We start from the raw sequence: 56,846 nt of genomic DNA, 5'->3' as shown, positions 1-56,846 counted from the left end.
ATGAGATGGTCTGCACCGTATGAGGAAGCAAGCACCGCCTTCTCATCAGAACTCACTACTCCGATGACGGTCGCGCCAATGTCCTTCGCCAAGCGGACGAGCACACTTCCGAGACCTCCGGCTGCAGCATGAACCAGAACGATAGTGCCGGGTTGGACGTCGTAGGTCTTCCGCAACAGCATATAGGCCGTCATGCCCTTGAGCATCGAAGTCGCCGCAGTTTTCATCGGAACTGAATCAGGAAGCGGAACCACCCTCCCTGCTGCAATCACTCTGGTCGAACAATAGGATCCAACAGGCGGGCCGGCGTACACGACACGGTCCCCTTCTCGAAATTGCTGGACGCCCGCCCCTACGGCGTCGACGACGCCTGCTCCTTCCACCCCGAGGATTCCTGGATAGGATGACAGAGGATAGATCCCCTTCCTGTGATAGATGTCCAGGAAGTTCGTCCCGATCGCCTCGTGCCGGATCCGAATTTCCCCTGCAGCAGGAAAAACAGGCTCCTGGACGCGCACCTCGAAGTGCCCAACACCTCCGGGACTGGTCAACATCACAACGTGGTCAGTCATCTTCTGTCTCCTTGTTTGTGTCAGTTGTGCCCAATGGCGCTCTGATTGAAAATTCCCTAGATTGGCACAATGGATGGGAGAAAATTCACACATCTCGATTGGGATGACCTGCGACACTTCATGGCGCTTGTCCAGGCGGGCACGCTTATCGGGGCAGCCCGGCTTCTGGGCGTCGAACATGCGACGATTGGCAGGCGCGTCTCGTCTCTCGAGAGCAGGCTCGGCAGGAAGCTGATTGACAGGCGAGGAAGACGCATCGTTCTCACCGCCGAGGGCGAGCATGTGGCAAAACTTGCCGAACCGATCGTCAATCAGGCCTTGGCGATCGAGCAGCTCGGGCGGAGCAGCGCGACCGAACTGCGGGGCAGCGTGAAAATCAGCGCGCCCCCGGCGCTTTCGAGTGTTTTGCTCGTGAAGCCTTTGTTGGATCTGCGTCAACAGCATCCCGGCATCGAAGTGACCCTTGTCGGCGAAAAACGCTTCGCCTCGCTTAATCGAAGGAGGCGGACCTCGCCGTGCGGCTATCACGCCCGGAGGAAGGCGACTATTCGATCGTCCGCATCGGCTCGATCGCGTTTGACCTCTACGCAGCGCCATCCTACGTCGCAGCCACTGCACCCGAGGACTGGACCTTCATCGGTTACGACGAATCCATGACCGGGGCGCCACAGCAGATACGTCTCGTCGAGTTGGCGGCGGGACGACGGATCACAATCAGGTCATCGGTGCTTGAATTTCAGGTGGCGGCTGCGAGACAAGGAGGGGGCATCGCAATGCTGCCGGATTTTGCACTCCGACCATCGGACGACATGGTGCGCCTCGGCGACGACCATGCGCTGGAACGGGAAGTCTGGCTCGTGGTCCACACGGAGGTCAAAGACGTTCCCGTCATACGGGCAGTGGTCAACGCGATCAAAAATGCGTTCGACGAAGAACGGTTATCTTCACGAACGTAGTGAATGAGGCGCCGCGACAACGTAGATGAAGGCCTCCACATTCTCGGCAACAGGTCGAGACGAACGAGGCCGAACTCGCGACCAGCAATTTCAAATGAAGCCCTGCAAATTACATCCTGATTTCGCCGTTTGTTCAAAGCCGGCACCTATTGATAAATGTTCCTTTGAAAATGCCGATGGTAGCTGAATTTGCCCGGTTCTTGATTGGCCACAAAATTTCTACAATCGCTGATCAGCAGCAAGTACGTCTGGCTTAGCGGCAAAAGCGACGACCGGAGAGAACCAACGATTGCGAGTCACCGTGGAGTAAGGCACGTTCATTCAAACCTAGCTCGACAAAAACCACACATGCGAAATCCCCAATGTAGGAGAAACCCTATGGATTTGAAATTGATTGGCAAAACAGCGCTAGTTACTGGATCCACCGCAGGCATTGGACTTGCAATCGCCAAGCGGTTAGCAGCAGAAGGCGCGAAAGTTGTCATTGTCGGCCGATCACAGGCCAAGCTGGATGAAGCCGCAAAGGATATCATCGCCGCGGTGGCTGCCGATAATGGGTCGGGCGTCCGGTCCGTGCTTGCAGATGCAGCGACTGCCCGACGGTGCGACCGTACTCCTCCGTGAAGTCCCAACGGTTGACATTTTGGTCAACAATCTCGGCATTTACGAATCCAAGCCATTCATCGAGATTACTGACGCAGATTGGCTAAAATTCTTCGAGGTAAACGTGTTAAGCGGCGCGCGTCTGGCTCGTCAATATTTTCCAGGTATGCTGGAACGAAATTGGGGGCGGATCATCTTTATCGCCAGCGAATCCGGTCTCGTCGTTCCGCCGGACATGATCCATTACGGAATGACGAAAACGGCTCAGCTTGCCATATCGCGTGGCCTGGCGGTATTGACGAAGGGGACTGGTGTAACGGTGAACTCAGTCCTTCCCGGCCCTACTCGATCAGAAGGAATCGTCGACTTTTTGAAGAGTGTTGCCAGCGATCCTTCTCTGCCCCCCGAGGAGATGGAAGCCGAATTCTTTCGCAACGAACGCTCCACGTCATTGCTTCAACGTATGATCGAACCCGAAGAGATCGCGGATTTGGTGGCATATGTGGCAAGTCCGCTCTCAGCGGCGACCAATGGAGCAGCGCTGCGTGTTGAGGGGGGCATTACACCGACCATCGCGTAGGGCTTACAAATCGAAGCAGCTTTGATATCCCTCCCGCTATGCGGCGAGGATTGCGAACTGTTAGCCAGGGATGGATTCGAGGGCAGAGGGTGGTGCAGAGCAGCGGTCAATAAGTCACTCCGAGATCGTTCATCGTGGCTTGATCGAGCAAACCGTCAAACCAGACATCAAACATGGTTTCCAGCAAAAACTCGTTACTACTCGCTTCTGAAAAGAGCGTCAGCGATGCATGCAATTTTCTGGCATTGTCAGCGCCAAAGACGTCGCGGGCGCTCGCTTGCGAGAGATGCGCGAGCGTGCCGACGCATTCGCGATAACGACCTCCCAATATCGGGAGAGCCAAATAGGCGCTCGCCTCATCGAGCGAGGTGATGGCGTAGGGCTCGACCAACGGATCATTTCCATTGGTGACGAGCCGTGGAAAAATGAAGCCAGGTACGGCCCGCAAATCATTCCCCGGCGTAGAATAGACAACGCGTCGTCATAGACGGGGTTCTGCGCATCTATAAAGCGTCGAAGGTTGTATTCATCGCTCATGCATTCTCCTCCTGGTACAGACCTTCGGCTCTCATGGCTCTTTGAACGGCAGGTCTCGACTTCATGCTCGCGCGCAATGCGGCTAAGGGCGGCGGCACATCAAGGTCGAACCGTTCCGCCCAGAGCAGCATCACAAACAGATAGAAATCGGCCACGGTGGGAGCGCCGCCGAACAAATAGTTTCCTTTAAGGTGGCTCGAGATGAACTTGAAATGTCCGTTGATGGTCGCTTTTGCTCTAGCTTTGTCAGCGTCGCTGCCAGCGTGCCACATAGGTTTGAAGCTACGATGCAGTTCGGTCGAAAGGTACGTCAGAGCCTCAAGCACGCGCGTGCGCCCGAGGGGCCCCGGAATGCCAAGAGAAGGATACTGCGTCGATATCCAGTCGAGGATCGCTATATTTTCGGTAAGCGTTTCGCCATTGTCGAGAACGAGCGCGGGCACGTAACCTTTCGATGTAACTTCGTTGAAGTCACGGCCGGATGCAGTTCGCTTTGTCTTGAGGTTTACGCTCTCGCGTTCAAAAGAGAGCCCCACCTCCTCAAGCGCAACATGATCGGACAAGCTGCATGCCAATGGACTGTAGTAGAGTTTCATAACCGGATTCCTGTTGAGGGATAACTGTCGTCAGCAAGCGGCTGTACCGGCGGGGGAAAATGACAGACCAGGCCGCATCGCTTTGCTGCAACAATGCGCAGGTACGCGATCGAACGATATTATACGTGGGATTATGGCTTACAGTACCTTGAGATAGGAGGGGTCATTGCATTGTTTGTCTAGCGGATGGGATGATCGCAGGCTTGATCAATCGGCGTGATTTGCTTGAGTCGAATATTCAGACGATGCCGAACTGTCCACAGCGGTAGCAGCGCTTTCCGTCGGGATCGAGAAACGGAATACCGCACCGCCGTCTGGGTGATTGGCAGCCTGTATCGTCCCTCCGTGGGCTTTGACGATTGACTGGCAAATAGCCAGTCCTATGCCCAACCCACCTTCCTTTGTCGTGAAGAATCCGTCGAATATCTGCTCCATATGATCAATTGGGATGCCGGTGCCTGTGTCCCTGATCGATAAGGCTACATGATCCTTCTCGTCCAAACCGGTTTCGAGATAGATCTCGCGCCGCGTTTGAGGTGCCGCCTTCATGGCCTGGATGCTATTGACGATCAGGTTGACGATAATTTGCTGCAACTGAATTCTATCGCCTCGGAAGGATGGGAGGTTCGGTTCCAGCGTGGCCTTGATCACAACATTTTTGTCTTCGCTTTCGTGGCGAAGAAAAACCAGGCATTCACGGACAACGTCGTTCAAGCCGAGCAAAGCGTAGGTCGGAGCGCGCTTGCCGGCCATATCCTGGATCCGGCCGATTATGTCGCTAGCTCGCTGAGCGCTTTCGACGATACGAGACATCAGCTGATCTGCCTTTTCAAGATTTGGCTCAGCCTTCCTGAGATATCGCAGGCTGGTCTGTGCATTCATCAGGATTGCCGAAAGCGGCTGCTTTATCTCATGTGCTATCGAGGTGGTCATCTCGCCCAACGTCGAAAGTCGTGCGGCGTGGGAGAAATCCGCTTCGATTTTCCGCAACTTGGCTTCTGCCTCCAGCCGGGCCGTGATGTCGATCATCATAATGATCGTCGTGTCGAGGCGCTCGCCCGGGACCGGGAAGGTTACGAGGAGTAGCACGTCCAACAGGCGGCCGTCGAAGGTTCTCACCTTCAACTCTTCGACGTGGTTCCGGGCACCTGAAAAATGGGCCAGCATGACGCGTCTCCCTGAACCGGGGGTGCTTGAAAACAGATACTTTACTGGCCCGATGAACTCCGAGCGATCCTTTCCCCCGAAAAGGAGCATGGCTTCGTTGTTGACGTCATAAATTTGGACAATCTCGCATGTAAGGTCGACAAGTTCCGGATGTTCATCGGAATAGGTGGCCATGTCAGTAACGCCACCGGCCCTGAGGCGGTCGAAGATACGGCCCGCTGCCCGTGCATCGATCTGCCAGACGGGGACGGGCAAGTAGGAAATCAGGTTGCGGTAACGTATCTGGCTCGCTTCGAGTTCGATAACGGCGCTCGGAGTATTCAATACTGCCTTGACATGCACGAAGACAGTATCCGGGCATCTCGGATCAGCGGCCCTCCAGCCCGTCAGAACCACATGCTGCAATCGGCCGACCACTGGGATTTGCCGTGTTTCCGGGTCTGTATCAGTTTTTGCGGCAATGGTCGTGAGCAGATCGCCAAGAGCCGCCCGGCTTTGCTCGGGCCAAAGGCTGGCAACGGGTCGGTCAATCACCCTGTCGCGATCTGCTAGGCCGAACAAGCGTATAGCCTCATCGTTGACGTCCGTAATCTGGACTGCAGTGAGCAGTATGTCCAGCCGATCAGGGTGCCATTCCCGATCCTTTACGCCGCCGCCCACCGCCGCATCGACCCCGTCGAGCAAAGAGCGGGCACGTTTGAGATTGAATTGCCAGCAGGCAACCCGCCCACTGCCAGGCAGTAAGGGAGGTGAAGCAGTGTTCACGTTCGTGGTCGTTGACGGTGCGGAATATTCCACAACGTCCAAGGGATTACCGTGTGGGTCGTGCCGAACCGCCAAACGAACGTTGGCGCTGATCTCATGGCCCGAAAGCGAACGCCGCCGCAAGGGTCCAGCCCAGTGTCCAATCCTGACGAGATTTTCCCAAAGTATGGAGCTTTCGAAATGCTCCAGCATGAGGTCACTGAATCGACTGCCGAGCAATGCCGTTGCCGTCCATCCGTAGAGGGACTCTGTCGCCGCGTTGCAGTATTGAACCCTTCCTTCGAGATTGTAGAGGATAACACTGTCGGTCGCGTAATCGGCTAGTTCCACCTGCAACCTCCGTTCAAAAAAGGATGATCGACTGCGTTTCAAACTCATAAGCGGGCGGCGTCACGCCTCCCTGTTCAATCGTCCGTCAGTCCTTTTGAAGCTCGATTGAGCGCCGAAATGATGTGACGGTACAGGACATCATCGTCGATCGGCTTACTTAAAAAAGCGACCGCCCCCGAACAAAGTGCCTTCGATCTTGCTTCGGAGTCTGACTGTGCCGAAATAAAGATCATGGGTAGCCCAGGGTCGAAAACAGTCAGCATTTGCTGTAGTTGCAGTCCGCTTATGCCTTTCATATTGAGGTCGGTGATCAGGCAAGCGAATCGACCTCGGGCATGCGCTGCAAGGAATGTCTCCGGACTTTCGAATACCTGGCACTTGAAATCCAAAACCTCGAGCAATTCCGCCAGGGCGTTGCGGAGGCTGGCGTCGTCATCGACGACTGCAATTAAGGGGACTAGGGCCAAGATAAAAACTCTCGCACAGCGTACTGTCGACATACTGTTTCAATATCTGCCGAGTCTCGGTTTCATCAAAGCCCTACGAAAGTCTAGGCCGGGTAGTCATCACGTATGTTCGCAGGTATTGACTGCCAGGCTCGAACCAGGTGTGTGACGAAAGGGGTTTTCATCTTTTTCATCACGCTGCTTCGATGGAGTTTGACGGTGATTTCCGATATGTTCAGATCAAACGCTATTTGTTTGCTGAGTGCTCCCCGCACGACCGCCTCCATGACTTGACGCTCACGAGGCGTAAGGGTGGCATAGAGCGCGATATTAGCGTTGGATTCGAGTTGTGCTGCTCGCTTTTCCTTGTCGGTTTCTATGGCTTTGCTCACAGCGTCTAGCAATGTCTGGTCGCGAACTGGCTTGGTGAGGAACTCGACCGCGCCGGCTTTCATCGCTTGCACCGTCATCGGAATGTCCCCGTAGCCAGTGAGGAAAATGATCGACGCGGAAATGCCGCTCGCCGCCAAGCGGGATTGAAAATCAAGACCGCTTACGCCCGGCATGCGGACATCGAGTATGATACAGCCCGGTCGGTCCAGTATGTCGGCATCCATGAGTGCTTGTGTCGAGGCGAACCCGGCGGCTTCGATGCCGACAGATTCTAGCAGCTCGCAAATCGAAAGCCGCAGCGATTCATCATCGTCAACCACCAAGACGATAGGATATTGCTCGAAACCAGTTTCCTTGGCGGTCACGCTGTTATCCGTCGAAATGTTCATGTGTCCATCCAGTGCGTTGCTCAACCTCAATCTGCCGCCCGTCAACAATCAGCCATCCGATCCACGACGTCGGTTCCTCGAGCTGTCTTTGACTGCCGAAATGCGGGCGAGTTCCCGATTGGTTGCGCGGTTATCCAGCCACTGGCCGATATCCTCGCCAAAATCCGCGGGAGCCAGAACGCTGAAACCCGTCGACAGGTCTTGAAGGGTTGTACGGTCCATCTCGTTGCGCATGCTTTTCTCGGCGCGCAGCATGACGGCGTGGACGCCGCATACGCCACGAGTCATCCAAGCGGGAGCTTCCCCACCGAACAAAACGCAATTCTTGCGGATATCTTTGCAGTCGAACACGCTTTTGCGACCGTCGATCGCATCGGCAATGTCGAGCACAGTTATGTCTTTTGGCTCTTTAGCGAGCCTATAGCCCCCGCTGATGCCGCTGGTCGACACGACGAGCCCGGCCTTTTCAAGCCTCGGCATGATCCTCGCCATCAATGTTGTCGGCACACCCTGCAGTTCGGCAAGGTCGCGACTGCTGACGGGCTTTGTCCGCGGCTCGATCAACCAAACCATGCAATGGATGCCATACTCGACCGCAGCACCATACAGACTGGTTCTTCCGGTGTTGTTGCTATGCGCAGCTTCCTCGCGCAGGATTTCAGATTTGATCGAAGGCTTTTTCATAACACATACCTTATACGTACGCGTTATGAATTACCAGAGACCCTGACGCTTGATTTGGCGGATGACAAGAGACCTGGATGTCGACTTCCTAGCCGGCCATCGAATGATACAGCCAGTCGACATATCGTCGTGAAGCCACGTGTGACCCCTTGAGTGGAAGCAGTGTGTCGTCGTTTAACTCGACGCCATAGTAACGCGCTCTGCTGTCACGAATGACCTGGCGCGTATCTTCGTTGGCTGCGAGCTGGACACGCGCAATCTCGTCGAGACCGAACTGCTCTGGCCCTCCGATCTCGATGGTATCGTTCTTTGCTGTTTCCATCGCCAATTCGGCCAGCATTTCAGCGACATTATCAGCAGCTATCGGTCTTACAGATGCTGAGGGAAGCCTGAGGTCATCGCCGTCTGCTCCCATGTCGATCACGCCACTGATAAACTCAAAAAATTGCGTGGAATGGAGGATGGTATAGGGCCTCCTTGCTGCCCTGATGAGATTTTCCTGAACCATCTTCGCGCGGAAATAATCACTTTCAACAAGGCGAGGAGTTCCCACCACGGAAAGGGCAAGATAGTGGCCGATGCCAGCATCTGCTGAAGCAGCCAACAAGTTACGGGTGGAGGCCTTGAAAAACTCCAGGGCCGAGTTGTCGCCAAATGACGTGGTGTTGGTGACGTCGATGACAACGTCAGCTCCCGCGACGGCTGCTCTGAGGCCTTCGCCTGTCACACTGTTGACTCCGAAAGTCGGGGATGCAGCGACTACCTCAATACCTGCGTGGCGAAGCTTCTCAACGACTTTCGTTCCGATCAGTCCGCTCGCTCCCATAACCGCGATTTTCATCAAATTGCTCCCTCTAAGGTGCCTTTCCTCAACAGCCTACATTCACGGATAACCAAATTTACAGGTTGGGCCGGAACACGGTCTCCATGGATTTCAACATTTCGGCTACCGAGCGGTGGCGCGATAGTCCTTGTGTTGAATGAGAAGTTTGAAGGCGGCTCTCAAAGCGGTGTGCTAAAAACGAAGCTAGATCGTCCGCCATATCGGGGCGAGCCTTCAGCAGCGGTGCTAAACTCTTCTGATCCAATTCGAATAGTACGGCAGCAGCGAGCGCGGTAACTGTTCCCGGCTCCCCAGTTCCCGCGAGCAACCCGTCCTCACCAAAGAAATCACCCGGTGCAAATCGTTCGATCTCATCTTCGCCGTTGGCGCCCTGCCGGGTCAGAACCAGAACTCCACTTCTAACAATCATCAATGAGCATAGCTTTTGACCTTGATGCACTATGACTTCATCTTTCCGGTACGTTCTGGTTGAAACTTTGTCAGCTAGGGCCCGTCGTTCCTCGTGGGTCAGAGCCGAAAACAGGGGTATGGCTTCGAGAAGTTCAAGCGCAGAAAGACTGTGGGGTACAGCGCTGCGAGTATCTCCTACATCCAAACTCACGGATGATGCGGGGCTGGACAAAAGCAACCCTGCCGATTTCGTGTGGCGGTAGATCAAATCAATCAGCTCGTTCTTGGCGGCGATACTTTGCGCGATGCTTGACACCTGAAACAGCAGTTCGACTTCAATTGCGGTGGCGTCCAGATTTTTTAATGAAACCAATGGGGCTGGATCTCTGACGATCGAATTGCAGCTCAGCAAGACCATCTGCATGCACTCAATGATGGTTGACGGGATCTTGGTCGGGGCAAGTCTTACAGACAGGGCCATGCCATGGGACTCATTTGGATGGCTAACGTTTGTCAGGCCCAGCTTGGCGAGAAAGCCGTTCGGCAGAACGGCGATATTGTTGCCTGCGGTCAACAGGTGCGTCGCTCGCCAGTTGCTCTCGACGACGCGGCCCTCGGTGCCATCGCTCAGCTTGATCCAGTCACCAAGGACAAACGGCCGACCCAGGTTGAGCGCGACTCCGGAAAATGCATCGCTCAGCGTGTTCTGAAGTGCCAGACCCAATATGATCGCGAAGATACCGGACGTGGCGAGCAATGTTCCGACCGGCACGCTGAATACGAAAGCGACGATCGATAAGGCCGTGCCCAGATAGATCAACCCCACGACGATATCTTGAATGAGCCTTGCCTCACGCGGTTTTCTCTCTAACACCAGGTAGAGACGGACAAAGGCAATGAGCGCCCAGGCGACATTCATCCACCAGACAATTTTCACCAGTCCCAGAACGACGGTTTCTACCGCCGAACCGCTGCCCGGATGGACGTCATAGGGCAAGATGTTGTTGGCAAGCAGAATTCCGGTCAGCGCAATGAAGAAAGCGATTTGTGCGATCAATTTCAGAAATGCGTGATGACGGACAAGGGCACGCGTGACAATCACGCCGGCCAGGGCGACCCAGCCAGCGTTGATAATTGGCGAGGTCATCATTTCTGCGATGGTTAGATCGATGCTCATGCCTGCCTCGCCCTTTGGAAATACCCTGGCTATTCGTGATAGGGCAGGACGAGGTCTTTCTCGTCGGTGTCTACGACAAACACCGCCAGCAGCCGGGCGCGCTCGGTTGTGCTGGCGTTTGCGCTGACACGATGACGGTCGCCCGGGGACTCTGACCAACTCTCTCCGACCTTGTAGACCTTGGCGGGTCCGTCGTTGACCTGGCTCTTGAATGCCCCTTCCAGAACGGTCGCGTAAATGAATGCGGAATTCGGATGCCTATGTGCCGGGTTCGACCCGCCCGGCCCGTATTCGACAAGCACACCTTTCATGCTTTTACCGGGAACGTTGGGCAGTTCGTGTTCGTATACCAGCGTTACCTTCGCTTCATTGCTGGCGCTGCCGGCAAAGCCGGTCACCGTGGCGCAAAGGACAACGGCTGTGGAGAGCAGAATGGTTCTGATCATTTGATTTTTCCTTAGATTTGTTGGCGGAAGGTGAGTGTCTGACCGCGTGTCATATTCCCTTTGCTCGCTGTAATTACTTCGTCGGCTGCAGTTGCTGCGATTGACGCAGCCAATCCTTAAAACCGATCTTGCCGATCCGCGCACCCTCGCCGGGAACAAGCGACTGATCGTTCAGTTCAGACCCGAAATAGCGCGCATGAATATCTGCCTCGACCGTCCGCGGATCGTTGATCTCCTTCAGATACTTGGCAACGATCTCGTTCATGCGAACGCGTTCAGGACCAGCGATCTCCATCATGCCATTGAGTGGTTTTGCGAGGGCAACATCTGCCATCGCATCGGCAACGTCGTCGGATGCGATGGGCTGGAAATAGGCAGGCGAAAGACGAGCGACGGTGCCGACGGTGCCTGAATCAGCTATTCCCTTCAGAAATTCGAAGAACTGGGTAGAATGGACGATCGTGTATGGGATAGGGGAAGCCTTGATGAGTTTTTCCTGAACAAGTTTAGCCCTGAAGTACCCGTTGTCCTGCAATCGCTCCGTTCCCACCACGGAAAGCGCAATATGGTGCTTTACACCCGCCTTGGCTTCGGCGGTGAGCAGATTATGGCCTGCCGTTTCGAAGAATTCGCGGACCGCCTTCTCTTCAAAAGAAGGCGAGTTTGCCAAATCAAGCACAACCTCAGCACCCGCCAACGCTTCCGTCAGGCCCTCACCTGTGATGGTGTTAACGCCGGAGTTTGGTGACGCGGCAACTACCTCGTGGCCTTTATTGCGCAAACGCGCCACGGTCTTGGACCCGATAAGCCCAGTGCCACCGATAACAACGATTCTCATAACGTATCTCCCTGTTCGCGGCCCAATCTGGCCAAATAACTAAGTTTCCGACCGTCCAAGCTGCAATCAGCCGCGAAAGACTTTGAAGCTTGGACGAGTCGAGGTCGCGTCGTGGCTTGTCGCTTTAGATCGGCTCTTCGATTGCACTCTCACGGGTTGCCGCCAGAAATTCCGTGAATTTCTGTAGTAGCTCCGGGGACTGTTCTGCATAGTTGACGCGCTGGGTCATTCTCGTCTCCTCGGTGAATGTTTCGGATCTACTCGATCGTTTCAGACAATGGCTGGAGCAATGAAATCATTCTATCGTGCACGGGGCATACCGCTCTAATCAGCAGGTTTAGTCGACCCATCCCGAAGTTTAGGAACGGCGTATGTCAGTGTTGCGGATGGGCACGAAAGTGGCCATCTCCTGCTCCAGGCCCACCCCGGTGCATAGATTTCGCGAGAAAAGACTATGGCGGATTTATGGATCGTTACGATCTCGGAGTAAGTCGGCCATTGATATGGTCGACGAAAAAAGCCTTCGCGATCAAACGAAGGCTTCTCGACCCCAAGGTAGGGCGTCTAAATCGTGGTGTGGCTCGATCAACCCGCGATCATGTCGCGGTATTCCGGATGGCTGGCCGAGAATTTGGCCATGAAGGTGCACTTTGGCACCACTTTACGACCACTCTGGCGGATTAGGTCGAACACTCCATCAGCCAATCTCGAGCCGATTCCTTGACCGGAGTATTCGAACGGCACTTCGGTATGGACCAGTATGACTGTGTCGTCCTCGATCCTGTCATACGCGGCGGCAATGAAACCGGCGGCGATCGGCATCTCGTAACGGTCGTATGTGACGTTGTCTTCAACGGAATTGTTCATGAGCACACTCGATGGTTGACAACAATGATTTTGCCAGGCCCGCCACGGACACCTCAGCCGGCGTTGGCGGGGTGCGCAGCGCGAGCGGCAACTTGTAATCGGTTCCAGAGATTGATCGCACCGATCGTGAGGGTCAGGTTGACGAGTTCGACCTCGTTGAATTGCTTCTTCACCAGGGCATAATCATCATCCGGTGCGCCGGTGTCGGCGAGCAGGGTCAACGACTCGGTCCATGCCAGGGCGGCGCGTTCGCGATCCGTATAAAGTGAGGACTCCCGCCATGCATCCAGCATGAACAATCTCATCTCGGTCTCGCCGTGCGAAAGCGCGTCGGTTACGTGCATATGGATGCAGTACGCACACCCGTTGATCTGCGAGGCCCGTAGTTTGACGAGTTCTGTCAGGCTGCGCTCGAGCCCGGCGGCGAGGCCATTTTCAAGATTCACTAAAGTCTTGATGAGATCGGGCGCGATTTTGAAGGGCATGAAGCGCGGTGTCATTTTTCTGTCCTTTTTGGGATAGCGTTGTATGCGCCACATCATGGTCTTTAGGCGCGCGCTCCGGCTATCCTACCAGATGTGCAGTCGTGCTATTCCTTCGTTTAGGGTGGCCTATTTCGCAGATTCGGTGCTGTTTGCGCTTCAGCTCGCACATCTAAATGCAATCATGGTTTTCCATGACGTGCGGCAGGGGCAGGGCTGGATTAAGCTGTGCTATGATTTCACCGGCCCAAACACCGATTGCTAGCGGCATAAAAAGTGTAGATGGTCCCAACGTTTGCACTGTGGGGCAGGAGCAGCCGATTATGCCGACAGAAATCGAAAATCAAAAGCACGTCGAGGAGGAGCTGCGCGACCGGGAACAGGAACTCGCGCAGCTCATTGACATGGTACCGAGCCACCTGTGGCGGCTGACACCGGACGGGGAGCCGACGTTCTTCAATAAGCGTATGGTCGATTTCCTCGGCCTGGACGTACCGGATACAGACAAGCCAGGTAAGCGGCGATTGGAGACGGTCATAGAGGCCGTCCACCCAGACGACGCAGCGGAGTTCAGGGACACGCTAATCCGCTGCCTCGTCACCGGCGAACGCTTCACGATGAGGTATCGCCTGCGCCGCGCTGACGGCGTCTATCGTTGGATGTCGAGCCGAGCCGAGCCGATGCGGGATCATGATGGACGCATTGTCCAGTGGTATGGTCTCTGTCACGACATAGACGATCAGATGCATGCTGAAGAGGCGCTGCGGCGGAGTGAGCGGCAGCTTCAGGAGATGATCGACGCCGTGCCGGTCCGCATCTGGAGCGTAACGTCGATGGATGCACCCGTTTACTTTAACAAGCGATACCAGGACCATTTCCGCTCCGTTATCCCCAATTTCGAAGCCCTCGGGGAGCCGCGTATCGAAACGTTGCTGCAAGAGCTGATTTATCCCGAAGATGCTCCCGAGGTGCAACGAACGTTAATGAATTGTTTCGAAGCGGGGCGCGGCGCCGTGATGCGGTTTCGTTGGCGCGAGAAAGATAGCTCCTATCGATGGGCGGAGTGCAGGGTGGAGCCCCGGCGTGATCAAGACGGAGCGATTGTGCAATGGTACGGCGTATCTCTCGACATCGACGATGAGATGCGCGCCCAGGAGGCGTTACGCGAGCGGGAGCGGGAGCTCTCGCTGCTTGTTGACATGGTTCCGAGTAACCTCTGGCGTCTTACCCCGGACGGAGAGACCACGCTCGTCAATAAACGCATGGCAAACTTTCTCGGCATGGACCTGGAGGACAAGCGTCAGTTGGCAGTGGTGTTCGACACCATCTTCCACCCGGACGATGCCGAGGAGGTGGGAGACGTCCTCGGGCAATGCCTCATCACAGGAGAGCGCTTCTCCATGAAGTATCGCCTGCGTCGCGCGGATGGCGTGTATCGCTGGATGTCGGGTCGCGCCGAGCCGCTGCGCGATCAGGACGGACGCATCGTCCAGTGGTTCGGCCTCTGTCACGACATAGACGATCAGGTGCACGCAGAAGAGGCGCTGCGGCACGCCTCAGACCAGCTCGCGCGGGCGACTCAGGCAGCCAGTTTGGCCGAGCTTTCTGCCTCGATCGCGCACGAAGTGAACCAGCCGCTGGCCGCGATCGTCGCGAATTCCCACGCGTGCCACCGTTGGCTGTCTGCCGAGCCTCCAAACGTCGAGCGCGCCAAGATAACAGCCGAGCGCATCACCCGCGACGCCAACTCGGCAGCGGACGTCGTCAGCCGCATTCGCGCCCTCTTCCGTCAGGCACCGCACGCCAGATCGTCTGAAGACATCAACCGCGTGATTAGTGAAGCCTGCCGACTGATGGCTGACGGGATCGCGGCGAAGGACATCCGTGTCGAGACGAAGCTCGAGCCGGAACTGCCGTCAGTCGCGCTCGATCCCGTCCAGATGCAGCAGGTGCTTGTGAACCTGATCCGCAACGGTATCGAGGCGATGGACGCCGTGATCGACGGCGCGCGTGTGCTCCAGATATGCTCACTCCGCGACGGCCTCGATGCGATCCGTATCGAGGTACGCGACGCCGGAAGTGGTTTTGAGGACGCCGCGCGCGTCTTCGAGCCGTTCTTTACCACCAAGCAGCATGGTATGGGCATGGGGCTCGCCATCTGCCGTTCAATCATCGAATCGCATGGGGGCCGCCTCTGGATGGCCAACAACGAGACGCGCGGGGCGACTGTCGCCTTTACGCTTCCGTTGGAGGCAAGCGAGGCGCCATGAGCACGCGCGAGGAAATCGTGTTCTTGGTGGATGACGACGCCAGGGTGCGTGAGGGGGTCGGCGAACTGTTGGAGTCCTTGGGATGGCAAGCCAAAACGTTCGCCGTCGCCGCGGACTATGTCGCTTTTGAGAAGCCGGATCTGCCGGCTTGCCTGATCCTCGATGTCGAGCTGCCCGACATCAACGGTCTGGAATTCCAAAAGCAGCTATCCGACGACGTCCATCCCCCAATCGTATTCCTCACAGGGCATGGAGACATTCCATCGTCAGTGCGGGCCATCCAGGGCGGTGCTGTCGACTTTTTGACCAAGCCGGTTGGGGAGAGCGATCTAATTGCGGCGGTTCGTGCGGCGATCGACCGGGACCGCACTCAGCGATCAGCGCGTGCGGAACTGGCCGAGCTTGTTCGCCGCTTGGAGGCTCTTACGCCACGAGAGCGCGAGGTGCTGCCGCTCGTGGTCAGCGGCCTCCTCAACAAGCAAGCGGCCGCGGAACTCGGCATCAGTGAGATTACCCTTGAAATCCACCGGAGCAAGATCATGCACAAGATGCAGGCGGCATCGCTCGCCGACCTGGTGCGGATCGCCGAAAAGCTGCATGTCCCGATCACTCATTCCAGACGTTCAGGAAGCTCGCAAGAATGTACAACCCGAAGTCCGTGATAGCGATCGTCGATGATGACCAGCGCCTGCTCGAATCGCTCGGGGATCTTCTCGAGTCAGCGGGACACGCCGTGCGGGCATTTTCATCGGCCCAGATACTGCTCAACAGCAATGCTCTGCCGGAGATCGATTGTCTGATCACGGATATCGGCATGCCTGGCATGGACGGCTTCGAGTTGCGGCGCTTGATTAACGAAAGACGCCCCGACCTGCCAGTGATCCTAGTCACCGGCCGCCACGAGCTCGCAGAGCTGTTGCAGCCAAAACATACCCTGTTCTTTCGCAAGCCTTTCGACGGGCAAGCGTTGCTTGCAGCGATTGGCGATGCTCTGACTGGAAAGGAGAATTCACTATGAGTGTGAGTTATCATATGAGTGAGAGCTATAAGAGCACAGTGCTCAACCGAGCTCAGGCAGCAGGCAATTGGACCGAAGCCGATCGCCCGCTGGTCATCATCGTGGATGACGACGACAGCCTTCGCGAGTCACTGCACGAACTTATGCAGTCAGCGGGCCTCGACTCGATCAGCTTCGCCTCCACGCGCGAATTCCTTGAGGCCGAACTTCCGGATCGGCCAGGCTGCCTCGTTGCTGATGTGCGGATGCCGGGCGTGAGCGGACTGGATCTCCAACACCGACTAGTCGAAAGCGGCGACGCCAAGCCGATCGTCTTTCTAACGGCCCATGGCGACATCCCGATGTCGGTGCAAGCGATGAAGGCAGGAGCAGTCGACTTCCTCACCAAGCCGGTGCGTGACCAGACGCTGCTCGATGCGATCGCGACAGGCATTGAGCGCGATATCAAGCAGCTGGCGCACTCGCGGATGGTGAAGGAGCACCTAAGCAAGCTCGCGCTGCTCACTCCGCGCGAACGTCAGGTGCTGCGAGAAGTTGCGGTTGGACGGTTGAACAAGCAGATCGCGTTCTACCTCAGCATCAGCGAGATCACCGTCAAGCTCCACCGCTCCAACGTTATGCGCAAGATGCAGTTGACTTCCGTCGGCGAACTTGTTCGCGTCTGGGAGGCGCTGCCTGCTGAGGTGCGCGAGAGGGTGGATGCCTAGGGGGCATATACCGCGCGTCGCGACGAATCGAGGAAGCGCGCCGTCAGGCCCCTCCATCTCGCACTTCATCAGTGAACTCATGTGGAACGGGTGGACGGACACGGCTCAGTGATGCCCCGGCCCTCGACGGGGGCCCTCATGCCAGCACATCAATGGGCTGCGCGACCCGAGCCGCCCTGCTGAGGCGCCGAATGACGCCCATGACGAGTCCCCAGGCAGCGGCCGTGATCGCGACGCACACCGCGGCGAGGCTCGCATAGCCCGCCGCTGCAATCGCGGCACCAGCGACCAGGGGGCCGGCGGCAAAGCCGAGCAGATAGGCAGATCCCGCCGCCGCGGCCCAACGCCCGCTGCGGTCAAGCTCGGCGGCGAGGCCGAACAGGTAAGGGATCGAGAAGTAGTAAATGACGACCGAGACGACGAGGGCGACAACGTAGGCCGTCGGGTTATGCCAGAGACAGAGCGCGAGCGTGATGAGCGAGAAGCCAACGCAGAACCCCGTAATGGGGATCGCCCGGCCCCAGCGAACGTTGAGCGCAGTGGCGGCTCCTGCGCCTGCCAGACCGACCAGCGACGCGACCGTCAGCGCATAGCCGACCGCGGTCGTGTCGAGGCCCGCCAGCTCGCGCAGGGGCGCGCTGAACGCGTAGATCGCGGCGGAGACTGTCAGGTAGAGCCCGATCGCCGCGAGCGTCATCACACCGAGTAGCGGGGAAGCCTGAATCACGTCCGCCGCAGTTCCGTCGCCGCTTTTGGCGCGGGCGTCGGGAATGAGAAAAAGGAGCGGCGCGAGCGCGAGGGTTACGCCCGCGATCAGAGAGAGGATGCCGCGATGCGTGAAGGCGGCGGTTAGCTGACCGCCGATGGCGAAGAGCGCAACGCTACCCAAGGCCCAGACGACCTGAAAATAGCCGTAAACCTTGTCCGGGTTGCTGGAACGGGAGCAGACGATGGAGAGCGACACGGCGTAAAGCGCGCCCTCGCCGACGCCCGCGAGGCCGCGCAGAAGGGTGAGCGACCCCGCCGAAGCACTGAAGATCGATGCGCCTTGGGCGAGCAACGTCAGGGCGACGGCGACGCCGGCGACACGCCGATAGGAAACCCGAGGCAGGACGGGTGCGATTGCGATCGCAGTGACGGCGAGCGCCAAGAACTCGACAAAAATAATGAAGCCGGCATCGCGTTCCGATAGCGAAAGACCGTCCATCAACCCGCCAATCACAAATGGCGACATCTGCGGGACCAACCCGCCGATCACCTGCGCGGCGATCGCGCCGATGACGAGGGATGCAGGATCGCGAGGCGTCGAAGAATCGCGAGCGGTTTCGGTCATGCTGCGGCTGCCCTCTCCTGCAAACCGATGATCATTTAATGTTGCGTCACGCATTCGGCGAGACCGGCATCAACGTTTAGGCACGAAGTACGGCACGGCCGGCGGGTGACAGCCAGGATCGTATCACTGGGTGGCCGGACACGTCGAGAGACATTGAGATTTACAAGAACACGGATGCAGCGATTCGTAAACTCGGCGCGCCGCCAGCGTGATGAATGCCGTCGGCGCCGATCACAACTACATGTTATTTAGCGCTGTTCTCTAGGACTGCCTCGGTTATCGAGTTCGGCAGCCGCCGCGGCGTCTCGATCAGACCAAGCAGTGGCATGACGACGACGAAGAACGCGAAATAGTAAAGCGTCGCCAACTGGGACAATAAGACGTAAACGCCTTCCGCCGGCCGCGAGCCCAGCCAGCCAAGGAAAATCCCGTTGATGACGAAGAGCAGGAAGAACAGCCTGTACCACGGCCGGTAGACCGCGGAGCGCACCTTTGCCGTGTCGAGCCACGGCACGAAGATGAGCACGGCGATAGCTCCGAACATGGCCAGCACGCCGCCGAGCTTGGAATCGATCGGCCCGATGCTGAAGGTGATGGCACGCAGGATCGCGTAGAACGGCAGGAAATACCATTCGGGAACAATATGGGCCGGCGTCTTGAGCGGGTCGGCGATCGTGTAGTTGTCGGGATGGCCGAGATAGTTCGGCATGTAGAAAACGAAATAGGCCAATACGAGCAGGAAGATCACAATCCCAAAGGCGTCTTTAACGGTCGCGTGAGGCGTAAAGTCCACGACATCAGTCACCGACTTTACCTCAACGCCGGTTGGATTATTCTGGCCGACTACGTGAAGCGCCCAGATGTGCAGGGTCACCACACCGACAAGCATGAATGGCAGCAGGTAGTGCAGCGCAAAGAAGCGATTGAGCGTCGGATTGTCGACCGCGAAGCCGCCCAGCAGCAATTGCTGAATCCAGTCGCCGACCAGCGGGATGGCGGTGAAGAAGTTGGTGATGACTGTAGCCCCCCAGAACGACATCTGTCCCCAGGGTAGCACGTAGCCCATAAAGGCCGTCGCCATCATCAGCAGTAAATTGGTGCAGCCGAGCACCCACAGAAGCTCGCGTGGCGCCTTGAACGAGCCATAATAGAGGCCCCGGCCGATGTGTATGTAGACGGCGATGAAGAAGAACGACGCGCCATTCGAATGCAGATAGCGCAACAGCCAGCCCGAATTCACGTCGCGCATGATCTTCTCGACTGACAAGAACGCCAACGCAGTATCGGGAGCATAATGCATCGCCAGCACGACGCCGGTGAGTATCTGCGAAGCCAGCATGACCGTGAGAATCCCGCCGAACGTATAGGCGTAGTTCAGGTTGCGCGGGACGGGATAGACGATGAAGGAATCGTACACCATCTGCGGCAGCGGCAGGCGGGATTCGAGCCAGCGCGCAATACCCGTCCTTGGCGTATAGGTCGAATGGTCACCGCTCATCGGGTTTCTCCCTGTAGCCTGAATCTCACCTCCGGTCGTGGCCGATTTGCCCTGCCGCGACAGCGGAGAAGGTTTATTCGGGAGCCTTTGGACTTCTAGAGACGGCGGCCTCGGCTCGCGCCGCGCGTGCGTAAGATCGCCGGGCCGCCGCGTTGGCAAAATCAATCAAAATGCCGTCGCGTTTCGCCAGCCGTTTCCCTGCGTCAACGCCCCAGAGTCTCAAGACGATCGTCAGCAATTTCGAAAGTGCGAAACGTAGCGTCATTTCGATTTCCCTCATGCAGGTTACGGACGACCCACTTTGCCAAACTTACGAGGTGTGAGCCATCATGCTGAGGGACGCGTGCGTTCGATACTTTGGTATATGGTTTCGTCAGTAAAGGACTGTAGCGGACTGTCGAGGACGCCGTGGTATCTGTTCCCTCATGGGTTGCGATCAGGCGCTGCGGATGCGGCGGCGTTCGCTGAGCCAGCCTTCAGATTATAGCAACCCAGTCACTTGTGGTCATCAAGCCACCTCCAATTCGTCTTGCGCGTTATCACCTTCGGTAGGAGCCATCCAAACCTATGGATGGGATGTCTGAGCTCGGCATCTCAGCTAATTTTGATGTGAGAGCGGTGTTAACCGGACGCGACAGAGATGATGAATGCAGGGGTTTTTCCGGTTTCTTCCTGCAGCCAACGAATTGGCAGGCGAGCATCCCACCTGTCCGGCTCCGCCCCGCAAGGAGATTGCCGCATGAATGACCATACACCGATTGAAACAATCGACGCGTCTCGTCGTGACCTGCTTCTGCTTGGGGCTAGCGCGACGGTTTTGGCGGCATTGCCTTCACTGGCGTTCAGTGCCGAACGTATTCCACCAACCAGTTCCAGCAATCAAGGCGAAAGGACGAATGACATGGGCATACTCAAACCCAAGGATGGTACCGACCTTTACTATAAGGACTGGGGAACGGGACAGCCGATCGTCTTTCATCACGGCTGGCCGCTCTCCAGCGACGATTGGGATACCCAGATGCTCTTCTTTTTGGGCAAGGGTTACCGCGTCATCGCTCATGACCGCCGTGGACATGGACGCTCATCCCAAACCGCCACCGGGAATGACATGGATACCTATGCTGCCGATTTCGCCGAACTGGCAGCGTCGCTCGACTTGCGGGACGCCATTCATGTTGGGCATTCGACCGGCGGCGGCGAAGCTGCCCACTACGTCGCACGCCACGGCAAGGATCGCGTCGCCAAGCTGGTGCTGATAAGTGCCGTTCCCCCGATCATGGTGAAAACCGCTGCGAACCCGGGCGGTTTGCCGATTGAAGTCTTGGATGGTCTGCGTACTGAACTCGCGGCCAACCGCTCGCAGTTCTACTGGAATTTCCCGATCCCGTTCTATGGTTTCAACCGCGAAGGCGCGACCATATCCGATCCACTCCGCATGAACTGGTGGAGGCAGGGCATGATGGGGGGAGCAAAAGCGCACTACGACTGCATCAAAGCCTTTTCGGCAACGGATTTCACCGAAGACCTGAAAGTGATCGACGTCCCTACGCTCGTAATGCATGGCGACGACGACCAGATCGTCCCTATCGCCGACTCCGCGCTCCTGTCGGCGAAGCTTTTGAAACATGGGACACTAAAGGTCTACGAGACGTATCCGCACGGAATGTGCACGACCCATGCCGACGTCATCAATGCGGATCTTCTAGCGTTCATAAGAAGTTGAGTGATGTCTGCGGCCGATGACGTTGTGGCATCGGCGAGTTCGGAACGGACTGCAGCGACGACTGGCAGGTCGTCGCTGTCGACGCCTCGAAGACGCTCCTGCCCAATTTGAGTGTTTGTGAGACACGATGGTTCGGGAAGACAAGCTTGTTATAGACGCGCTTCTCCTCGGCTATCGTTCCCGGCCGCTTGGATTGGCATTGAAGCGATGGGTTCCGAGTTCGGCATCAAACTGGGGGTCAGAGGATTGATCGTTTCGGGCGCGCCATTAAAATCTCCTCATAATCAACAGATTGTCGAAACGCGTGCGGTCTCGCGAGCAGCCATAGCTCGAAGATTCGTCAAGATTGAGCTGAGCCCGACGCGATGATGGCGCGAACGAAGCGGTTCAGACTGTCTTCAACAAAACGTTCCACCTTTTCTTGCGGATCGAAACTCCACCAGAGAAGTGAACCTTGCCATTGCGAGGCCATCAGCAGCCCTATTTCCGGCGGTGTATTCGGCACCCCAGAAAAGCAATCTTCAAGAGCATTCGACAATATAACCTTCCAGGCTGCCCCGCGCGCCCGAAGAGTGGGGTCACGGAGATCTTCGCGTAGGACGAGCAAGCCTTCCGCGTAGGATTCGATCCCTCCATAGTCCTTAGAAAGCGCTATCAGAAGTTCGACCGCGCCCTCGGCGGTCTTTGGGACGATGGCTGCGAGCTTTGCCGTCTTCTCATCCAATCGATCCCAGGCATAAAGCAAGGTATTTTGCTTGAGCCCAGCCATGTTCTCGAAGCGCTGAACGAGCGTTGCAGGAGAAAGACCACACGCCTTTGCCAGTCGCGCAAAGGTGAGTGCCTCCGGTCCGTGCTCATGTATCAACTGGTAAGCGATCTTCAATACACTCTCGTCAGATAGCGTTTTAGGTCGAGTCATCTTGACATCCATTTATAACCGAATAATCATTTATATATAATTCTAAAGCCGATACCAATCCGTTAACGGGTAAATTACAGTTTTGGGAGGGTTCGATGACGTTAGAAGGCAAAGTCGCATTGGTCGCCGGCGGAACGCGTGGCGCGGGTCGGGGTATTGCAGTTGAATTGGGGGCGGCCGGAGCAACGGTCTATGTGACCGGACGGACAACGCGCAACCAGCAATCCAAATATGCGCGTCCCGAAACTATTGAGGAAACGGCGGAGCTGGTATCCGCGTTTGGTGGCAAAGGCATCGCAGTTCAGGTCGATCACCTCGTTCCTGACGACGTTCGAAATCTGGTTGATCGCATTCGCTCCGAACAGGGCCGTCTTGACGTGCTTGTCAACGATATCTGGGGCGGGGAGAAGCTTTTCGAATGGAACAAGCCTGTTTGGGAGCACAACCTTCAGAACGGATTGCGCATGCTAAGGCTTGGCATCGATACGCATCTGATAACGGCGCATCATGCGCTCCCGCTGCTGATCGAGCGTCCCGGAGGACTTCTGGTCGAGGTGACCGACGGCACTGCCGAATACAATGCGGACCACTACCGGCTCTCGCCCTTCTACGATCTGGCGAAAACGGCTGTGAACCGCATGGCATGGGCGCATGCCAAAGATCTCGCACCGCATGGCGCTACATCGGTCTGCCTGACGCCGGGGTGGCTGCGTTCGGAGATGATGCTGGAGGCGTTTGGCGTGACCGAGGAAAACTGGCGCGATGCGACGGCGAGGATACCGCACTTTGTGATTTCCGAGACCCCGAGGTTCGTCGGGCGTGCCGTTGCGGCTCTTGCGGCTGATCCGGATCGTTCGCGTTGGAACGGGCAATCGCTTTCCAGCGGTGGATTGGCCCAGATCTATGGCTTTACTGACCTTGACGGCTCCCGTCCCGACGCTTGGCGGTATGTTCCGGAAGTGCAGGATGCCGGAAAGCCGGCCGATGCCACCGGTTATCGATAGGCCACAACTTCTGATGCCGTGAGTGCTTATGGAACGATTTCAGGTATCGCGCTGTTATCGATAGCCGGCGTCATCGCCGGTTCACGAGCGGAGCCAGATGATGTTTGGCAAATTATTCACACGGATCGCCAACAAGGTTGCGCTGGCAGCGGGCAAACCCCTTACCTTCGTTCTATGCTGTCTGATCGTGGTTGTATGGGGCATCAGTGGCCCGATCTTCGGTTTCTCGGACACCTGGCAACTGATCATCAACACCGGTACAACCATCATCACTTTCCTGATGGTTTTCCTTATCCAGAACACACAAAACCGTGACGGGGTTGCGATACAGGCCAAACTCGATGAACTCGTCCGTGTTACCGAGGCCAAGAACGCCTTCATTGGCATCGAACACCTGACCGAGGAAGAAGTCGAAAAATTCCGCAGGCAATGTGAAGCCGCCGCCAAAAAAGCCGACAAGGAGCGGGCCGAGCGGGCGGTAAAACAGACGCAGCGGCGCTCTTCATCCAGAACATCGAAGGCGAAAGCGCGGGTCTGATTGTGGCATTAGTTTGAGCGCCCAGATTCCGCCTGATTGATCCCCCAGTTCGTTGCAAAGCAGCTATGCAAAAACGTCACTGCAAGTTTCGCCAGCCGTTCACTATATCCAGCTCACCGATCGAGAAATGATCCAACAAACAAGAACTTATAGGTGAGTGAAATGAATCTGATCCGCTCTTACAATAACTGGCGCCGCTATCGTGACACCGTCACGGAACTCAGCCGCCTGTCCGCACGTGAACTGAATGACCTCGGCATCTCCCGCGGCGATATCTCCTTCGTCGCCAAGAAGGCCGCTTCGGCTCAGTAATCGAATATAATTCACGTCCGGGGTACTCCTCCTCCCAAGCCACGGACGTCTAAAGACCGGCACTCCTCCCTCCCAGCCGGTCTTTACAAATAGCACCCACCGCACCTCCTCCCGCGGTGGGTGTTGTTTTTTGGACCATAGCCTCGCCGCATGGCAGCATTGCACCCCTCACCCTTTCCTCGTAACAGTCGAAGACTGACAGACGGGAGACATTTATGGCGGGCGGTATCCACCACATCACACTGATCACGCGCAAGGTGCAGGAAAACGTCGATTTCTATGTCGGCTTCCTCGGTCTGCGTCTCGTCAAGCAAACGGGTGGTTACGAGGATGCGACCCAGCTCCACCTTTTGTATGGAGATGGGACCGGCACACCTGGATCGCTCATTACCTTTCTTGTTTGGGAAGATGGCTCACCCGGCCGTGTCGGCTATGGACAGCCCAGTGAGATTGCGCTGGCTATCGCACCCGAAAGCATCGGCTTCTGGCTGACCCGCGCCCTGCAATTCAACGTCGCAACATCAGGGCCGGCACAGGAATTCGGCGAGCCGGTTGTTCGCCTCTTCGATCCAGACGGCGTCATCGTGAAACTTGTGGGGTCGGAAAGCGTCAAGGCCGGAGATATCTGGCCTAGCGACGGAATTCCTGCAGCTGATGCGATACGGCATATTCGCGGTGCAACGATCCTCACTGAAAAACCCCAGGAAACATGTACTTTCCTCGAAAGTTATTTCTCATACACCGCCAGCGATCAAAGCGAGACGATCACAAGAATGGTTTCAGCATCCGGTGATTGTGTCGACGTTCGCGATGCAACGGGCTTCTGGAGTTCCGCACCCGGCACCGGGACGATTGACCACATCGCCTTTCGCGCTGCGGATATTCCAGAAGTCAACGCAACCTATGATCGTCTGATAGCGGAAGGTGCAGATGCAACAGCAATGCATGACCGCAAATATTTCCATTCCATCTATGTGCGCGAGCCCGGCGGCACACTGTTCGAAATGGCGACCGATGGCCCCGGCATGCTGATCGACGAGGAACCGGAAACTCTCGGTTCCCGGCTGTTCATCCCGCCGCATTTCGCCGCGGAAGCAGAAAACCTGAAAGTGATGCTGCCGCAATTCGGTCTTCCGAGGGAAGAGCGCTTCATCTATCGCGAACTTCCCTTCATTCATCGGGTCTACACGCCAGACCAACCAAACGGACAAACGCTGGTCCTCCTGCATGGAACCGGCGGTAATGAAGCCAGTCTTATACCTCTCGCTGCAAAGGTGGCGCCCGATGCAACGTTGATCGGGCTGCGCGGGCGCAGCAATGAAGAAGGTTCGGCCCGCTGGTTCCGGCGTTTTGGGCCACTCAGCTTCGACCAGAAGGACATTCGCTCCGAAGCCGAGGCACTTGCCGCGTTCATTGAGGGCGCGGTCGAGGCCTATGGACTCGATCTCCAGCAGACGGCCTTTCTCGGTTATTCCAATGGCGCGAACCTGCTTGCCGCAATGATGCAGTTGCATCCAGGCTTGGTTCGCAAAGCAGTTCTTTTGCGGGCAACGAAGGTTCTCAAAGAAACGCCGGAAGCTGATCTCGGGGACACGAGAATTCTTGCCGTCACCGGCGACCACGACCTCTTTGGGGCACACGCGCCCGCGCTCGAAGCGGAATTAAAGAAAGCCGGCGCCGACATTGCGACCAAAAGCGTATCGGCCGGTCATGAAACCGGACCGCACGACATCGAGGCTGTCCGGCAATGGCTGATTTCATAGAAGAACAGGCCGGTGTTAAGTCGGCCTGTTCTTCAGCTATTACGTTTATACCAGCGGCTTGAGTCCGGCCTCAATGGAGGCACGCTTGCCTTCGAGGAAGGGCGGCAACGACAGCCCTTCACCCAGCGTCTCCAGTGGCTCGTCAACTGTGAAGCCCGGACCATCCGTCGCGATTTCGAACAGAATGCCATTTGGCTCGCGAAAATACAGCGAACGGAAGTAGTAACGCTCGACCTCGCCGCTTGACGGCATGCGGAATCCCTTCAACCGCTCGGTCCATTCATGCAATTGCTGCACGTCCGGTGCACGAAACGCCACATGATGGACGGCGCCCGCGCCCTGCCTTGCAACGGCAAGGTCTGGTTGAACCGCAACATGCAGCTCAGCTGCCGGACCGCCTTCACCCATGGCGAATACATGGACATGGCCCGCACCATCCGGAGACGGATATGTATTGACCTGACACATGTTCATTACATGCAGAAGGATGGCTTCCGTATTGGTGATGTCAGGCACGCTGATAGTGATCGGGCCAAGACCGCGAATCTGGTGCTCCGCAGGAACCGGGCTCCTGTCCCAGGGATGCGATGGCCCGGCACCGCCATCATTGATCAAACGGAACCGCTGTCCTTCAGCATCCTCGAAATCAAGTGATTCATAGCCGCCGACCTCGGCAACATCGCCGGATTTCACGCCAAGTTCAGTAAAGCGGGCTTTCCACCAATCGAGACTGGACTTGCTACCAACGCGCAAACCGGTGCGCGAGATGCTGTGCGTGCCACGACGCTCGGGGCCAACTGGCCAGTCGAAGAATGTCAGATCGGTTCCTGGCGTTGCTTCACCGTCCGCATAGAATAGATGGTAGGCGCTCGTATCATCCTGGTTGACGGTTTTCTTGACGAGCCGCAAGCCAAGGGTTTGGGTATAGAAGCGCAGATTTTCCGGCGCATTCGCCGTGATGGCAGTCAGGTGATGAACGCCCGTCAGTTGTAAGGTCATTGAAGCCTCCTGAATTGGTTTGTTGCGGCTCGATCGCCGTTGGAGTGAATATCTGCGCTGCTCCTCCCCCAATAAAGAGCGGTTCTTTGCAACTCATGTTCGTTCAGAACGAACGAACAGGGCAAACTAGCCTTCCAAGTCACCACTGTGTGCACTATGGTAGAACCATGAAGTGGCGGTTTGACGATCTTCTCACTTTTTTGGATGTGATGGAAACCGGCAGTATTACTGCCACGGCGGCGCGTCTCAACCTGTCGAAATCTGTTGTCAGCAAACGCATCACGGATTTGGAAGGCGCTCTGGGCATAGAACTGTTTCAGCGATCGCCTCGAAAACTGACTGCATCCGACAATGCGCTGGATTTTGTCGAGCGTATCAGGCCCCTGGTTCGCGAGATCACCGAGACTGCCGATACGGTTGGCGAACGGCACAGCGCTATTCGCGGAAATCTGCGTATCGCCGCCCCCATGACATTCGGAACGCTTTATCTTGGCCGCATGATCGCCGATTTCGCCCGGCAGTATCCCGACCTCGAAATCGCCGTGGAATTTGAAGACCGCATGGTCGATCTGGTGCGTGGCGGTTACGATGTCGGTATCCGCATCGGCATCCTGCGCGATTCAAGCTTGATTGCCCGCAAACTCTGTACAGACGCCCGCGTCATTTGCTGCAGCCCGGACTTTGCTGCGACCAATGGCCTGCCGAGGAACCTTGAAGAATTAAGCGGTTTCGCCTGCATCGACTATTCGAACGTCAATACCAGCCAGTTGTGGCAATTCGAGAACTTGGCCTCTCCCGCCGAGCCGATCTCTGTGGCGATGCACGGACGTATCGTCGCCAATAATGGTGAGGCAATGCGCGATATGGCAATCGCGGGTTTGGGATTGGTCCTGCTTCCCATGTTCATCGCCGCCGACGCATTGCGCGCCGGGACCCTCATTGCCGTGCTCACCGAAGCCCGGCCGCTTCCCTACAAGATATATGCGGTCTATCCACCAACCCGGCATGTTTCGGCAAAGGTTCGCGCCTTCATCGATCATCTGGTCCGTCACATCGGCGACCCGCCCATATGGCAGATGTCGGATGTTCTTGGGACCCGCAATGCCTGATTCCGCCCCGCGCTACCCGAATCACTTAAGCCGGTTTGCAAGCTCCGACAGTGCTCAATCCCGAATTTCATAGCCGGTTTTTCAAAAAACCCTGTAAACACTGGGTATAAACCCGCTTTTTGCGTGCTCTTCCTGATGACAGGGCGGGAATCGCGTGCCATACAGACGCCTCCGATCAACGAATATACTGAGGAAACCGCCAAATGAATACGTCCGATCTTATCGAGAAGCTCGTTGCTGATCAGGGTCTTACAAAGGTTCAGTCCAAGGCGATTGTTGATAGCGTTCTTAAGGGTATCACCGATTCCGTAGTAGCCGGCGATGAAGTTTCGCTGCCAGGTTTCGGCAAGTTCAAGGTTCAGTCGCGCGCCGCCCGCGAAGGCCGTAACCCAGCGACCGGCGCAACGATCAAAATCGCAGCTTCAAAGAAGGTTGCCTTCCAGCCTGCAAAGGCTCTGAAGGACGCTCTGAACGGCTAATTCCGTTCGTTGTGAGTTCAAAAAGGGCGGTGCATTGCACCGCCTTTTTTATTGGCCGCTCTTTTCGGCCGGATAGAAGACGGTGTTTTACGGTGGAATCCTGTCTGCTTCGCCATAAATCCGCCCAGTCTTTGTTGCAGGTGACATTTGCGTGATTGAGCAATTTGCGCAGTTGCGGTAAGGCTTTATCAACTATAACGGATGCATTTATGGGGTTGCGGATGGCAAATCCGCACGATTTGGTCCTTGGCAAATGAGACTGGCAAACCGGTAATAATTGCAGTGATGAAGATACCGACACATATCCTGGCGCCATTGATGCTCGTCCTGTTCCTGGCTGGATGCCAGGGTTCGTCGATCGACGACCTTTCGCCGAATGGTGCGGCTACCCAATTACCGGAAAAGCTGGTGAAGAGCATGAAGGCGAAGGGCATAAGCACCACGTCGCCAGTCATGTTCCGCATTTTCAAGGAAGAAAGCGTCCTTGAAGTCTGGAAGCGCAAGGACAATGGCCGCTATGACATGGTCACCAGCTACCAGATCTGCAAATGGTCCGGCAAACTGGGGCCCAAATTCATCGAAGGCGACCGTCAGGCGCCAGAAGGGTTCTATGCGGTACGCCCGGCACAAATGAACCCGAAATCAAGCTATTACCTGTCGTTCAACACCGGCTTTCCCAACGGATTGGACCGCGCCCTTGGCCGCACCGGCGCGAATTTGATGGTACATGGCGCTTGCTCGTCCTCGGGTTGCTACTCGATGACCGATGCTCAGGTCGCGCAAATCTATGCTTTTGCGCGCGATGCCTTCAAGGGTGGTCAGGACTCGATCCAGCTTGAAGCCTTTCCGTTCCGCATGACTGCCGCCAACATGGCGCGCTATCGCGAAGATCCGAATTACACTTTCTGGAAGAACCTGAAGGAAGGCTATGATCATTTCGAGATCACCAAGGTGCCGCCGAAGGTGGATGTGTGCGAGAAGAAATATGTCTTCAACCACACCTCCGATCCCAATGCGCCGATTGCCGCAACTAGCACCTGTCCGCCTTCCGATCAGCCCGAATCGTTGAAGATGGCCTATCAATCCTATCAGACCAGCTACGAGACGGCTTTCTCGTCCATGGTCGGCAAGGGCAGGATCCAGCCGCCGAGCCGTTCCATCCAGGGTCTCACCGAAGCCAAGATCATCGCCGACTGGAGCGCCCGCCGCGCGCGCGGTGAACGTGTGACTCAGGAACCGCCTTCCCTGTCCCCGCAGGATAAGGACGCTGCATCGAAGCCGCAAGTCATGGTTCGGCTTGCTTCCGCTGTTGCCGCGGATAAGGCCAAGGAAGAGCGCGAAGCCTCCAAAAGAAGCCGCATGACGAAAATGACCGCCTCGGCTGCACCGATGTCCGTCCCCGCCGCACCTACAGTTCAGCAGCCGGCACCAGCCCCGCAGACCACTGCAGCGCTGACCCCAGGAGCGCCTGCGCCCGCGGCCGAACAGCCAGCCCCTGTTAAAAAGGCCTGGTGGAAGATTATCGGCAACTAGACTGCAGAAAGAGCATTGTATGGATGCCGAGCTTTACGATCTTCGCGGTCTGAATTGCCCTTTGCCAGTGCTCAAGACACGCAGGAAACTACAGGACATGGCTGCTGGGAGCCGGATATGGGTCGAGACGAGCGATCCCCTGGCCGTGATCGACATGCCGAATTTTTGCCTGAACGACGGCCACCGGCTGATTGAAACGCTCAGCATCGACGGCGGTCATCGCTTCCACATCGAGCGCGGATAATCAGCGCAGTTTCACGCCCGATATTGCCAGAGGATTGTCGAACAGCGCCGTGCCGTCCGGCATGTCGATCTGTGGCTGGCCCAGAAATGCATTGAAAAGCTGGGTGACATAGCTCTCCGGCAAATCCTTGACGATCATCACCAGACGCGTCTCGCGAATACCCTCTGGCCAGCCGGCGAGCCTTGCCGGCGGATGGAAAATCTGCTGCACGCCATGGATGACCAGCGGACGCTCCGGATCATCCGCCAGTTGCACGATGCCCTTGACCCGCAACAGTTTCTCGCCATGCGTCGAGCGCAGCAGGTCGAGGAACATATCAAAGCTGGATAGTGCCACAGGTGAGTCATGCTTCAGCGAGAATGAACGTATCGACGCGTCGTGCCGGTTGACATCATGGTGATGGTGATCGTGGGCATCATGGTCGTGGCCATGCCCGTGGTGGTGGTGATCGATTTCACCGCGTTCATGCCCGCGATCGCGGTAGGCTTCGGATTTCAGCCAGCGCTGCACGTCCACCGTCTTTGTTTCGGGGTTATAAACACCGCACTCGAATAGCGCCGCATAGCCAGTACGCTGGTCACCGACATCGATCAGATCAGCACCGGGGTTGAGCGCTGACAGACGCGCACGCAGCGCTGGAAGGTCTTGCGCAGCTTCCGGCAAATCCGTCTTGGTTATGACGATGCGATCCGCCACGGCAGCCTGTTTCACCGCTTCTTCGTGTGCATCGAGCGTCGCCATGCCGTTGACCGCGTCGACGGTCGTGATGACGCCGTCGACACGGAAGGCCTGAAGCAATACAGGATGCCCCATAATGGCATGCAAAACCGGTGCTGGATCGGCAAGACCGGTGGTCTCGATGATCACCCGTTTTAAGCGCTGCAATTTGCCAGTCTGCACGCGGTCGATCAGGTCCGCCAGCGTGTCGACCAATTCGCCGCGCACGGTGCAGCACAGGCAACCGTCGGAAAGCTCGATAATGCCCTCGCTGGCTTTCTCCACCAGCAGATGATCAATGCCCACATCGCCAAACTCGTTGATGATAACGGCCGTGTCGGCAAGAGCCGGATCTTTCAGCAGCCGATTGAGCAAGGTCGTCTTGCCAGAGCCCAAAAAGCCCGTGAGCACCGAAACCGGTATTGGAGCATCAGCCACTAGTTTACCGCCTTCATTGCATTGCTCGCGTCAGTCACCGACGACCGATCCGGCCGTGGCATGGGAACCGGAATCCGGTTCATCTCCATACCAACCAAATTTATCTTCGCGGGCAGCAATGCCACCTTTTCCAATGCCGGTTCATGATCCATCCGGTTCATATAGGGTGACCCCTGGACAATATGACCCTCCAGGTCCTTCCCGTCCCAGGTATCCGAGCCGGACACTTCTTTGGAACAGACCGTTGGGCGCATATTGACCGCCACGTCGCGGGTTGGTGAACCATAAGGCTGCAGCGTATCAATTGTCGCACCAGTTCCATGGGTCTCGAAACCCTTGGCAAGCAATTCCGCTGCCTTTGTCGCGCGCGTCGTCAGCTTCAACTCACCGAGGACGACGGTGATGATCGTCCTGCCGTTACGGGTCGCCGAGCCGATCAGATTGTAGCCGGAGGGGCAAACGAACCCGGTCTTCATGCCATCGGCGCCCTGGAAGCGGCCGATCAGTGCATTCAGATTCGGTTGAGGCTTTTTGCCGCCATAGTCGATGGCTTCAATATCGAAGTAGTGCGCATATTGCGGAAATTCCCGGCGCAATTGCAGGGTCAGGATCGCCATATCGCGTGCCGTCGTATAGTGGTCGTCCGAATGCAGCCCGTTCGAGTTGACGAAATGCGAGCCATACATCCCAAGACGTCTGGCTTCATCATTCATCATTGCAGCAAATTTGTCCGATGAGCCGCCCAAAGTCTCGCCAACCGCCATGGCGACATCATTGGCAGACTTGACCAGCATGATCTTGAGGGCATTGTCGAGGGTGAGTTCAGACCCGACCTTGTATCCCATCTTGCTCGGCGGCTGTTTGGCGGCAAGGGCCGTGATCCTGATCGGCGTGTCGAGCGTAATTTGACCAGATTGAATCATGCGGAACGCAACGTAGACCGTCATCAGTTTGGTCGTAGAGGCGGGATACCACCGCTGGAAAGCATCTTCCTGGGAAAGGATTTCGCCGGTACCCGCGTCAACGGTAATATTCGCGCCGGCGAATGCCGTCGATACCCCGGCAACCGCCGATACGACGCAACCCGAAAGAAAGAGTGCTACAGTTTTCCGCATTCCTGAAATCCGAACCGTTTGTATAAAGAACCTGAAAAGGCATTAAGCCGCGCTTCACGCCGGGCGGCAATGGCCTTATCTATCTTATGTGGCAGGCAAAAGGCAAAACACCTTTATTCTGTTCACCGAAATGTCAGATCCGGATTTGGAGTTATTTTCGAAATGCCCTTGCTCAATCGCGCAATCGAAATGCAGGACGAGGTTTCGCAGTGGCGACGCCATCTGCACGAGAACCCGGAACTGATGTTCGACGTGCACGAAACCGCCGCGTTCGTCGCGGATAAACTGCGTCTTTTCGGGTGCGATGCGGTGGAAACGGGCATCGGCCGCACTGGCGTCGTCGGCATTATACGCGGGCGCCATGGCGAAGGTCCAACGGTGGGCCTGCGCTCCGATATGGATGCACTCCCGCTGACCGAGATCACCGGCAAGCCCTGGGCGTCCCAGAGTGCCGGCAAGATGCATGCCTGCGGTCATGACGGTCACACGGCGATGCTGCTGGGCGCAGCGCAATATCTGGCCGAGACACGCAATTTCAAGGGTTCCGTTGCCGTGATCTTCCAACCCGCAGAAGAAGGCGGCGGCGGCGGCCGCGAAATGGTCAAGGACGGCATGATGGAGCGCTTTTCCATCTCTGAAGTCTATGGCATGCACAATATTCCCGGCCTTCCCATCGGCGAGTTTGCCATTCGCAAGGGACCCATCATGGCGGCGACCGACGAGTTCACGATTACCGTCGAAGGCCGCGGCGGTCACGCGGCACAGCCGCACCGGACAATCGATCCGGTTGTCATTGGCGCACAACTGGTCAATGCCTTGCAGACCATCGTCTCGCGCGGCACCGATCCGCTGGATTCCGTCGTTCTCTCCGTCACCCAGTTTCACGCAGGCGATGCCCACAACATCATCCCGCAAAGGGCCGAGCTTGCAGGCACGGTCCGCACATTGCGTCCAGAAATGCGTGATTTCGCCGAGAAACGCCTGGTCGAGGTCGCCGAAGGTGTCGCCGTCGCTTTGGGTGCAACGGCAAATGTTCATTATGCCCGCAACTATCCCGTGACGTTCAACCACAGTCACGAGACGGACTTTGCAGCGAAGACAGCTCGCAATATAGCCGGAAATGGCGCGGTCAATGAAGAAGTCGCCCCGATGATGGCGGGTGAGGATTTCTCCTACATGCTGGAGGCTCGGCCTGGCGCCTTCATCTTCATCGGCAATGGCGACACCGCATCGCTGCACAATCCCGCCTATGACTTCAATGACGACGCGATCCCGCATGGTATCAGCTACTGGGTTCAGTTAGCAGAAAGCGCGCTTCCGCCCTCGTCCTGATTGTCGTCAAAATGCAGAAATTTCTGCGCATCTTCAGACTTGGCGTCGGCGTCGAAAAACAGTATGTCAGGGCATATGGTCCCGTAGCTCAGTAGGATAGAGCGACAGATTCCTAATCTGTAGGCCACTGGTTCGAATCCAGTCGGGATCACCACCACTCTTGGTAGATCACCAGTTCCATGAAAAAAGCCACCCGAACCGTCGGATGGCTTTTTGGATGCATCGCAGCCAACCCTCTCAGGCTTCCTGCGCCTCCCCATTGCGGCGGCGATAGACAATCGACGACCATAGCGAGAAGAAGATCAGCGCAGCGCCGATGACACCAGTGATCACTTCCGGAATATGGAACAGGGTCTGGCAGTACATGATTACCGCCAGCACAAGGATAGCATAGAAGGCGCCGTGTTCGAGGTATCGGTACTGGCCGAGCGTTTCCTTGTCCACCATCATGATGGTGAGCGCGCGCACATAGAAAGCGCCGATGCCAAGGCCGATGGCGATCACGAACAGATTGGTCGAGAGCGCGAAGGCACCGATGACACCATCGAACGAGAAGCTGGCGTCAAGCATTTCCAGATAAAGGAACGCGCCAAGGCCACCCTTGTGGATCGTATCCATCTGTTCCTGGGTCGCATCGAGGATAGCGCCCAGGCCTTCGACGATAAGAAAGGTCAGAAGCCCATAGATGGCGGCGGTCAGGAAGGTCACGGATTCCGCGCCTTCCAGTTGCCGCGAGAAGAAGATGATCAGGATGAGCGCCACGGCGACTTCGATGCCTTGCACCGAGGCAAAACGCGAGGCGTGGCTTTCAATAACCTTGATCCAGTGAACGTCTTTCTCGTGGTCGAAGAAAAATTTGAGCCCCACCATCAACAGGAATGTCCCGCCAAAGGCAGCAATACCGACATGAGCCTCCTGCATGATGCGCGCATATTCTTCCGGATTGGAGATGGCGAGTTTCAATGCGGATATGGGATCAATCCAGGCGGCAATCGCGACAATCGCAAGCGGAAAGATGATGCGCATGCCGAACACGGCAATGATGATGCCCCATGTCAGAAACCGCTGCTGCCAGACAGGCGTCATATCGCGCAATATCTTGGCGTTGACGATCGCGTTATCGAAGGAAAGCGAGATTTCCAGAATACCCAGCACAGCGCAGATGAATAGAACGGAGAGTGCGCCCTGCACTGTTCCGGAATAGACGAAACCTATCCATGTGCCCAGCGCCAGTCCCACAAATGTAAAAAGAAACGGCCAGATGAAGTATTTATAGGTTGCCATACGTAATTCCTGCTTGAGACTCCCTGATTGCATTTAAAGATGGGAATTCAGGACGGCGATAACCACCGAAAGAACGTGGTTTATGCGCCGTTTGAATATGAATTCACACCAAATTGCAATCTCCCGTCGCCCTTAGACGCCACAAACCTGTCTCCAGCCTGTCGTGCACCCCGGTTTAATCGATTCAATCAACCTGACTTACGAACCGAGTATATCGTCACCGGCAAAACAGCACGCCATGTATCAAAGCTCCCAAGAGGCTGCGCATGCGAAACGTTGAGTTTGGTAAGCTCTCCGCCATATGTGTCGCGCCAGCGAACCAGCATCATTTCACTCTGGATCGTCACCGCATTGGCAACCAGCCGCCCACCGGGTTTCAGGGTTTTCCAGCATGTCTGCATCACGCCGTCATCACTGACACCTCCACCGATGAAAATTGCATCGGGCGCAGCGAGACCGGTGAGCGCCCCAGGCGCTTCGCCACGAACCAGCTTGAGATCCGGTACGCCAAGTGCCCGGCTGTTGTGCACGATCAGCCCCTGGCGCTTCTCGTTGGCTTCGACGGCAAGTGCCCTGCAGGCAGGATGCGTGCGCATCCACTCGATACCGATCGAGCCGCAGCCCGCGCCAACATCCCAGAGCAATTCACCCGGTAGCGGCCCGAGATGCGCCAGTGTGACCGCGCGAATATCCCGCTTTGTCAATTGCCCGTCGTGTTCGAAAGCCTCGTCAGGCAATCCTGCAAGCGTCGAATGAGAGCGAGAAGATGACGCTGGTATGCCGCAGTCCACCGCCAACACATTCAGATCGGCGCAGCGCGCATGATTCCATGCATCGGCAACGCCTTCGATGCGTCGCTCCGAATCCCCGCCCATATGCTCAAGCACGGTCAAATGCGCAGATTGAAATCCGCTTTCGCTCAACATTCGCGCCACCTGCGCAGGGGTATCGCCGTCATTGCTGAGAATGAGCAGCCTTGCGCCGGGTGCGAATGCTCTGAACAGTGTTTCCGTGGGCCGCCCATGAACGCTCAGCAACTGGGTATCCTGGATGGGCCAGCCCATGGCCGCCGCACCGAGCGAAAACGATGATGGTGCGGGAAGGATCAGCATTTCATCGCGTTCGATGTAACGCGTCAGCGTCGCGCCCATGCCAAAATGCATCGGATCGCCGCTTGCAAGTGCGACGACAGGTTGCCCACGCAGCGCAAGCAGCATGGGATAGGCATCGGAAAACGGCCCAGGCCAGGCGACACGCTTGGCCGCGACTTCAGCGGGAAGGAGATCAAGGTGCCGCTTGCCACCAAAGACTGTACCGGCGCGTGCCAGCGCATCGCGGGCGTTCGCACCAAGACCGCCATACCCGTCTTCGCCAATCCCGATAACCGTCAGCCACTGCGCCATCATGCATTCCATTGAAACATTGCCGCTATGCATGCCCGAAAGCATACGATGGGTCAACGAAGCACCCCATCATGAGAAAGGTTGGCACGCATCAAGCCATCCTGTAAAACCGTGAACGCCATGGACCAGTTATCCAAACCTGCCCTGCAATCGACTGTCGAAGACCGGCGTTCCGCCTGTCCGGGGCTGTTTCGCATGGCAAGGGCGCTCGACGGTTCCATCTGCCGGGTCAAGCTGACCTTTGGCGACCTCAGCGCCGATCAGGCGCGGAGCGTGGCAGATACGGCGAGGTGCTTCGGCAATGGCGTGATAGAGATTACCAATCGCGCCAATCTGCAGATTCGCGGCGTTCGTCCGGATACCGAAAATCCGTTGATAGCAATGCTGTTGGAGGCCGGGCTCGGACCTTTGACCGACAAGGGCGACGACGTGCGCAACGTCATGATTAGTCCGATTGCCGGTCTCCACACGAATAAGATCGATGCAAGGCCTTTGGCGGCCCGCGTGCTGTCGGCACTGCAAACCAATGCTACCTACCAAAACCTGTCTCCGAAATTCTCTATACTCATCGACGGCGGCGAGAGCCTTGCCATGGTCGACCATCCCCATGACCTTTGGCTGAGCCCGATAGATCCGGACTGCCGTGTTCCCCGTTACGCCTTTGGCGTTGCTGGCATCCCTCCAACGAGGACCGGTGATCAGCCTGCACTCGGGAGCATCAGTGCCGAGCAGGCATTTGATCTCGTCACGAACATTCTCGATCTGTTCATCGACTGGAACAGGTTGCATCCCGCGGCTTCCCGCCTGCGCCATATGGTAGCCGAAACCGGCACCGATATGCTCGTCGAGCAAATCGAGCATAGGCTAGGTTGTACTGCTCGATGCAAAGAGCTAGCCACCTGGCGCAGGGCGATACCACGGCAGAACGGCCATCTTGGCGTCGTGCGGCAGGGGGGTGACGGAACGGATAGTCTCGTCGGCGCCATGCCACCCCTTGGGCGGCTCGATCCGGACCTTTTGCAGTCGCTGGCCGTCATCGCGGATAGATACAGCAATGGACAATTGCGCATGACGCCATGGCAGAGTGTCCTGTTGCCGGAAGTATCGATCGATGACGCAAGAAGCGCCCTCATCGGTCTCGAATCACTTGGCTTCAGCGCCAGTTTGCAGGAGCCCCTTGCAACGATGATCAGTTGTTCCGGTGCGGCAGGCTGTGGCTCTGCCTTGGCTGCCACCCAGTCGGATGGGTTGAAACTTGCTGCACTGTTGCGTGACAAGACCGCCATTCCGCAGGTTCACATGAGCGGTTGCAGCAAATCCTGCGCCTCGCCATCGGCAAAACCAGTCACGCTGGTCGCGACCGCTCCGGGACATTATGACATCTTTCTGCTCGCGACCAATGGACCGTCGCGTTTTGGCAAGCTATTGGCTGCCAATGTCACTATCGAGGAAGCTGCCGAGTTGATCGGCGAAAATTCCGGCTCCGGGGGGCCACTCAATGCTTGATTATATCCGCGACGGTCAGGCGATCTACGATCGCTCCTTCGCCATCATCCGTTCTGAGGCCGATCTCAGCCGCATCCCGGCCGACCTTGAAAAACTTGCCGTGCGCATCGCCCATGCCTGCGGCATGGTCGATGTAATTCAGGATCTCGCTTTTTCCGAAGGCGCAGCCGCTTCAGGCCGCAACGCCCTGCTGAATGGCGCACCGATCCTGTGTGATGCCCGCATGGTTTCGGAAGGCGTGACCCGTGCGCGTCTGCCCGCCAATAACCAGGTGATCTGCACCCTGGGCGATCCTTCCGTTGCCGCGCTGGCTCGCGACATGGGCAATACCCGCTCGGCCGCGGCGCTAGAACTGTGGCGTCCGTATCTTCAGGGCGCAGTCGTCGCCTTTGGCAACGCGCCGACGGCCCTCTTTCGCCTGCTCGAGATGATTGACGAGGGCGCGCCGAAGCCGGCGCTCATTCTTGGCTTTCCCGTCGGCTTTGTCGGGGCCATGGAGTCCAAGGCCGCGCTTGCCGAAAACAGCCGCGGTATTCCCTATGTCGTTGTGCATGGACGGCGCGGCGGCAGTGCCATGGCGGCGGCCGCGATCAACGCCCTTGCTTCGGAGAAAGAATAATGCCGCAACCAGGCCGGCTTTTCGGGCTGGGCGTTGGCCCCGGCGACCCGGAGCTCATCACGTTGAAGGCGTTACGGCTGCTGCAAGCCGTGCCTGTCGTCGCCTATCATGCCGCCAAGGGTAAGAAGGGCAACGCACTGACCATCGTCGAGCGCTATCTCAACGATAACCAGTTGCTGGTTCCCCTCATTTATCCTGTCACGACCGAAATATTGCCCGCACACATGAATTACGAAGCCATTGTCAGCGATTTCTATGGCGAGATCACCGGTGTCCTCCGCGCTCACCTCGACGCCGGCAAGGACGTGGCGGTTATCGCCGAGGGCGATCCGTTCTTCTACGGGTCCTTCATGTATATCCATGACCGCCTCGCCGAAGATTATCAAACCGAAGTCGTGCCCGGCGTCTGCTCAATTCTGGGCGGTGCCGCCGTACTCGGCGCGCCTCTGGTCTATCGCAACCAGACACTGACGGTCCTATCCGGAGTCCTGCCTGCGGAGGATTTGAAGGTACGGCTCGGTGTCACTGAAGCCGCCGCAATCATGAAACTCGGCAAGAACCTTGCAAAAGTGCGGGGTGTGATCGAGGAACTCGGTCTGATGGACCGGGCGCTTTATGTCGAACGTGCAACAATGGATGCGCAGCGTATCATCCCACTCGCTGAGGTTGATCCCGACTCTTCGCCCTACTTCTCGCTCATTTTGGTACCGGGCGAGAAGTGGCAAGGCGGCGGCGAATGACCGCTCTTCTGGTCCTTTCGGCGCTTGGTATGGAAACGGCGCTTCGTATCAAGGCGACTTTGACCGACGCAACCATCTACGGCCTTGAGGGCCGTGTTGAAGGCGCCGACGTGAGCTTCAGCAATTTTGGTGAAACCATTCGCCAGCACTACCAGGGTGGTAATGCCATCATCGCCCTTTGTGCTGCCGGCATTACCATTCGCTCACTGGCGGCGGTTCTCGACAACAAGGGGGCGGAACCGCCTGTTCTTGCCGTCGCCGATGATGGGAGTGCCGTGGTTCCGCTTCTGGGCGGCACCACGGGAGTCAACGTTCTTGCACGGCAGATTGCGCAGATTCTCGACGTCACGCCGGCTATTACCACCTCGGGAGAGCTTCGCTTCGGCACGTGCCTGCTCATTCCGCCTCCGGAATTCATCCTGAAAAATCCAGAGGATGGCAAAACCTTCATCGCTGATCTTCTTGCAGGCAAAACAGTCAGAATCGAAGGAGACGCACCGTGGCTCAGGGAAGCGCGGCTGCCGTTGGACGACAATGGTGAACTCCTCATCCGGGTGACATCTTCCGATGTCACGCCGCGAAGGGGCGAATTGATCTTCCAGCCGAATACCACGATCGACATTGCTGCCCCGAAGGACATGACCCTTGCCGGGCACAAGAGGGGCAGGCTCGCCGTCGTAGGGCTTGGACCCGGCGATCCCGATTTTATGGTTCCCGCTGTCAAACAGGAATTGCAACGCGCCGAAGATATCCTTGGGTACGAAACCTATGTCCGTATGGGGGGGCCTTTCCGCCCGGACCAGACCGTACACATGACCGACAACCGCGAGGAAATGCAGCGGGCGCGCCATGCCTTCGAGCTTGCCGCAACTGGCAGGTCAGTCGTGATGATTTCTTCCGGTGATCCGGGAGTCTTTGCCATGGCAGCGGCTGTGGTCGAGGCTCTGCACGAATCCGATGATCCAGCCTGGCATGGTGTCGAACTGGAAATCCTGCCCGGTGTTTCCGCAGCCCTCGCCGCGGCCAGCCGGAGCGGCGCGCCACTTGGGCATGATTTCTGCATCCTGTCGCTTTCCGACAACCTCAAGCCTTGGGACATTATCGAAAAGCGTATTATGCTGGCGGCCGAAGCCGATTTCGCCATGGCCTTCTACAACCCGATCTCGAAGCAGCGTCCGTGGCAATTGCCGCGTGCTATAGAGATCCTGCGCCAATATCGCAGTCCCGAAACGCCGATCGTCCTCGGCCGCGACATAGGCAGGCCAGCGGAGGCGATCCGGGTGATCATCCTTGCGGAGCTGACGCCGGAACAGGTGGACATGCGGACCGTGATCATCGTTGGCTCCTCCCTCACCCGCAGCTTTGACCGGGCCGATGGCGGCAAATGGGTCTACACGCCGCGCTGGTACGGAACCAAGCCACAAGCTTGAGGCGAAAACTCATCGCCGGTTGAAGAAAGATCATTTGACCTGCCGGTATGATGCCGGAAAAAGGACTGAGCGCTTCGTTTTTGTGTCGACGCGTTTCAACACGGCTCATTATGATCCAACGAGATCAGATCGCCTGTATCCGGAGTTCCCATGCCAGACAAGAATTACGTCCTGACCCTCTCCTGTGAAGACAAGCCCGGCATTGTCGCCTCGGTGACGACGGAACTTGCCGGGATGGATGCCAATATTGCCGAGAGCAACCAGTTCTGGGACCGGCAGACCAACCGCTTCTTCATGCGCATTGCCTTTACTGCGGCTGAGGGCACAACGAAGGATGATGTTGAACGGGTGCTCAAGCCGGCGATCCAGCGCTTCGACATGAAGACCACCCTGGTCGACCAGTCGAAGAAGCCGAAGATCATCATCATGGTGTCGAAGTTCGACCATGCCCTGTTGCACCTGATCTACCAGATCAAGGTGGGCTGGCTCGATGCCGATGTCGCGGCCATCGTCTCCAACCACGAGGACAGCCGCCGCTTTGCCGAGCACGAGGGCATCCCCTACCATGTGCTCCCCGTTTCCAGGGACACCAAGAAGGAGCAGGAAGAGGCGCTGCTGCAGATCGTCAAGGACACCGGCGCCGACCTCGTCATCCTCGCCCGCTACATGCAGGTGCTGTCCGACAACCTGTCGAAACGGCTGTTCGGCAAGGTGATCAACATCCACCACTCCTTCCTGCCCAGCTTCAAGGGGGCCAAGCCCTATCACCAGGCCTTCGAGCGCGGGGTCAAGCTGATCGGCGCGACGGCGCACTACGTCACCCCGGATCTCGATGAAGGTCCGATCATCGAGCAGGAGACCGAACGGGTCAGCCATGCGATGAGCGCCGAGGATTTCGTTGCCACCGGCCGCGACATCGAAAGCCGGGTGCTGGCACGGGCGGTGAAGAAGCACCTCGAATCCCGTGTCATGCTCAACGGTCACAAGACCGTGGTGTTCGGATAAACATCACGGCATTGCGGTTCTATTTGCCTGCGAAATAGTTTTCCAGATTGGAAACAACCCGGTCGGCCATGGCTTTCCGGGTCTCAACCGTAGCACTGCCCATATGTGGTTGCAGAACGACATTATCGAGGGTGTATAAGGCTTCGGGCACATTAGGCTCGTCTACGAAGACGTCGAGCCCGGCGCGGCCAAGCTCACCCGATTGCAGCAATTCCACCAGCGCCACCTCATCAACCACGGTTCCGCGTGCAATGTTGATAAATGTGCCCTGCGGTCCAAGGGCCTTTAGCACGTCGCGGGAAATAATGCCCTGCGTTGCATCACCGCCGGGCAGGATGGCGATCAAGGCGGCGCAATCGCGGGCCATCGCAACAAGATCAGCGTAGTAAGTGTAGGAAACATCGCCTCTTTTGTTGCGCGTGTGATAGCTCACGTCGCAGCCGAAAGCGAGAAGCTTTCCCGCGATGACGCTGCCGATGCGCCCTAGCCCTACCAGCCCGACTTTTTTGCCTTCAATTCCTTGCGCCAGCGGCGGTGTCTCGCCTCTGGCCCAGCGACCTTCCCGTACAAACCGGTCATTGGCAACGATGTCCCTGGTTACTGCGAGCAGCAACGATATTGCCATGTTTGCCGTGTCCTCGTTGAGCACGTCCGGAGTATTGGCGACCTTGATCCCCTTCTTGTTCGCATAGGCCACATCGAGCGAATCGGTACCGACACCAAACGACGAAACAATCTCGAGCGCAGGCAACAGATCGATCATGTCAGCCTTGAGCCCGGTAAAGGTGCTTGTGGCCGCTGCACGGAAGCGCCCTGCATGCGCTTGCAGAAAGCCAAGCGCATCCTTTTCCTCGTAGAGTTTCTCGACTGCATAGCGTTTTTCCAGCTCTTCGAGCAGATAAGGCATGAGCGGACCAAGCACGAGAAGTGGTTGTTTTGTCATCGAATTAGATCCTGTTGATGCGGCATTCAGAGTTGTCGCCGACCATAGCGAAACTCGTGGGGTTAAGACAAATCCTTGTCATTGAATTTATCTACGAATTATATACCCGCATATGGATTGTGCTTGCCAAGCAGGAATTTCATTCTGGCACTTGCGTTGATGCATCCAATAGTATGAAGAACAAAGATCAAGGGCTTCGGGACGGAAAAATGCCAAAGACAGTTGAAATTGCTGATCTGAAAAAAATCGCGCAGCGCCGCGTACCAAAAATGTTCTTCGATTATGCCGATTCCGGTGCTTGGACGGAGAGCACCTACCGCGCCAACGAAGAGGATTTCCGCAAGATCCAATTGCGCCAGCGTGTAGCCGTCGACATGACTGACCGGACACTCGAAAGTACGATGATCGGCCAGAAAGTATCCATGCCCGTCGCACTTGCACCCACCGGCCTTACTGGCATGCAGCATGCGGATGGCGAGATGCTGGCAGCGCAAGCCGCCGAAGAGTTCGGCGTGCCCTTCACCCTTTCGACCATGAGCATTTGTTCGATTGAGGACGTGGCATCAGCAACAACAAAGCCGTTCTGGTTTCAGCTCTATGTGATGCGTGATCGCGATTTTATCTACAATTTGATCGATCGCGCCAAGGCGGCCAAATGTTCGGCCCTGGTTCTGACGCTCGATCTGCAAATTCTCGGGCAGCGCCACAAGGATATTCGCAACGGTCTTTCGGCCCCGCCGAGATTCACGCCGAAACATATCTGGCAGATGGCCACGCGCCCGCAATGGTGCCTGGGCATGCTCAAGACGCAGCGTCGCACGTTCCGCAATATTGTCGGCCATGCCAAGGGCGTCGGCGATCTGTCGTCATTGTCGACCTGGACAGCGGAGCAATTTGACCCGCGCCTCTCCTGGAACGATGTTGCCTGGATCAAGGAACGCTGGGGCGGCAAGCTGATCATCAAAGGCATCCTCGACGTCGAGGATGCGAAAATGGCGGTCTCTACGGGCGCCGATGCAATCATCGTGTCCAATCACGGCGGGCGCCAGCTTGATGGCGCACCTTCGTCGATCTCTGTTCTTGCCGACATTGTCGATGCGGTCGGCGACAAGATCGAAGTCCTTTTCGATGGCGGCATACGCTCCGGACAGGATGTACTGAAGGCTCTCGCCATTGGCGCCAAAGGCACCTTTATCGGCCGCGCATTTCTCTACGGGCTCGGCGCGGGGGGCAAGAAGGGCGTCACGGAAGCGCTGGAGATTATCCGCAACGAACTTGATATTACGATGGCTCTATGCGGCGAGCGGGACGTCAGGAATCTTGACCGCAACAATCTTTACAAGAGCGGTCTCGAGACCAAACCGCGCATGGCTGAGGTCAAGAAGAAACGTACCCGAACGGCCGACGTGTGAAAACTTAAAACACGCTCTTGAAGAAACCAAGATCCGACAACTGCTTCGAGTCTTCGAATCTTACGGAGACATCCGAAGTAAGGTTGTCGAGTTTTCCAGCAGTGATAGCCTCCAGCATCGTCTTATAGGCGCGTGAACCTTTGAAGTATTGGCCACCTTCGATGGCCTTTTTTACGAAATCTTCCGTTTCGCTGAAAAACTTGAAATGTAAAAGCGAACCATAAATTGGCGAGAAGTTTCGATCGAACGGCCACGGCTTATGGATGCTGATGGTAAACGCAATATCATATTCGACATAAAGTAGCGGATACTTCATCAGCTCGTCATAATTCTCGGGATCATCCAGCAATCTGTCCCGGGGTCCACCCATCATCGACATGGTTGAATTTGTCCGGATGAGTCGATACCCACGCCTGTCGAATGTATTGGCGACCTGCCAAGGCATAATATCTGTTGAACCGTCGAAGACCGCGGATTTGAGGGAGTCCGACGGGTAACAATCAATCATGGGCGCCGGGCAATGCAGCACACCTTTGGCCTCCAATCCCGCAATTAACTCGGGTAGTTTCCGCGTCTCACACTGGTCATAAATAAAATATTCGTCGCAATCGACATTCATGTACCAGCGTTTTGTTCCGTAAATCCGGACCAGTGCCTCACGCCAAAGATTGCCGCCATTCGCCTGACGGTACCGGACTTCTGAACCGAAGACATCGACATCATTCTCCTTAAGGAGTCTTTCGCGCGTGCCGTCGGTGGACTGGTCATCGACGCATAGGAATCGTGTTATTCCCAGTTTGCGGTAGTGCGCTAGGAATGATGGCAGAAACTGAATGCTGTTATGCGTGAGAAAAATGAGGGGTATATCCGCTGGAGCAAGGGGGTGAATGTCACCCTTCCGAAGCGGATATAGTTGAACCGGAGCATGCCGCTTCTTCACGTTGAAGTTGCGCCAATGCGTAAGTAGCGAATGGCTCTTGCTTGTAGGAAAGGCGGACGGACTATCCGAACGGTAGGGAAACGGGATTTCCATTCTTGGGAACAAGAAAGATTTGTGTCGTTTCAATAGGTCGTCCCGCCTTGAAAGAGAGCCGGTTCTTTAGTCAATGTGACCCCCGGAGACCGACCGATTAAACTTGCAGGCATAGAACGTCAAGTGTCGCCCAATGACCACTCCACGCTCCTATACTCGTGTGCAAGCAAGTATCTGTGCCGCAATTTGGCGGTAATGAGGGGTTTTGCTTTTCCTCATTTCGTTTAAAACCATACCCTGACTCTCAGAATATAAAGCGAGGCATTATGCAGAATGATCTTGATATTTACGTCGGATGGGACTCACGCGAACCGGTCGCTTATGAAGTCGCCAAGAGCACAGCGTTGAAACACGCGACCATTCCTGTGCGGGTAATCCCGATCAAGTTGGATGAACTCGTTGAGAAAGGAGCTTATACGCGTGATATCGATCCGCTGGCCTCGACCGAATTCACCTATTCACGTTTTTTCACGCCCTGGCTCGCCGGATATAAGGGGTGGGCGCTTTTTTGCGATTGCGATTTCTTGTTCTTCGGCGACGTGGCAAAGCTACTCGAATATCGGGATGAATCGAAAGCGGTGATCTGCGTCAAACACGATTACACGCCAAAGGAAGCCACAAAGATGGACGGTAAGGTGCAAACCAGTTACCCGCGCAAAAACTGGTCGTCATTCATGCTGTTCAATTGCGATCACCCATCGACCCGTAAGCTCACGCCGGAACTGATCAACCGGGAGAGCGGCGCTTATCTGCACCGGATGCAATGGGCACAAGACAACGAAATCGGCGAGATCCCGGTCGAATGGAATTGGCTGGAAGGCTGGAATGAAAAACCCGCGAACGGTTATCCGAACGCTGTCCACTTCACCAATGGTGGGCCATGGTTCAAGGACTGGCAGAATGTGGATTACGCCGATGAATGGCGCGCCGCTGCAAGCGCGGTTGATCCCGATTGGAAAACCATTTGATCGTCAGGTAGTCTGGATTTGAAACGAGAGCCGCCCTGTGTCCCTCCAGGTTGCAGGGCGCTCTTATGTTATCCGCTCTGTTAGCTGGATACTGCGTCGGAGCTTCTTTCGGTAAATTCTTTGAACGTATCTTCGGTCCATAGGGGGAGGCCGGACGCGCTGGCGACTTCAACGTCTGCAGTGAATAGCGGATAGCCTCGATCGATAAGGGCCTGCAGGATCTGCTTGTCGGTGCCAGCATGCAAACGCTTCAGATTGGCATCATTATAAACATGTCCGGAAGAATCAGGATTGATGCCAGTAATGATGATAGCCTTTGCGCCACTGAGGATGGCATAGAAGACCCCCGTAATGCCGTTAGAGAATTTCATATTGTCGTCGATTTCGACATTGAGGCCCCCCATTACGGCCTCGTACATTGCCATCCGTTTAAAGCGGCTGATCACTTTCACGTCGTCATAGGTATAGTTGAAAGCGGCGAGACCCTTCTGGAGCAGAGCCAGACTTTTGGGCCAGCGTACGACATAGAGCAGCCCGGTGCGCTTTCCGTTCAGTACCTTGCGCACATGCAAAGCATTGGTGGTTTGCCCCTCGACCTGATTGAATTGCATGAAGGTCGCATCCGGTGAGTCAACATCCCAGCTGTCGAGGACGCTTTGCGATCCATTGACGGTCACAATGTGGAAATGTTGGCTAAAACCTGCGGGTATCGTTGAAACCGGCGCTGAGCCGACAACGACTGCTGGTCCCGTGAATTTAACCGGGTGCCGAGGCGCGCGCGGCCGCAAAATTCGATAAACAACGGAACGGCGAATTTTGGTTATGATTTCAAATCGAGGCAACCTCATCAAGCGCAGCCTTCCAAAAGATCGTTTAAGTATATGGCGCTGGATCATGTGCGGGTAAATTGGTACGCCCAAGGGGAATCGAACCCCTGTTCCCGCCGTGAGAGGGCGGTGTCCTGACCGCTAGACGATGGGCGCGTCGCGGGTAGCAATCAGGCGGGTATAATCAAGCAAGCGGCAAAGTGCAATGGTGATTTGTCGCCAGCGCTCTGAACGGCTCAACTCTTCAGCTACACCTAATTGCCTGCGGCTTCCGCTATACGCGCAACCACGCGTTTGGTCGCGACATCATAGACCAGGATCTGCCGCGTACCGTTGGCAAGTCTTGTTTCGAGCGAAAGTGTATTATCCGATAGATTATGCGAGAGGATGCGGGTCCCCGGATCAAGCGTTATCGCCTCACCTTCCAGAGCCGCGCCAAGAGGTTGCCCCGGACTCTCGGACTGTACAGGGGCAGTCGCTTCCTGCACCGGCTGGTTAATCTTGTAGACAATGGCGGCAAGCACCGCCATAAGACCAATCACCATAATGCCGATGGAAACAGCCAGAAGCCGGATCATTTTGCGGCGGACCCGCTCCATTGCCGGATCGAGAGGCTGCTCATCCCCATCCAAGTCTGGGTTTATATTGGCCATATATGGCATCTCCGAGGTTTCGAAACCAAGCCTCTGTAACGAAGGGACGAGGTCTTTGAAAGAGCTAATTACCAATAACGAAGCTTCTGGCAAAAGACTGGATGCCTGGCTTTCTGCTCAGCTGGCGCCAGATCTGTCGCGGAACCGCATTCAGTCGCTTATTAGCGAAGGTCAGGTCAGCGTTGACGGCAAGACCGTCCGCGAGACCAAGCACAAGTTGCGCGAGGGCATCAGCATCACCATCGCTATCCCGGAGCCGGAAGATGCCACACCCAAGGGCGAGGAAATTGCTCTCGACATTCTCTTCGAGGACGCCGATCTTATCGTTATCAACAAGCCTGCCGGCCTTGTCGTGCATCCGGGCAACGGAAACTGGACTGGCACGCTCGTCAATGCATTGATCCATCATTGCGGTGACACCCTGTCAGGTATCGGCGGGGTCAAACGACCCGGCATCGTGCATCGCCTAGACAAGGAGACGAGCGGCGTTATGGTCGTGGCCAAGAACGATCTTGCCCATCGCCACCTCAGCGCCCAGTTTGCCGATCACGGGCGCACCGGTGATCTGGAGCGAGCCTACCTCGCGATCGTCTGGGGAACGCCCGATCGCAAAACCGGAACGATCGATGCGCCCCTGGGCCGGTCGCATCGCGATCGTACCAAGCAGGCCGTCGTGCACGAAGAACGTGACGATGCCCGCCACGCCGTTACCCATTTCGAAGTCCAGGAACGGTTCGGAGCGAAGGAAGACGCGACGGCACTCGCTTCCCTGGTCGAATGCCAACTGGAAACAGGCAGAACGCATCAGATTCGTGTTCACTTGGCTCATATCGGCCATCCGCTTGTAGGCGATGTGGAATATGGCAGTGCCTATAAGACCAAGGCGAACAAGCTCGATGAGCCACTGCAGAGCATTGTCAAGGGATTCAACCGGCAGGCCCTCCATGCCAAGCTTCTTGCCTTTGAGCACCCATCCTCCGGCGAAGTGCTGCATTTCGAAGTACCGGTGCCCGAAGACATGGCGGAATTGCTTGCGGCGTTCCGTAGCAGCAGCTTCTAGCGAAATAAGTGCTTGAGGTGTGGAACTAAATCCACTTTGAGTCATTTTAAGAACGCATGCCTAAATCATGACTCGATTGTTCACGTTTATGTGACACAATGTTTCGTCGCTTAATGCACCGTGTTTTTGACAAAATGCTACCTATATATTGATAGCACCAATCTGTTCGCGCCAAGTTCTTGGGCGGGCAATTGTTGCCGGCCTGCCGATAATGGGGGTCCATTCCAAAATGAGGAGGGGTGCTCTGTGGCCCAAAATCTTCCAAGTATTCTAGGCGGTGACGGTGGACTGACCCGCTATCTCGAAGAAATCCGACGCTTTCCCATGCTCGAACCGCAGGAGGAGTATATGCTCGCCAAGCGGTATCTTGAGCACGCGGATCCAAAAGCGGCTCATAAACTTGTAACAAGCCACCTGCGGCTCGTCGCCAAGATTGCGATGGGTTACCGTGGCTATGGCCTGCCTATTGGCGAAGTCATTTCCGAAGGCAATGTCGGCCTCATGCAAGCTGTCAAACGTTTTGAGCCTGAACGTGGCTTCCGCCTTGCTACTTATGCAATGTGGTGGATCAAGGCATCGATCCAGGAATATGTCCTGCGCTCCTGGAGCCTGGTCAAGATGGGTACGACCGCCAATCAGAAACGCCTGTTCTTCAACCTGCGCAAGGTAAAGAGCAAGATTCAGGCGCTGGATGATGGCGACCTCAATCCTGAACAGGTCAAGGAAATAGCAACGCGTCTCAGTGTTTCTGAAGACGAAGTGATTTCGATGAACCGCCGCCTTTCAGGCGATGCATCGCTAAACGCACCGATTCGCTCTTCCGATGGCGAAGCGGGCGGAGACTGGCAGGATTGGCTCGTCGACGACCATGACAGCGCCGAAGAAATGCTGATCGAACAGGACGAACTGGAAAACCGCCGCGAAATGCTCTCCGGCGCAATGTCGTCTCTGAACGAACGCGAACGCCGTATTTTCCAGGCACGACGCCTGGCTGACGACCCGATCACACTTGAAGATCTTTCGACCGAGTTCGGCATCAGCCGTGAGCGTGTTCGCCAGATCGAGGTGCGGGCTTTCGAGAAGGTACAGGACGCTGTGAAAGCAGCAGCTGCAAAGCAGCAGAAAGCTCTGATTTCGACTGGCTCTGATGCTCGCTAATTGGTGATGACAGAGAAAAGGCCGCTGATGCGGCCTTTTTTGACTTTCTAGCCGCCGGCCTTGGCAGCCCAGGCCTTAAGCACGTCATCAAAGGCCTTCTCGCCGGGCAGCCCTTTTTCAAGCGTGATCAAAGCTCGGCGACCGGTCTTATAGGCAATCGGAATGTCTATCCATGACTGACGACGCATCAGCGACATGTTTGTATCAATTGCCGTCTTCGCATCATTCATCGCGATGATGAAGAAGTTGTCAGCGATCTTGGCAGGAATGCCGACGAGCGGGCTGCCGGGCGATTGTTCCGTATCCTTGAACGTCATGCGTGACACGTTATCAATCGAACCCCCGGCAAATCCATCGGGAACGGTGAAAATCATCTCGACCAGGTGACTTGCAGGAAGGGATTTATCGCCATTGCGGCGAATAATCATCCGTAGATTGATACCGCGGTCGGGGACCGTGACCTCAGCCCGAATGGCAGGTTCGGGGGGGAGATCATTGCCAGGCGACTCTTGCACGACTGACCAGACAACGCCGCCTGCATCCGCCGTACCGGCGTCCTGTCCCGAGCGCTCCTCGTAGAAGAAAGCTTTTTGGCCAATCGGCAGTGCTGCAGGTGGTTGGGTTTGCCCGGCAGCCTGCTGCTGGCCCTGTGCGACTGGCGGCTTTGCTGCCTGATCAGGTGTCGAAGACGCGACAGACGTGCCCTCCCCGAGCGATGGCGTATCGTTGGCCGGACCGGGATTGATCTCCTGCCCGTCAGGCAAAAGTCTTTGCGTCAGTTTTGGTTCCGGCTTCGGCTCTGCCGTTTCACTTGCTGAGGGGGCAGGCGTGGGCTGAGCCGGCTGCACGGGTTCAGCCGGTTTGTTAGCTGCTGTTTCAGCCTGTTTTGTCTGCTCCGGAGAATTCTTGCCCGAGAGGCCAGCCAGGTAGTTTTTCATCGCGCTTGCCTCTTCGGCAAGCTTGTCGCGATAGGTCCACCCCGCATAGCCGGCTCCTGCAATGACCAGGAGCAGGGCAAGAATGCTGAGCAAAGGCACCAAAGAGCGCTTTTGCTCCGGCTGCTTCAGCGACCCACGCCGCGTATAGACGCCGTAGTCGCTAGAGGGGCGATCATCGTTGGTGATGTCGGCATCATCATCACCATTCTCTTCTCGATGACGGTTACCTGTTTCATCCTGGCGAAGGTTTTCGCCTTTGAATTCGGCCTGCGCTTCGCTTGGCGTGTGGCTGACTAGAAAATCCTCAAGCGCATCGGGCTGCGAACCTACTTTGGTGAAGGATGGGGCCTGGTTTGACGGCGCCATCGATGGCGTCGAGGTCGCTGGCGCCGGCGGCGCTGCAGGAATAGCGACCGGTTCCGGCACAGGTGGCGGCGACGCTACGGGAACGGGTGCGGCCACTGGAATTGGTGCAGGCACGGGTATGATATCTTCGATAGCAGGTGCGAAATCGGACTCGACTTCGGCGATCGCATCCTCAAGCGTCTTTACCTGACGCTTTGCCACCGCTTCAGTCGCGTTCAGCGCAGCAAGCTTCTGCTCAATCGTTGCGCGAGCCTTTGCATATACACGTTGACGAAGCTCAGGCGTCGGGTCCGCAAGCCCGTCAATTGTCTTCCTCAATACTGCAACGAAATCTGCCATTCACCCAAACCTATGGTTTTGTTGTGAGATTAACCTCGAGACGTGTTCGCGACTCTAATCATGAAACGGGTCGGTAACAAGTATCGTATCATCGCGTTCCGGGCTGGTGGACAAAAGCGCAATCGGGGCACCGATCAATTCTTCCACATAGCGCACATATTTGACCGCCTGCGCCGGAAGTTCACTCCAGCTGCGGGCGCCGGCTGTCGTACCTTTCCAACCTTCCAAAGTTTCATAGACGGGTTTGACACGAGCCTGCTGCCCCTGCCCCGCGGGAAGGTAATCGATCACTTCCCCGTCCAACTCGTAACCTGTACAGACCTTGATCTCATCCAGCCCGTCCAACACGTCAAGCTTGGTCAGTGCGATACCGCTGATGCCGTTGTTGGCGACAGCCTGGCGCACGAGAACCGCGTCAAACCAGCCGCAACGACGCTTGCGTCCAGTTACTGTTCCGAATTCGTGGCCGCGCTCGCCGAGAAACTGTCCGACTTCATTCTGCTGTTCGGTCGGGAACGGACCTTCGCCGACGCGCGTCGTATAAGCTTTTGTGATGCCAAGAACATAGTGGAGGGAGCCAGGGCCAACGCCCGAGCCTGCTGAAGCCTGTCCAGCGACGGTATTTGACGATGTCACGAACGGGTAGGTGCCGTGATCGATATCGAGCAGCGTGCCTTGCGCACCTTCGAAAAGAATGCGTTCGCCGGCACGTTTCTTCTGATCAAGCACGTACCAGACACGGTCCATGAAGGGGAGGATGTGTGGTGCTGCTTCGTTAAGCTCTGCAAGGAGCTTCGCGCCATCCACCTCCTCGATGCCAAGACCACGGCGCAGCGGATTATGGTGCGCGAGCAGGCGCTCGATTTTGGCCGGGAGCGTCTCAGGATCGGCGAGGTCAAGTACGTGGATAGCCCGGCGGCCGACCTTGTCTTCATAGGCCGGGCCGATACCGCGACCGGTCGTTCCAATCTTGGTGCCTGAATTGGATGCCTCGCGACGCCGATCAAGCTCGCCATGAATGGATAGAATCAGCGTCGTGTTTTCGGCAATTTTCAGCGTTTCAGGGGTAATAACAACACCCTGCGCCTCAAGCTTCTTCTTTTCGGCTATGAAAGCATGCGGATCGAACACGACACCATTTCCGATAATGGAAAGCTTGCCCTGTCGCACCACGCCCGACGGCAGGAGCGACAATTTATAGGTTACACCATCGACAACCAGCGTATGACCCGCATTGTGACCGCCCTGAAAGCGGACGATGACATCGGCCCGTTCGGAAAGCCAATCGACAATCTTTCCCTTGCCCTCATCACCCCATTGGGAACCGATCACAACAACATTTGCCATTCAAAACTCCTCGAGTCATACCCTCGTCGCGCATTTTTCCATAAATGCGGTGCTTCTATACAGGCTGGTTCAGAAAAGCGCGACCATTCTTTCGATTATTCGAGAACCAATTTGCCTTTATTTGCTGAATAAACCTATTGTCCGCCACATTCGCAAAGGTCATTTGCTTGCCAGCTGGAAAAGACTGCTGATCATGAACCGCACCGCCTATTTCTTTCTCCTGACAACGGCTCTTTTATGGGGTGGCAACGCGGTCGCGGGCAAATTTGCAGTCGGACACATCTCTCCCATGCTCCTGACTTTGTTGCGCTGGCTTCTGGCTTTTCTGCTCGTTGCTGCGATCAGCACGAAGCAAGTTCGGCGCGACTGGAAAGTGCTGCGCAAACATCTATGGCTGCTGGCTGCATTGGGCGCTTTCGGTTTTACGTTCTTCAATATGGCACTGTACAGCGCTCTCAACTACACATCTGCGATCAATGTTACGATCGAGCAGGCAGCGATGCCTATGGTCATTTTCGTCGCCAACCTGCTGCTCTTTGGCATGCCCGTTCGGGCCGGTCAGATTTTCGGCTTCAGTCTTTCACTCGTTGGCGTGGCGCTGACTGCAGGGCATGGAAGTTTTGCGCAGCTTGTCAATTTGGAAGTGAATTTTGGCGATGCATTGATGCTTCTCGCCGTGCTTCTCTACAGCGGATATACGGTTGCGCTGCGTTTTCGGCCCGCGATCAACTGGCAAAGTCTGATGACGGTCATGACATTCTTCGCGTTTCTGACGGCCATACCCTTTACGATCTGGGAGTGGCGCAGTGGTGCACTGAACCCGCCGGATGCGACTGGAACATTGGTCGTGCTGTACACTGCCATCCTGCCATCACTTGCAGCACAAGTGCTCTTCATCAAGGGTGTTGAATACATCGGCGCGAACAGAGCTGGCCTGTTTATCAACGCAGTTCCAATCTTCGGCACGTTGCTTGCGGTTGCACTCCTTGGCGAGGATTTCCGTCCCTATCACGCAATGGCCCTGATCCTCGTCCTTGGCGGAATCTGGATTGCCGAACTCAGCGGACGCAAGCACGCCGCCGCTAGCGAAGCTGGCGCAGCATGAAGCGAGCATCGTCTGAATATGTACGCAGTTTGGCTTCGAGGTCTGGTCGGTCGACGATCGTAAATCCCTGCTTCTGCCAGAAACCGGATGAGCCGTTCACTGCAACAAGTGACATGGTTTCAAAACCCGATTCGGCTGCATGGCCAGCCAAAATCGAAACAATCCTGCCCGCAGCACCGGTACCCCGCGACTGAGGCAGGAGGGCAATGTCGTGCAGATAATAGGTCGTTGGCTCTTCAGGTAGTTGACCGAGCTCGCTGTTAAGGGCGGGCATCGTGTACAAACGCCACGGATGAGTAATCGCGTAACCGAACAGTCCGTTCCCTGCCCCTTCGAGAACAAGACAGCCTTTTCCGTAAAGGCTGAGGCGTTCATGATAGACGATGTCATCTTCATGAAAATCAGTATGAATGACTGCCGCCATGTCGATGACGGAAGCGAGGTCGGCCGCTTCCATCAGACGCCAGTTCATTGTGTTTTGTACGGATGCCATCATGCGGCATCCGTACAATCAGACACTCTTGAGATCAAGCAATGTCAAATTCCAGCGGCTTGGCTGAAACAATCGCCTTGTTAACCCGCAATTCTTCCAGAACACGCTCAGGAATGCGCTCGTCAAGATAGAGCATGGCAATGGCATTGCCGCCTGGAGCGTCACGGCCAAGAGCAAAATTTGCGATATTGACATTGTTCGTACCGCAAATGGTTCCAAGCAGACCAATCATGCCCGGCGTGTCATTGTTGGTCGTGTACAACATATGCTGACCGACCTCGGCGTCGAGATTAATGCCCTTGATCTGGATAAAGCGCGGCTTGCCGTCGGAGAAGCAGGTGCCCGCAATCGAACGCGTCAATGAATCCGTCTTCACTGTGAGCTTGATGTAGCCGTCGAACACACCGGACTTGTCACGCCTGACTTCGGAGAGAATAATACCCCGTTCCTTTACCATGATCGGCGCTGAAACCATGTTCACATCCGCAACCTGAGGACGGATCAGACCCGCAAGGGTAGCGCTGACCAGCGCCTTCGTGTTCATTGCTGCCGTAGATCCATCGAACAGGATCTCTACTTCCTGGATCGGTTCTTCGGTAACCTGACCGACAAAGGCACCCAGAACTTCAGCAAGCTTGACGAAGGGCTTCAGGCGCGGCGCCTCCTCTGCCGTGATAGACGGCATGTTGATCGCGTTCGAAACCGCGCCTTTGATCAGGTAATCCGACATTTGTTCGGCCACCTGCAAAGCGACATTTTCCTGCGCTTCACTGGTGGACGCGCCAAGATGCGGCGTGCAGACAACATTCGCCAGCTGAAACAGTTCATTCTCTGTGGCAGGCTCGACCTCGAACACGTCGATACCGGCGCCAGCGACCTTGCCCGACTTGAGCGCCGCGACCAGATCCTTCTCAACGATCAAGCCGCCACGCGCGCAGTTGATAATCCGCACACCGTCCTTCATCTTGGCAATGGCTTCGGCGTTGATAATGCCGCGCGTCTTGTCAGTCATAGGCGTATGCAGGCTGATAAAATCCGCCCGCGTCAGAAGCTCGTCAAGCTCGACCTTCTCGACGCCCAGTTCTTCCGCCCGGCCTTCCGAAAGGAATGGGTCGAAGGCAATCACATGCATTTTCAGCCCAACACCACGCGTGGCAACGATCGAACCGATATTACCGCAACCGATGACGCCGAGGGTCTTGCCGGTGATTTCAACACCCATGAAGCGGTTCTTCTCCCACTTGCCTGCACGGGTGGAGGCATCCGCCTCCGGCAGTTCGCGGGCAACGGCGAACATCAGGGCAACGGCATGTTCGGCGGTGGTAATCGAGTTGCCGAAGGGGGTGTTCATCACGATGATACCGCGGCGGGACGCAGCTGGAATATCGACATTGTCAACGCCGATACCGGCGCGTCCAATGACCTTCAGGTTCGTGGCGGCACTGATCAGTTTCTCGGTGACCTTGGTGGCCGAGCGAATGGCGAGACCATCATACTGGTCGATCACTTCAAGAAGCTTGTCCTTGTCTTTGCCCAGATCAGGCAAATAGTCGACTTCCACGCCGCGATCCTTGAAGATTTGTACGGCCATCGGGGAAAGTTTATCGGATACGAGTACGCGCGGTGCCATCATGGCCTCCATCGTTGAATCGAAATGAATGTGATGAGAGTGGCCGCAATGCCGCGGCCACGTTCTGTCCAGAAAATCAGGCTGCCTGTTTCAGGGCGGCCTTCTGCGACTGGAAGGCCCAATCGAGCCAGAGCGTCAACGCTTCAAGATCAGCCGACTCCACTGTAGCACCCGCCCAGATGCGAAGGCCCGAAGGTGCGTCGCGGTAAGCGCCGATGTCATAAGCGACGCCTTCCTTTTCCAGCAAAGCCACAAGATTCTTCGCGAAATTCGCCTGTGCATCTGTATCGAGCGCCGTGATCTCAGGATCGACAATGGTGAGGCACACCGACGTGTTGGATCGTGTTGCTGGAACCGTTGCGAGATTGGCGAGCCATGGCGTGCGTTCAACGAAAGCATCGAGTACGGCAAAGTTCTTGTTTGCGCGTCCAACCAGCCCATCAAGACCGCCAATCGACTTTGCCCAGTTCAAGG

The 56,846-nt window shown here is 56.5% G+C and carries 54 protein-coding genes, 2 tRNA genes and 3 pseudogenes (2 of these 59 only partly in view); 27 read left to right on the top strand and 32 right to left on the bottom strand.

The window, feature by feature from the left end; translation table 11 throughout:
• Window positions 1-572 carry the 5' portion of a quinone oxidoreductase family protein gene (locus tag BLM14_RS01965; RefSeq protein ID WP_099997858.1) on the bottom strand. It extends 400 nt beyond the left edge of the window, so the window shows 572 of its 972 coding nt (coding positions 1-572); the start codon lies at window positions 570-572; its stop codon lies beyond the left edge, outside the window.
• A gap of 69 nt (window positions 573-641) precedes the next feature.
• On the opposite strand from BLM14_RS01965, the pseudogene BLM14_RS01960 reads away from it, so the two are divergent.
• Together BLM14_RS01960 and BLM14_RS01955 are read left to right on the top strand one after the other, a co-directional pair.
• Window positions 642-1,528, top strand: a pseudogene (locus tag BLM14_RS01960) (LysR family transcriptional regulator).
• A gap of 378 nt (window positions 1,529-1,906) precedes the next feature.
• Window positions 1,907-2,711 (top strand): annotated as a pseudogene (locus BLM14_RS01955) (SDR family NAD(P)-dependent oxidoreductase).
• 106 nt (window positions 2,712-2,817) lie between these two features.
• Here BLM14_RS01955 and BLM14_RS01950 read toward each other — a convergent pair.
• The 12 genes from BLM14_RS01950 to BLM14_RS01890 all read right to left on the bottom strand — a co-directional run bounded on the left by BLM14_RS01950 (window position 2,818) and on the right by BLM14_RS01890 (window position 13,080).
• Complete coding sequence (locus tag BLM14_RS01950; RefSeq protein WP_237143437.1) at window positions 2,818-3,102, bottom strand: DUF1810 family protein; 285 nt, start codon at window positions 3,100-3,102, stop codon at window positions 2,818-2,820.
• A 142-nt stretch (window positions 3,103-3,244) separates the two neighbouring features.
• The gene (locus tag BLM14_RS01945) at window positions 3,245-3,844 is read right to left on the bottom strand and encodes a glutathione S-transferase C-terminal domain-containing protein (RefSeq protein ID WP_099997857.1); all 600 of its coding nucleotides are present in this window, start codon (window positions 3,842-3,844) and stop codon (window positions 3,245-3,247) included.
• Window positions 3,845-4,051: 207 nt separating this feature from the next.
• The gene (locus BLM14_RS01940) at window positions 4,052-6,106 is read right to left on the bottom strand and encodes a PAS domain-containing sensor histidine kinase (protein WP_162293129.1); all 2,055 of its coding nucleotides are present in this window, start codon (window positions 6,104-6,106) and stop codon (window positions 4,052-4,054) included.
• A gap of 74 nt (window positions 6,107-6,180) precedes the next feature.
• Window positions 6,181-6,573 (bottom strand): response regulator transcription factor, encoded by a 393-nt coding sequence (locus BLM14_RS01935; protein WP_157929467.1) that lies wholly within the window; start codon window positions 6,571-6,573, stop codon window positions 6,181-6,183.
• Between the two features lie 83 nt (window positions 6,574-6,656).
• Entirely contained in the window at window positions 6,657-7,334 is a 678-nt protein-coding gene (locus BLM14_RS01930; protein ID WP_099997854.1) for a response regulator transcription factor, read from the bottom strand.
• A gap of 48 nt (window positions 7,335-7,382) precedes the next feature.
• Window positions 7,383-8,018, bottom strand: coding sequence for an RrF2 family transcriptional regulator (locus tag BLM14_RS01925; protein ID WP_099997853.1), 636 nt, complete (start codon window positions 8,016-8,018; stop codon window positions 7,383-7,385).
• Window positions 8,019-8,106: 88 nt separating this feature from the next.
• A complete protein-coding gene (locus tag BLM14_RS01920; RefSeq protein ID WP_099997852.1) occupies window positions 8,107-8,859 on the bottom strand; it encodes an SDR family oxidoreductase in 753 nt (250 codons plus the stop codon).
• Window positions 8,860-8,917: 58 nt separating this feature from the next.
• Window positions 8,918-10,429 (bottom strand): mechanosensitive ion channel family protein, encoded by a 1,512-nt coding sequence (locus BLM14_RS01915; protein WP_099997851.1) that lies wholly within the window; start codon window positions 10,427-10,429, stop codon window positions 8,918-8,920.
• A gap of 29 nt (window positions 10,430-10,458) precedes the next feature.
• Window positions 10,459-10,875: a cupin domain-containing protein gene (locus BLM14_RS01910; protein ID WP_099997850.1), complete on the bottom strand. Its 417-nt coding sequence runs from the start codon at window positions 10,873-10,875 to the stop codon at window positions 10,459-10,461.
• A 73-nt stretch (window positions 10,876-10,948) separates the two neighbouring features.
• Entirely contained in the window at window positions 10,949-11,713 is a 765-nt protein-coding gene (locus BLM14_RS01905) for an SDR family oxidoreductase (protein ID WP_099997849.1), read from the bottom strand.
• Window positions 11,714-12,298: 585 nt separating this feature from the next.
• Window positions 12,299-12,580 carry a GNAT family N-acetyltransferase gene (locus tag BLM14_RS01895; protein WP_099997848.1) on the bottom strand — a complete coding sequence of 94 codons (282 nt, stop codon included), beginning with the start codon at window positions 12,578-12,580 and terminating at the stop codon, window positions 12,299-12,301.
• A gap of 53 nt (window positions 12,581-12,633) precedes the next feature.
• Window positions 12,634-13,080 (bottom strand): carboxymuconolactone decarboxylase family protein, encoded by a 447-nt coding sequence (locus BLM14_RS01890; RefSeq protein ID WP_100000984.1) that lies wholly within the window; start codon window positions 13,078-13,080, stop codon window positions 12,634-12,636.
• A 341-nt stretch (window positions 13,081-13,421) separates the two neighbouring features.
• Between BLM14_RS01890 and BLM14_RS01885 the strand changes: the two are divergent.
• The 4 genes and pseudogenes from BLM14_RS01885 to BLM14_RS01870 all read left to right on the top strand — a co-directional run.
• Window positions 13,422-15,332 (top strand): annotated as a pseudogene (locus tag BLM14_RS01885) (PAS domain-containing protein); the annotation flags it as partial.
• Entirely contained in the window at window positions 15,329-15,994 is a 666-nt protein-coding gene (locus BLM14_RS01880) for a response regulator transcription factor (RefSeq protein ID WP_099997846.1), read from the top strand. The pseudogene BLM14_RS01885 and the gene BLM14_RS01880, both read left to right, overlap by 4 nt.
• Window positions 15,973-16,350, top strand: coding sequence for a response regulator transcription factor (locus BLM14_RS01875; RefSeq protein ID WP_099997845.1), 378 nt, complete (start codon window positions 15,973-15,975; stop codon window positions 16,348-16,350). The genes BLM14_RS01880 and BLM14_RS01875 overlap by 22 nt, the downstream gene beginning before the upstream one ends.
• Before the next feature lie 14 nt (window positions 16,351-16,364).
• Window positions 16,365-17,057, top strand: coding sequence for a response regulator transcription factor (locus tag BLM14_RS01870; RefSeq protein WP_100000983.1), 693 nt, complete (start codon window positions 16,365-16,367; stop codon window positions 17,055-17,057).
• A 136-nt stretch (window positions 17,058-17,193) separates the two neighbouring features.
• Here the strand turns inward: BLM14_RS01870 and BLM14_RS01865 are convergent, their stop codons facing one another.
• The 3 genes from BLM14_RS01865 to BLM14_RS01855 form a co-directional block, all read right to left on the bottom strand.
• A complete protein-coding gene (locus tag BLM14_RS01865) occupies window positions 17,194-18,390 on the bottom strand; it encodes an MFS transporter (RefSeq protein ID WP_099997844.1) in 1,197 nt (398 codons plus the stop codon).
• 244 nt (window positions 18,391-18,634) lie between these two features.
• Window positions 18,635-19,888: a cytochrome b gene (locus BLM14_RS01860; protein ID WP_099997843.1), complete on the bottom strand. Its 1,254-nt coding sequence runs from the start codon at window positions 19,886-19,888 to the stop codon at window positions 18,635-18,637.
• Window positions 19,889-19,961: 73 nt separating this feature from the next.
• Window positions 19,962-20,153: a hypothetical protein gene (locus tag BLM14_RS01855; protein ID WP_099997842.1), complete on the bottom strand. Its 192-nt coding sequence runs from the start codon at window positions 20,151-20,153 to the stop codon at window positions 19,962-19,964.
• A 636-nt stretch (window positions 20,154-20,789) separates the two neighbouring features.
• On the opposite strand from BLM14_RS01855, the gene BLM14_RS01850 reads away from it, so the two are divergent.
• Entirely contained in the window at window positions 20,790-21,611 is an 822-nt protein-coding gene (locus BLM14_RS01850) for an alpha/beta fold hydrolase (RefSeq protein ID WP_100000982.1), read from the top strand.
• 340 nt (window positions 21,612-21,951) lie between these two features.
• On the opposite strand, the gene BLM14_RS01845 is transcribed toward BLM14_RS01850, so the two are convergent.
• Entirely contained in the window at window positions 21,952-22,542 is a 591-nt protein-coding gene (locus BLM14_RS01845) for a TetR/AcrR family transcriptional regulator (protein WP_418314196.1), read from the bottom strand.
• Between the two features lie 83 nt (window positions 22,543-22,625).
• Here BLM14_RS01845 and BLM14_RS01840 point away from each other — a divergent pair, with 83 nt between their 5' ends.
• The 4 genes from BLM14_RS01840 (at window position 22,626) to BLM14_RS01825 (ending at window position 26,147) form a co-directional block, all read left to right on the top strand.
• The gene (locus BLM14_RS01840; protein WP_099997841.1) at window positions 22,626-23,534 is read left to right on the top strand and encodes an SDR family oxidoreductase; all 909 of its coding nucleotides are present in this window, start codon (window positions 22,626-22,628) and stop codon (window positions 23,532-23,534) included.
• Between the two features lie 100 nt (window positions 23,535-23,634).
• A complete protein-coding gene (locus BLM14_RS01835; protein WP_099997840.1) occupies window positions 23,635-24,072 on the top strand; it encodes a low affinity iron permease family protein in 438 nt (145 codons plus the stop codon).
• A 162-nt stretch (window positions 24,073-24,234) separates the two neighbouring features.
• On the top strand, window positions 24,235-24,384 hold the full coding sequence (locus tag BLM14_RS01830; protein WP_099997839.1) for a DUF1127 domain-containing protein: 150 nt from the start codon (window positions 24,235-24,237) through the stop codon (window positions 24,382-24,384).
• A 215-nt stretch (window positions 24,385-24,599) separates the two neighbouring features.
• Window positions 24,600-26,147: a VOC family protein gene (locus BLM14_RS01825; protein WP_099997838.1), complete on the top strand. Its 1,548-nt coding sequence runs from the start codon at window positions 24,600-24,602 to the stop codon at window positions 26,145-26,147.
• A 45-nt stretch (window positions 26,148-26,192) separates the two neighbouring features.
• Here BLM14_RS01825 and BLM14_RS01820 read toward each other — a convergent pair whose 3' ends face one another.
• Window positions 26,193-27,146, bottom strand: a complete 954-nt coding sequence (locus BLM14_RS01820) for a ring-cleaving dioxygenase (RefSeq protein WP_099997837.1) — start codon at window positions 27,144-27,146, stop codon at window positions 26,193-26,195.
• A gap of 167 nt (window positions 27,147-27,313) precedes the next feature.
• Here BLM14_RS01820 and BLM14_RS01815 point away from each other — a divergent pair, with 167 nt between their 5' ends.
• From BLM14_RS01815 to BLM14_RS01800, 4 genes are all read left to right on the top strand, one after another.
• Window positions 27,314-28,255 (top strand): LysR family transcriptional regulator, encoded by a 942-nt coding sequence (locus BLM14_RS01815; protein WP_099997836.1) that lies wholly within the window; start codon window positions 27,314-27,316, stop codon window positions 28,253-28,255.
• A 203-nt stretch (window positions 28,256-28,458) separates the two neighbouring features.
• Window positions 28,459-28,734, top strand: a complete 276-nt coding sequence (locus BLM14_RS01810; RefSeq protein WP_099997835.1) for an HU family DNA-binding protein — start codon at window positions 28,459-28,461, stop codon at window positions 28,732-28,734.
• Between the two features lie 285 nt (window positions 28,735-29,019).
• The gene (locus BLM14_RS01805) at window positions 29,020-30,267 is read left to right on the top strand and encodes a L,D-transpeptidase family protein (RefSeq protein ID WP_099997834.1); all 1,248 of its coding nucleotides are present in this window, start codon (window positions 29,020-29,022) and stop codon (window positions 30,265-30,267) included.
• Window positions 30,268-30,286: 19 nt separating this feature from the next.
• Complete coding sequence (locus BLM14_RS01800; protein ID WP_099997833.1) at window positions 30,287-30,511, top strand: sulfurtransferase TusA family protein; 225 nt, start codon at window positions 30,287-30,289, stop codon at window positions 30,509-30,511.
• On the opposite strand, the gene BLM14_RS01795 is transcribed toward BLM14_RS01800, so the two are convergent.
• Both BLM14_RS01795 and BLM14_RS01790 read right to left on the bottom strand, forming a co-directional pair.
• On the bottom strand, window positions 30,512-31,666 hold the full coding sequence (locus BLM14_RS01795) for a CobW family GTP-binding protein (RefSeq protein WP_099997832.1): 1,155 nt from the start codon (window positions 31,664-31,666) through the stop codon (window positions 30,512-30,514).
• Window positions 31,666-32,781, bottom strand: coding sequence for a D-alanyl-D-alanine carboxypeptidase family protein (locus tag BLM14_RS01790; RefSeq protein ID WP_099997831.1), 1,116 nt, complete (start codon window positions 32,779-32,781; stop codon window positions 31,666-31,668). The genes BLM14_RS01795 and BLM14_RS01790 overlap by 1 nt, the downstream gene beginning before the upstream one ends.
• Window positions 32,782-32,943: 162 nt before the next feature.
• Here BLM14_RS01790 and BLM14_RS01785 point away from each other — a divergent pair, with 162 nt between their 5' ends.
• Both BLM14_RS01785 and BLM14_RS01780 read left to right on the top strand, forming a co-directional pair.
• The gene (locus BLM14_RS01785) at window positions 32,944-34,113 is read left to right on the top strand and encodes a M20 aminoacylase family protein (RefSeq protein WP_099997830.1); all 1,170 of its coding nucleotides are present in this window, start codon (window positions 32,944-32,946) and stop codon (window positions 34,111-34,113) included.
• A 77-nt stretch (window positions 34,114-34,190) separates the two neighbouring features.
• Window positions 34,191-34,267 (top strand) — tRNA-Arg (locus BLM14_RS01780).
• Window positions 34,268-34,350: 83 nt separating this feature from the next.
• On the opposite strand, the gene BLM14_RS01775 is transcribed toward BLM14_RS01780, so the two are convergent.
• The gene (locus BLM14_RS01775) at window positions 34,351-35,397 is read right to left on the bottom strand and encodes a DUF475 domain-containing protein (protein WP_099997829.1); all 1,047 of its coding nucleotides are present in this window, start codon (window positions 35,395-35,397) and stop codon (window positions 34,351-34,353) included.
• A gap of 188 nt (window positions 35,398-35,585) precedes the next feature.
• Window positions 35,586-36,800, bottom strand: coding sequence for a precorrin-6y C5,15-methyltransferase (decarboxylating) subunit CbiE (cbiE, locus tag BLM14_RS01770; RefSeq protein WP_100000980.1), 1,215 nt, complete (start codon window positions 36,798-36,800; stop codon window positions 35,586-35,588).
• 120 nt (window positions 36,801-36,920) lie between these two features.
• On the opposite strand from cbiE, the gene cobG reads away from it, so the two are divergent.
• The 5 genes from cobG to purU all read left to right on the top strand — a co-directional run bounded on the left by cobG (window position 36,921) and on the right by purU (window position 42,100).
• The gene (gene cobG / locus BLM14_RS01765) at window positions 36,921-38,306 is read left to right on the top strand and encodes a precorrin-3B synthase (protein ID WP_133123891.1); all 1,386 of its coding nucleotides are present in this window, start codon (window positions 36,921-36,923) and stop codon (window positions 38,304-38,306) included.
• Entirely contained in the window at window positions 38,299-38,925 is a 627-nt protein-coding gene (locus BLM14_RS01760) for a precorrin-8X methylmutase (RefSeq protein WP_099997827.1), read from the top strand. The genes cobG and BLM14_RS01760 overlap by 8 nt, the downstream gene beginning before the upstream one ends.
• Entirely contained in the window at window positions 38,925-39,665 is a 741-nt protein-coding gene (locus BLM14_RS01755; protein WP_099997826.1) for a precorrin-2 C(20)-methyltransferase, read from the top strand. The genes BLM14_RS01760 and BLM14_RS01755 overlap by 1 nt, the downstream gene beginning before the upstream one ends.
• Window positions 39,662-41,095, top strand: a complete 1,434-nt coding sequence (gene cobJ, locus BLM14_RS01750) for a precorrin-3B C(17)-methyltransferase (RefSeq protein WP_099997825.1) — start codon at window positions 39,662-39,664, stop codon at window positions 41,093-41,095. Before BLM14_RS01755 ends, cobJ begins: the two co-directional genes overlap by 4 nt.
• Window positions 41,096-41,245: 150 nt before the next feature.
• Complete coding sequence (gene purU, locus BLM14_RS01745; protein ID WP_099997824.1) at window positions 41,246-42,100, top strand: formyltetrahydrofolate deformylase; 855 nt, start codon at window positions 41,246-41,248, stop codon at window positions 42,098-42,100.
• A 19-nt stretch (window positions 42,101-42,119) separates the two neighbouring features.
• Here purU and BLM14_RS01740 read toward each other — a convergent pair whose 3' ends face one another.
• Window positions 42,120-43,043: a 2-hydroxyacid dehydrogenase gene (locus tag BLM14_RS01740; protein WP_099997823.1), complete on the bottom strand. Its 924-nt coding sequence runs from the start codon at window positions 43,041-43,043 to the stop codon at window positions 42,120-42,122.
• A gap of 209 nt (window positions 43,044-43,252) precedes the next feature.
• Between BLM14_RS01740 and BLM14_RS01735 the strand changes: the two genes are divergently transcribed.
• Entirely contained in the window at window positions 43,253-44,455 is a 1,203-nt protein-coding gene (locus BLM14_RS01735; protein WP_100000979.1) for an alpha-hydroxy acid oxidase, read from the top strand.
• A 4-nt stretch (window positions 44,456-44,459) separates the two neighbouring features.
• Here BLM14_RS01735 and BLM14_RS01730 read toward each other — a convergent pair whose 3' ends face one another.
• Window positions 44,460-45,521 carry a glycosyltransferase family 2 protein gene (locus BLM14_RS01730; RefSeq protein ID WP_133123887.1) on the bottom strand — a complete coding sequence of 354 codons (1,062 nt, stop codon included), beginning with the start codon at window positions 45,519-45,521 and terminating at the stop codon, window positions 44,460-44,462.
• A gap of 233 nt (window positions 45,522-45,754) precedes the next feature.
• Here BLM14_RS01730 and BLM14_RS01725 point away from each other — a divergent pair, with 233 nt between their 5' ends.
• A complete protein-coding gene (locus BLM14_RS01725; protein ID WP_099997821.1) occupies window positions 45,755-46,456 on the top strand; it encodes a glycosyltransferase in 702 nt (233 codons plus the stop codon).
• A gap of 80 nt (window positions 46,457-46,536) precedes the next feature.
• On the opposite strand, the gene BLM14_RS01720 is transcribed toward BLM14_RS01725, so the two are convergent.
• From BLM14_RS01720 to BLM14_RS01710, 3 genes are all read right to left on the bottom strand, one after another.
• Window positions 46,537-47,376, bottom strand: coding sequence for a membrane-anchored protein (locus tag BLM14_RS01720; protein ID WP_237143436.1), 840 nt, complete (start codon window positions 47,374-47,376; stop codon window positions 46,537-46,539).
• Window positions 47,365-47,439 (bottom strand) — tRNA-Glu (locus BLM14_RS01715). The genes BLM14_RS01720 and BLM14_RS01715 overlap by 12 nt, the downstream gene beginning before the upstream one ends.
• 98 nt (window positions 47,440-47,537) lie before the next feature.
• A complete protein-coding gene (locus BLM14_RS01710; protein ID WP_099997819.1) occupies window positions 47,538-47,936 on the bottom strand; it encodes a fimbrial protein in 399 nt (132 codons plus the stop codon).
• A 55-nt stretch (window positions 47,937-47,991) separates the two neighbouring features.
• Between BLM14_RS01710 and BLM14_RS01705 the strand changes: the two genes are divergently transcribed.
• Together BLM14_RS01705 and rpoH are read left to right on the top strand one after the other, a co-directional pair.
• Complete coding sequence (locus tag BLM14_RS01705; protein ID WP_099997818.1) at window positions 47,992-48,996, top strand: RluA family pseudouridine synthase; 1,005 nt, start codon at window positions 47,992-47,994, stop codon at window positions 48,994-48,996.
• A gap of 246 nt (window positions 48,997-49,242) precedes the next feature.
• Entirely contained in the window at window positions 49,243-50,154 is a 912-nt protein-coding gene (gene rpoH, locus BLM14_RS01700) for an RNA polymerase sigma factor RpoH (RefSeq protein ID WP_099997817.1), read from the top strand.
• 47 nt (window positions 50,155-50,201) lie between these two features.
• Here the strand turns inward: rpoH and BLM14_RS01695 are convergent, their stop codons facing one another.
• Together BLM14_RS01695 and BLM14_RS01690 are read right to left on the bottom strand one after the other, a co-directional pair.
• Window positions 50,202-51,797 (bottom strand): transcriptional regulator, encoded by a 1,596-nt coding sequence (locus BLM14_RS01695; RefSeq protein WP_099997816.1) that lies wholly within the window; start codon window positions 51,795-51,797, stop codon window positions 50,202-50,204.
• A gap of 54 nt (window positions 51,798-51,851) precedes the next feature.
• Window positions 51,852-53,144, bottom strand: coding sequence for an adenylosuccinate synthase (locus BLM14_RS01690; RefSeq protein ID WP_099997815.1), 1,293 nt, complete (start codon window positions 53,142-53,144; stop codon window positions 51,852-51,854).
• Window positions 53,145-53,337: 193 nt separating this feature from the next.
• On the opposite strand from BLM14_RS01690, the gene BLM14_RS01685 reads away from it, so the two are divergent.
• Window positions 53,338-54,249: a DMT family transporter gene (locus BLM14_RS01685; RefSeq protein WP_099997814.1), complete on the top strand. Its 912-nt coding sequence runs from the start codon at window positions 53,338-53,340 to the stop codon at window positions 54,247-54,249.
• On the opposite strand, the gene BLM14_RS01680 is transcribed toward BLM14_RS01685, so the two are convergent.
• The 3 genes from BLM14_RS01680 to BLM14_RS01670 all read right to left on the bottom strand — a co-directional run.
• Window positions 54,227-54,742: a GNAT family N-acetyltransferase gene (locus BLM14_RS01680; RefSeq protein WP_100000978.1), complete on the bottom strand. Its 516-nt coding sequence runs from the start codon at window positions 54,740-54,742 to the stop codon at window positions 54,227-54,229. The two genes, BLM14_RS01685 and BLM14_RS01680, sit on opposite strands and share 23 nt — an antisense overlap.
• A gap of 34 nt (window positions 54,743-54,776) precedes the next feature.
• Window positions 54,777-56,372 (bottom strand): phosphoglycerate dehydrogenase, encoded by a 1,596-nt coding sequence (gene serA, locus BLM14_RS01675; protein ID WP_099997813.1) that lies wholly within the window; start codon window positions 56,370-56,372, stop codon window positions 54,777-54,779.
• Between the two features lie 76 nt (window positions 56,373-56,448).
• Window positions 56,449-56,846: the final stretch of a phosphoserine transaminase gene (locus tag BLM14_RS01670; protein ID WP_099997812.1), read on the bottom strand. Its footprint extends 778 nt past the window's final position; only the last 398 of its 1,176 coding nucleotides appear in the window; the start codon falls outside the window, past its right edge — the gene reads right to left on this strand; its stop codon occupies window positions 56,449-56,451.

Source organism: Phyllobacterium zundukense (assembly GCF_002764115.1).
Lineage (GTDB): Bacteria > Pseudomonadota > Alphaproteobacteria > Rhizobiales > Rhizobiaceae > Phyllobacterium > Phyllobacterium zundukense.
Note: the sequence above shows the minus strand (reverse complement) of the source record. Positions and strands in the feature narration are given on the sequence as shown.

Coding starts and splice junctions, on each gene's coding strand:
- BLM14_RS01775 (WP_099997829.1), bottom strand. CDS start 35,397: ATGGCAACCTATAAATACTTCATCTGGCCGTTTCTTTTTACATTTGTG.
- cobG (WP_133123891.1), top strand. CDS start 36,921: ATGGACCAGTTATCCAAACCTGCCCTGCAATCGACTGTCGAAGACCGG.
- BLM14_RS01925 (WP_099997853.1), bottom strand. CDS start 8,018: ATGAAAAAGCCTTCGATCAAATCTGAAATCCTGCGCGAGGAAGCTGCG.
- BLM14_RS01680 (WP_100000978.1), bottom strand. CDS start 54,742: ATGGCATCCGTACAAAACACAATGAACTGGCGTCTGATGGAAGCGGCC.
- BLM14_RS01835 (WP_099997840.1), top strand. CDS start 23,635: ATGTTTGGCAAATTATTCACACGGATCGCCAACAAGGTTGCGCTGGCA.
- BLM14_RS01860 (WP_099997843.1), bottom strand. CDS start 19,888: ATGAGCGGTGACCATTCGACCTATACGCCAAGGACGGGTATTGCGCGC.
- BLM14_RS01740 (WP_099997823.1), bottom strand. CDS start 43,043: ATGACAAAACAACCACTTCTCGTGCTTGGTCCGCTCATGCCTTATCTG.
- BLM14_RS01815 (WP_099997836.1), top strand. CDS start 27,314: ATGAAGTGGCGGTTTGACGATCTTCTCACTTTTTTGGATGTGATGGAA.
- BLM14_RS01840 (WP_099997841.1), top strand. CDS start 22,626: ATGACGTTAGAAGGCAAAGTCGCATTGGTCGCCGGCGGAACGCGTGGC.
- BLM14_RS01865 (WP_099997844.1), bottom strand. CDS start 18,390: ATGACCGAAACCGCTCGCGATTCTTCGACGCCTCGCGATCCTGCATCC.
- BLM14_RS01945 (WP_099997857.1), bottom strand. CDS start 3,844: ATGAAACTCTACTACAGTCCATTGGCATGCAGCTTGTCCGATCATGTT.
- BLM14_RS01830 (WP_099997839.1), top strand. CDS start 24,235: ATGAATCTGATCCGCTCTTACAATAACTGGCGCCGCTATCGTGACACC.
- BLM14_RS01800 (WP_099997833.1), top strand. CDS start 30,287: ATGGATGCCGAGCTTTACGATCTTCGCGGTCTGAATTGCCCTTTGCCA.
- BLM14_RS01760 (WP_099997827.1), top strand. CDS start 38,299: ATGCTTGATTATATCCGCGACGGTCAGGCGATCTACGATCGCTCCTTC.
- BLM14_RS01735 (WP_100000979.1), top strand. CDS start 43,253: ATGCCAAAGACAGTTGAAATTGCTGATCTGAAAAAAATCGCGCAGCGC.
- BLM14_RS01910 (WP_099997850.1), bottom strand. CDS start 10,875: ATGATCAGAACCATTCTGCTCTCCACAGCCGTTGTCCTTTGCGCCACG.
- BLM14_RS01870 (WP_100000983.1), top strand. CDS start 16,365: ATGAGTGAGAGCTATAAGAGCACAGTGCTCAACCGAGCTCAGGCAGCA.
- purU (WP_099997824.1), top strand. CDS start 41,246: ATGCCAGACAAGAATTACGTCCTGACCCTCTCCTGTGAAGACAAGCCC.
- BLM14_RS01845 (WP_418314196.1), bottom strand. CDS start 22,542: ATGGATGTCAAGATGACTCGACCTAAAACGCTATCTGACGAGAGTGTA.
- cbiE (WP_100000980.1), bottom strand. CDS start 36,800: ATGGCGCAGTGGCTGACGGTTATCGGGATTGGCGAAGACGGGTATGGC.
- BLM14_RS01695 (WP_099997816.1), bottom strand. CDS start 51,797: ATGGCAGATTTCGTTGCAGTATTGAGGAAGACAATTGACGGGCTTGCG.
- BLM14_RS01725 (WP_099997821.1), top strand. CDS start 45,755: ATGCAGAATGATCTTGATATTTACGTCGGATGGGACTCACGCGAACCG.
- BLM14_RS01920 (WP_099997852.1), bottom strand. CDS start 8,859: ATGAAAATCGCGGTTATGGGAGCGAGCGGACTGATCGGAACGAAAGTC.
- BLM14_RS01755 (WP_099997826.1), top strand. CDS start 38,925: ATGCCGCAACCAGGCCGGCTTTTCGGGCTGGGCGTTGGCCCCGGCGAC.
- BLM14_RS01875 (WP_099997845.1), top strand. CDS start 15,973: ATGTACAACCCGAAGTCCGTGATAGCGATCGTCGATGATGACCAGCGC.
- BLM14_RS01850 (WP_100000982.1), top strand. CDS start 20,790: ATGGGCATACTCAAACCCAAGGATGGTACCGACCTTTACTATAAGGAC.
- BLM14_RS01855 (WP_099997842.1), bottom strand. CDS start 20,153: ATGACGCTACGTTTCGCACTTTCGAAATTGCTGACGATCGTCTTGAGA.
- BLM14_RS01890 (WP_100000984.1), bottom strand. CDS start 13,080: ATGACACCGCGCTTCATGCCCTTCAAAATCGCGCCCGATCTCATCAAG.
- BLM14_RS01790 (WP_099997831.1), bottom strand. CDS start 32,781: ATGCGGAAAACTGTAGCACTCTTTCTTTCGGGTTGCGTCGTATCGGCG.
- BLM14_RS01880 (WP_099997846.1), top strand. CDS start 15,329: ATGAGCACGCGCGAGGAAATCGTGTTCTTGGTGGATGACGACGCCAGG.
- BLM14_RS01785 (WP_099997830.1), top strand. CDS start 32,944: ATGCCCTTGCTCAATCGCGCAATCGAAATGCAGGACGAGGTTTCGCAG.
- BLM14_RS01820 (WP_099997837.1), bottom strand. CDS start 27,146: ATGACCTTACAACTGACGGGCGTTCATCACCTGACTGCCATCACGGCG.
- BLM14_RS01930 (WP_099997854.1), bottom strand. CDS start 7,334: ATGAACATTTCGACGGATAACAGCGTGACCGCCAAGGAAACTGGTTTC.
- cobJ (WP_099997825.1), top strand. CDS start 39,662: ATGACCGCTCTTCTGGTCCTTTCGGCGCTTGGTATGGAAACGGCGCTT.
- BLM14_RS01915 (WP_099997851.1), bottom strand. CDS start 10,429: ATGAGCATCGATCTAACCATCGCAGAAATGATGACCTCGCCAATTATC.
- BLM14_RS01685 (WP_099997814.1), top strand. CDS start 53,338: ATGAACCGCACCGCCTATTTCTTTCTCCTGACAACGGCTCTTTTATGG.
- BLM14_RS01905 (WP_099997849.1), bottom strand. CDS start 11,713: ATGAGAATCGTTGTTATCGGTGGCACTGGGCTTATCGGGTCCAAGACC.
- BLM14_RS01710 (WP_099997819.1), bottom strand. CDS start 47,936: ATGGCCAATATAAACCCAGACTTGGATGGGGATGAGCAGCCTCTCGAT.
- BLM14_RS01825 (WP_099997838.1), top strand. CDS start 24,600: ATGGCGGGCGGTATCCACCACATCACACTGATCACGCGCAAGGTGCAG.
- serA (WP_099997813.1), bottom strand. CDS start 56,372: ATGGCACCGCGCGTACTCGTATCCGATAAACTTTCCCCGATGGCCGTA.
- BLM14_RS01690 (WP_099997815.1), bottom strand. CDS start 53,144: ATGGCAAATGTTGTTGTGATCGGTTCCCAATGGGGTGATGAGGGCAAG.
- BLM14_RS01810 (WP_099997835.1), top strand. CDS start 28,459: ATGAATACGTCCGATCTTATCGAGAAGCTCGTTGCTGATCAGGGTCTT.
- BLM14_RS01895 (WP_099997848.1), bottom strand. CDS start 12,580: ATGAACAATTCCGTTGAAGACAACGTCACATACGACCGTTACGAGATG.
- BLM14_RS01805 (WP_099997834.1), top strand. CDS start 29,020: ATGAAGATACCGACACATATCCTGGCGCCATTGATGCTCGTCCTGTTC.